General features: G+C 70.3%; 48 protein-coding genes, 1 tRNA gene and 1 pseudogene (2 of these 50 cut by a window edge). 16 read left to right on the top strand and 34 right to left on the bottom strand.

What is annotated here, in order from left to right; genetic code table 11:
• The 4 genes from BLT97_RS29260 to BLT97_RS29245 all read left to right on the top strand — a co-directional run.
• Window positions 1-1,085 carry the 3' end of a serine/threonine-protein kinase gene (locus BLT97_RS29260; protein ID WP_093615493.1) on the top strand. Its footprint begins 1,600 nt before the window's first position, so the window shows 1,085 of its 2,685 coding nt (coding positions 1,601-2,685); its start codon lies off the left edge, out of view; it ends in the stop codon at window positions 1,083-1,085.
• A gap of 13 nt (window positions 1,086-1,098) precedes the next feature.
• Window positions 1,099-2,583, top strand: coding sequence for a protein phosphatase 2C domain-containing protein (locus BLT97_RS29255; protein WP_093615596.1), 1,485 nt, complete (start codon window positions 1,099-1,101; stop codon window positions 2,581-2,583).
• A 145-nt stretch (window positions 2,584-2,728) separates the two neighbouring features.
• A complete protein-coding gene (locus BLT97_RS29250; protein ID WP_093615491.1) occupies window positions 2,729-4,066 on the top strand; it encodes a vWA domain-containing protein in 1,338 nt (445 codons plus the stop codon).
• 155 nt (window positions 4,067-4,221) lie between these two features.
• Complete coding sequence (locus tag BLT97_RS29245) at window positions 4,222-5,451, top strand: FHA domain-containing protein (protein WP_093615489.1); 1,230 nt, start codon at window positions 4,222-4,224, stop codon at window positions 5,449-5,451.
• Between the two features lie 151 nt (window positions 5,452-5,602).
• Here the strand turns inward: BLT97_RS29245 and BLT97_RS29240 are convergent, their stop codons facing one another.
• Window positions 5,603-6,634, bottom strand: a complete 1,032-nt coding sequence (locus BLT97_RS29240) for a methyltransferase domain-containing protein (RefSeq protein ID WP_093615487.1) — start codon at window positions 6,632-6,634, stop codon at window positions 5,603-5,605.
• Window positions 6,635-6,826: 192 nt separating this feature from the next.
• Between BLT97_RS29240 and BLT97_RS29235 the strand changes: the two genes are divergently transcribed.
• From BLT97_RS29235 to BLT97_RS29220, 4 genes are all read left to right on the top strand, one after another.
• Window positions 6,827-7,231: a globin gene (locus BLT97_RS29235; protein ID WP_093615485.1), complete on the top strand. Its 405-nt coding sequence runs from the start codon at window positions 6,827-6,829 to the stop codon at window positions 7,229-7,231.
• 226 nt (window positions 7,232-7,457) lie between these two features.
• A complete protein-coding gene (locus tag BLT97_RS29230) occupies window positions 7,458-10,637 on the top strand; it encodes an ABC transporter permease (RefSeq protein WP_425442776.1) in 3,180 nt (1,059 codons plus the stop codon).
• A 1-nt stretch (window position 10,638) separates the two neighbouring features.
• Entirely contained in the window at window positions 10,639-13,362 is a 2,724-nt protein-coding gene (locus BLT97_RS29225; RefSeq protein ID WP_093615481.1) for an FtsX-like permease family protein, read from the top strand.
• Window positions 13,359-14,336: an ABC transporter ATP-binding protein gene (locus BLT97_RS29220; protein WP_093615479.1), complete on the top strand. Its 978-nt coding sequence runs from the start codon at window positions 13,359-13,361 to the stop codon at window positions 14,334-14,336. Before BLT97_RS29225 ends, BLT97_RS29220 begins: the two co-directional genes overlap by 4 nt.
• A 32-nt stretch (window positions 14,337-14,368) precedes the next feature.
• Here BLT97_RS29220 and BLT97_RS29215 read toward each other — a convergent pair whose 3' ends face one another.
• The 8 genes from BLT97_RS29215 to BLT97_RS29180 all read right to left on the bottom strand — a co-directional run bounded on the left by BLT97_RS29215 (window position 14,369) and on the right by BLT97_RS29180 (window position 23,915).
• A complete protein-coding gene (locus BLT97_RS29215) occupies window positions 14,369-15,016 on the bottom strand; it encodes a DUF8185 domain-containing protein (protein ID WP_093615477.1) in 648 nt (215 codons plus the stop codon).
• Window positions 15,013-15,462, bottom strand: a complete 450-nt coding sequence (locus BLT97_RS29210) for an acyl-CoA thioesterase (protein WP_093615475.1) — start codon at window positions 15,460-15,462, stop codon at window positions 15,013-15,015. Before BLT97_RS29210 ends, BLT97_RS29215 begins: the two co-directional genes overlap by 4 nt.
• Window positions 15,462-17,126, bottom strand: a complete 1,665-nt coding sequence (gene ettA, locus BLT97_RS29205) for an energy-dependent translational throttle protein EttA (protein WP_093615473.1) — start codon at window positions 17,124-17,126, stop codon at window positions 15,462-15,464. Before ettA ends, BLT97_RS29210 begins: the two co-directional genes overlap by 1 nt.
• A gap of 285 nt (window positions 17,127-17,411) precedes the next feature.
• Window positions 17,412-17,885, bottom strand: coding sequence for a hypothetical protein (locus BLT97_RS29200; RefSeq protein WP_093615471.1), 474 nt, complete (start codon window positions 17,883-17,885; stop codon window positions 17,412-17,414).
• A gap of 1 nt (window position 17,886) precedes the next feature.
• Complete coding sequence (locus BLT97_RS29195) at window positions 17,887-19,245, bottom strand: Cys-Gln thioester bond-forming surface protein (protein ID WP_093615469.1); 1,359 nt, start codon at window positions 19,243-19,245, stop codon at window positions 17,887-17,889.
• Between the two features lie 409 nt (window positions 19,246-19,654).
• A complete protein-coding gene (locus tag BLT97_RS29190) occupies window positions 19,655-20,197 on the bottom strand; it encodes a single-stranded DNA-binding protein (RefSeq protein ID WP_093615594.1) in 543 nt (180 codons plus the stop codon).
• Between the two features lie 164 nt (window positions 20,198-20,361).
• Window positions 20,362-22,209, bottom strand: a complete 1,848-nt coding sequence (locus BLT97_RS29185) for a YfjP family GTPase (protein ID WP_245769607.1) — start codon at window positions 22,207-22,209, stop codon at window positions 20,362-20,364.
• Window positions 22,210-22,319: 110 nt separating this feature from the next.
• Window positions 22,320-23,915 (bottom strand): GTPase domain-containing protein, encoded by a 1,596-nt coding sequence (locus tag BLT97_RS29180; protein WP_093615467.1) that lies wholly within the window; start codon window positions 23,913-23,915, stop codon window positions 22,320-22,322.
• 446 nt (window positions 23,916-24,361) lie between these two features.
• Between BLT97_RS29180 and BLT97_RS29175 the strand changes: the two genes are divergently transcribed.
• Window positions 24,362-24,434 (top strand) — tRNA-Arg (locus BLT97_RS29175).
• Window positions 24,435-24,524: 90 nt separating this feature from the next.
• On the opposite strand, the pseudogene BLT97_RS39185 reads toward BLT97_RS29175, so the two are convergent.
• From BLT97_RS39185 to BLT97_RS29120, 12 genes and pseudogenes are all read right to left on the bottom strand, one after another.
• Window positions 24,525-25,707: pseudogene (locus tag BLT97_RS39185) on the bottom strand (tyrosine-type recombinase/integrase).
• Window positions 25,707-25,895, bottom strand: coding sequence for a helix-turn-helix domain-containing protein (locus BLT97_RS29165; RefSeq protein ID WP_093615465.1), 189 nt, complete (start codon window positions 25,893-25,895; stop codon window positions 25,707-25,709). The pseudogene BLT97_RS39185 and the gene BLT97_RS29165 overlap by 1 nt, the downstream one beginning before the upstream one ends.
• Entirely contained in the window at window positions 25,892-27,256 is a 1,365-nt protein-coding gene (locus BLT97_RS29160; protein WP_342742787.1) for a replication initiator, read from the bottom strand. Before BLT97_RS29160 ends, BLT97_RS29165 begins: the two co-directional genes overlap by 4 nt.
• Window positions 27,253-27,465, bottom strand: a complete 213-nt coding sequence (locus BLT97_RS29155; RefSeq protein ID WP_093615463.1) for a hypothetical protein — start codon at window positions 27,463-27,465, stop codon at window positions 27,253-27,255. Before BLT97_RS29155 ends, BLT97_RS29160 begins: the two co-directional genes overlap by 4 nt.
• An 88-nt stretch (window positions 27,466-27,553) precedes the next feature.
• A complete protein-coding gene (locus tag BLT97_RS29150) occupies window positions 27,554-27,892 on the bottom strand; it encodes a hypothetical protein (protein WP_093615461.1) in 339 nt (112 codons plus the stop codon).
• A 22-nt stretch (window positions 27,893-27,914) separates the two neighbouring features.
• Window positions 27,915-28,094, bottom strand: a complete 180-nt coding sequence (locus tag BLT97_RS29145) for a hypothetical protein (protein ID WP_093615459.1) — start codon at window positions 28,092-28,094, stop codon at window positions 27,915-27,917.
• A 32-nt stretch (window positions 28,095-28,126) separates the two neighbouring features.
• Window positions 28,127-28,318, bottom strand: coding sequence for a mobile element transfer protein (locus BLT97_RS29140; protein ID WP_093615457.1), 192 nt, complete (start codon window positions 28,316-28,318; stop codon window positions 28,127-28,129).
• A 21-nt stretch (window positions 28,319-28,339) separates the two neighbouring features.
• Complete coding sequence (locus BLT97_RS29135) at window positions 28,340-28,981, bottom strand: DUF2637 domain-containing protein (RefSeq protein ID WP_093615455.1); 642 nt, start codon at window positions 28,979-28,981, stop codon at window positions 28,340-28,342.
• A gap of 76 nt (window positions 28,982-29,057) precedes the next feature.
• The gene (locus tag BLT97_RS38070) at window positions 29,058-29,222 is read right to left on the bottom strand and encodes a hypothetical protein (protein ID WP_176953926.1); all 165 of its coding nucleotides are present in this window, start codon (window positions 29,220-29,222) and stop codon (window positions 29,058-29,060) included.
• A 5-nt stretch (window positions 29,223-29,227) separates the two neighbouring features.
• Window positions 29,228-29,419, bottom strand: coding sequence for a hypothetical protein (locus BLT97_RS29130; protein ID WP_093615453.1), 192 nt, complete (start codon window positions 29,417-29,419; stop codon window positions 29,228-29,230).
• Window positions 29,420-29,503: 84 nt separating this feature from the next.
• On the bottom strand, window positions 29,504-30,874 hold the full coding sequence (locus tag BLT97_RS29125) for an FtsK/SpoIIIE domain-containing protein (protein WP_093615451.1): 1,371 nt from the start codon (window positions 30,872-30,874) through the stop codon (window positions 29,504-29,506).
• A gap of 5 nt (window positions 30,875-30,879) precedes the next feature.
• A complete protein-coding gene (locus BLT97_RS29120; protein ID WP_093615449.1) occupies window positions 30,880-31,221 on the bottom strand; it encodes an SCO3933 family regulatory protein in 342 nt (113 codons plus the stop codon).
• Between the two features lie 298 nt (window positions 31,222-31,519).
• Between BLT97_RS29120 and BLT97_RS29115 the strand changes: the two genes are divergently transcribed.
• Window positions 31,520-32,650 (top strand): helix-turn-helix domain-containing protein, encoded by a 1,131-nt coding sequence (locus tag BLT97_RS29115; protein ID WP_093615590.1) that lies wholly within the window; start codon window positions 31,520-31,522, stop codon window positions 32,648-32,650.
• Here the strand turns inward: BLT97_RS29115 and BLT97_RS29110 are convergent.
• From BLT97_RS29110 to BLT97_RS37595, 3 genes are all read right to left on the bottom strand, one after another.
• Window positions 32,634-33,425, bottom strand: a complete 792-nt coding sequence (locus BLT97_RS29110) for an NUDIX domain-containing protein (protein ID WP_093615447.1) — start codon at window positions 33,423-33,425, stop codon at window positions 32,634-32,636. The genes BLT97_RS29115 and BLT97_RS29110 overlap by 17 nt on opposite strands.
• 481 nt (window positions 33,426-33,906) lie before the next feature.
• The gene (locus BLT97_RS37600) at window positions 33,907-34,302 is read right to left on the bottom strand and encodes a hypothetical protein (protein WP_143041401.1); all 396 of its coding nucleotides are present in this window, start codon (window positions 34,300-34,302) and stop codon (window positions 33,907-33,909) included.
• A complete protein-coding gene (locus tag BLT97_RS37595; RefSeq protein ID WP_176953925.1) occupies window positions 34,302-35,102 on the bottom strand; it encodes a hypothetical protein in 801 nt (266 codons plus the stop codon). Before BLT97_RS37595 ends, BLT97_RS37600 begins: the two co-directional genes overlap by 1 nt.
• Window positions 35,103-36,124: 1,022 nt before the next feature.
• On the opposite strand from BLT97_RS37595, the gene BLT97_RS29105 reads away from it, so the two are divergent.
• Window positions 36,125-36,436, top strand: coding sequence for an SRPBCC family protein (locus BLT97_RS29105; protein ID WP_245769602.1), 312 nt, complete (start codon window positions 36,125-36,127; stop codon window positions 36,434-36,436).
• Between the two features lie 321 nt (window positions 36,437-36,757).
• Here BLT97_RS29105 and BLT97_RS29100 read toward each other — a convergent pair whose 3' ends face one another.
• The gene (locus tag BLT97_RS29100; protein WP_245769601.1) at window positions 36,758-37,891 is read right to left on the bottom strand and encodes a tyrosine-type recombinase/integrase; all 1,134 of its coding nucleotides are present in this window, start codon (window positions 37,889-37,891) and stop codon (window positions 36,758-36,760) included.
• A gap of 480 nt (window positions 37,892-38,371) precedes the next feature.
• On the opposite strand from BLT97_RS29100, the gene BLT97_RS29095 reads away from it, so the two are divergent.
• Window positions 38,372-38,983 (top strand): NYN domain-containing protein, encoded by a 612-nt coding sequence (locus BLT97_RS29095; protein ID WP_093615441.1) that lies wholly within the window; start codon window positions 38,372-38,374, stop codon window positions 38,981-38,983.
• Window positions 38,984-39,159: 176 nt separating this feature from the next.
• Here the strand turns inward: BLT97_RS29095 and BLT97_RS29090 are convergent, their stop codons facing one another.
• From BLT97_RS29090 to BLT97_RS29080, 3 genes are all read right to left on the bottom strand, one after another.
• Window positions 39,160-40,221 (bottom strand): helix-turn-helix domain-containing protein, encoded by a 1,062-nt coding sequence (locus tag BLT97_RS29090; protein WP_281251159.1) that lies wholly within the window; start codon window positions 40,219-40,221, stop codon window positions 39,160-39,162.
• Window positions 40,222-40,252: 31 nt separating this feature from the next.
• Window positions 40,253-40,945 (bottom strand): hypothetical protein, encoded by a 693-nt coding sequence (locus BLT97_RS29085; protein ID WP_143041399.1) that lies wholly within the window; start codon window positions 40,943-40,945, stop codon window positions 40,253-40,255.
• 938 nt (window positions 40,946-41,883) lie between these two features.
• Window positions 41,884-42,324 carry a VOC family protein gene (locus BLT97_RS29080; RefSeq protein WP_093615435.1) on the bottom strand — a complete coding sequence of 147 codons (441 nt, stop codon included), beginning with the start codon at window positions 42,322-42,324 and terminating at the stop codon, window positions 41,884-41,886.
• A 129-nt stretch (window positions 42,325-42,453) separates the two neighbouring features.
• Here BLT97_RS29080 and BLT97_RS29075 point away from each other — a divergent pair, with 129 nt between their 5' ends.
• Complete coding sequence (locus BLT97_RS29075; protein WP_093615588.1) at window positions 42,454-42,957, top strand: putative immunity protein; 504 nt, start codon at window positions 42,454-42,456, stop codon at window positions 42,955-42,957.
• A 109-nt stretch (window positions 42,958-43,066) separates the two neighbouring features.
• On the opposite strand, the gene BLT97_RS29070 is transcribed toward BLT97_RS29075, so the two are convergent.
• The 5 genes from BLT97_RS29070 to BLT97_RS29050 form a co-directional block, all read right to left on the bottom strand.
• Window positions 43,067-48,172, bottom strand: coding sequence for a DUF5979 domain-containing protein (locus BLT97_RS29070; RefSeq protein WP_245769598.1), 5,106 nt, complete (start codon window positions 48,170-48,172; stop codon window positions 43,067-43,069).
• Window positions 48,173-48,438: 266 nt separating this feature from the next.
• Window positions 48,439-49,458, bottom strand: coding sequence for a TIGR00341 family protein (locus tag BLT97_RS29065; protein ID WP_093615433.1), 1,020 nt, complete (start codon window positions 49,456-49,458; stop codon window positions 48,439-48,441).
• Between the two features lie 80 nt (window positions 49,459-49,538).
• Entirely contained in the window at window positions 49,539-50,891 is a 1,353-nt protein-coding gene (locus tag BLT97_RS29060) for a chloride channel protein (protein WP_093615431.1), read from the bottom strand.
• 44 nt (window positions 50,892-50,935) lie between these two features.
• Window positions 50,936-51,343 carry an SHOCT domain-containing protein gene (locus BLT97_RS29055; protein WP_093615429.1) on the bottom strand — a complete coding sequence of 136 codons (408 nt, stop codon included), beginning with the start codon at window positions 51,341-51,343 and terminating at the stop codon, window positions 50,936-50,938.
• Window positions 51,340-52,746 carry a hypothetical protein gene (locus BLT97_RS29050; RefSeq protein ID WP_093615427.1) on the bottom strand — a complete coding sequence of 469 codons (1,407 nt, stop codon included), beginning with the start codon at window positions 52,744-52,746 and terminating at the stop codon, window positions 51,340-51,342. Before BLT97_RS29050 ends, BLT97_RS29055 begins: the two co-directional genes overlap by 4 nt.
• Window positions 52,747-53,047: 301 nt before the next feature.
• Between BLT97_RS29050 and BLT97_RS29045 the strand changes: the two genes are divergently transcribed.
• Window positions 53,048-53,728 (top strand): hypothetical protein, encoded by a 681-nt coding sequence (locus BLT97_RS29045; protein ID WP_143041398.1) that lies wholly within the window; start codon window positions 53,048-53,050, stop codon window positions 53,726-53,728.
• Between the two features lie 76 nt (window positions 53,729-53,804).
• On the top strand, window positions 53,805-54,476 hold the full coding sequence (locus BLT97_RS29040; RefSeq protein WP_093615423.1) for a class F sortase: 672 nt from the start codon (window positions 53,805-53,807) through the stop codon (window positions 54,474-54,476).
• A gap of 9 nt (window positions 54,477-54,485) precedes the next feature.
• On the opposite strand, the gene BLT97_RS29035 is transcribed toward BLT97_RS29040, so the two are convergent.
• Complete coding sequence (locus BLT97_RS29035) at window positions 54,486-56,399, bottom strand: AMP-dependent synthetase/ligase (protein ID WP_093615421.1); 1,914 nt, start codon at window positions 56,397-56,399, stop codon at window positions 54,486-54,488.
• Window positions 56,400-56,589: 190 nt separating this feature from the next.
• Here BLT97_RS29035 and BLT97_RS29030 point away from each other — a divergent pair, with 190 nt between their 5' ends.
• Window positions 56,590-56,988, top strand: the start of a protein-coding gene (locus BLT97_RS29030; protein WP_093615419.1) for an arabinofuranosyltransferase AftB family protein. 1,308 nt of this gene lie beyond the right edge of the window; 399 of the gene's 1,707 nt are visible here — the first part of the coding sequence; its start codon is at window positions 56,590-56,592; the stop codon falls past the right edge of the window.

The raw sequence follows: 56,988 nt of genomic DNA, 5'->3' as shown, positions 1-56,988 counted from the left end.
TCCCCGCCCAGCCCGCGCCCCTGTCCCCCGTACAGGCCTCGTCCGCCACGCCGACCGCCCCGCTCCAGCCCGGCCCGTACGCCACCGCGGCGGCCGGGCCCCCGCCGGCCACGCTGCCGGCGCCCGCGTCCGGCGGTTCGCTGGTCAAGCAGCTCGCGCCCGCCGCGACCGCCCTGGCGCTCCCGGTGCCGCGGGTGGATCCGAACGATCCGAACGCGGGCTTCCTCGCCGGTCTGCTCGCCGCCGCGCCCGCCGAGCTGATCGCGGCCCTGCACGCGGCGCCCACGAGCTCGCTCGAACTGCGGCTGCGCGAGCTGCGCGCGCTTCTGGAGATGAACGAACAAGGGCCCGCGGCCCAGCTGTTGGAGAATCTGGAGCGCGCGCACCCCGACGACTGGCGCGTGGTCTGGTACCGCGGTGTGGGATCGCTCACGACGGGCGACTTCGAGAGCGCCGCGCTGTCCTTCGACGCGATCTACGACGCGTTCCCCGGGGAGCCCGCACCGAAGCTGGCGCTCGGCGTGTGTGCCGAGGTCCTGGGCCAGTTGGACAATGCGGCGGAGTACTACCGCCTCGTGTGGACCACCGATCCGAGCTATGTGAGCGCGGCCTTCGGGCTCGCCCGGGTGCAGCTGGCCGCCGGGGACCGGCGCAGTGCGGTGCGTACCCTGGAGTCCGTACCGGAAGCATCCATTCACTACACGGCGGCGCGCGTCGCCGCCGTACGGGCGCGGCTGCGGGACCAGGCGGTGCACGAGCCGCTGCTCGACGATCTGACCGCGGCCGCGGGACAGGTCGAGGCGCTGCGGCAGTTCGGCCTGGACGCGGTCCGCCGCGAGCAGTTGTCGGCCGAGGTCCTGGGCACCGCCCTCGACTGGGTACTCTCCGGTAGCCGCGGTGCCGCCCCACCGCAGGGGCCCGCGCACGCATCGGGCTCCCTGCTCGGCAGCACGCTGGACGAGCGGGGTCTGCGGTTCGGACTCGAGCGTTCGTACCGGATGCTGGCGCGCTTGGCGCAGCGCGGTGACGAGAGGATCGAACTGGTGGAGCGGGCCAACCGCTACCGCCCCCGGACGTGGGTGTGAAGTGATGTCGCAGATGCGCCAGGTGACCGACGGAGCAGAGATGTCGTCGTGCCCGAGCTGCGAGGAGCCGCTGGAGAGCGGCGACCTCTTCTGCGGTGCGTGCGGGTTCGACCTGTCGGCCGCGCCCGCACCGGCCGGCACCGACCACCCGACGATCGCGATCAACGGCGCGGCGGCGCAAGGCGGTTCGCCGTCCGCCGCCGCCCAGGGCGGCGCACCGGCCGCCGCGCCGGGCGGCGGTCCGCAGGCCTCCGCCGCGCCCGAGTCCGCCGTCCAGTGGCCGCAGGCCGCGGAGCTGGACAGCACCGACACGCCCGCGCCGGTGCTCCACCCCGGCCAGCTGCGCGGCACCGACTCCTCGGGCACGGAGCTGAGCGGCAGCACCGGCGGCGCGGGCCGGGACCTGACCGGAGCCGCGGGCGGCCCGGCCGGCTCGGACCAGGAGCAGGCCGGCGGCCATGCCCCGGAGCCCGACGGCGGCGCCGTACGGTACGACCACCCGCCCCAGCCCGACGAGTACGCGCTCCAGGCCCCCGACCCGCGCACCCAGCCGCCCGCGGCCACTCCCCCGGCCGGCACCAAGGTCTGCGTCGCCTGCCGCACCGGCACGGTCGACCAGGACGGCTACTGCGAGCACTGCGGCCATGCGCAGCCCCGTGAACGCGACCACATGGAGCGGGAGTTGGACCATGTGGCGGCGGTCAGCGACCGCGGCCTGCGCCACCACCGCAACGAGGACGCGTTCGCCGTCTCCACGACCGCGCTGCCCGACGGCTCGCCCGCGGTGGTCGCGATCGTCTGCGACGGCGTGTCCTCGGCGACCCGCCCCGACGAGGCCTCGGCGGCCGCCTCGCAGGCCGCGAACGAGTCGCTGCTCGCCTCGCTGCCGCGCGGCACGCACCCGCAGCAGGCCATGCACGACGCGATCATCGCGGCCTTCGACGCGGTCAACTCCCTTGCGCAGGAGCCCGCACGCGCCCGCGAGCACGACCCGCACCGCCATCAGAACGCGCCGGCCTGCACCATCGTCGGCTCGGTGATCGCGGGCGGCCTCCTCGTCGTGGGCTGGGTGGGCGACTCGCGCGTGTACTGGGTGCCCGAGGACCGCACCGCCCCTTCGGCCCGGCTCACCGAGGACGACTCGTGGGCCGCGCAGATGGTGGCCGCGGGCCTGATGAACGAGGAGGAGGCGTACGCGGACGAGCGCGCCCACGCCATCACGGGCTGGCTCGGCGCCGACGCCTACGAACTGGAGCCGCACACGGCTTCCTTCAAGCCGGACCGTGCGGGTGTAGTGGTGGTGTGCACCGACGGACTGTGGAACTACGCGGAGGGCGCGGCCGAGATGGCCGCCGTCGTCCCGGCGGACGCCTCCGAGCGCCCGCTGCACTGCGCGCAGGTCCTGGTCGGTCACGCACTCGACGGCGGGGGCCACGACAACGTAACAGTGGCGGTACTGCCGTTCTCGCTCGCGCCGCAAGGGGCAGGATCGGCCTGAGGAGTGGGCCGTGCCCGGGGGCGCGGCATCCACACAACTCGGTTCACGTCAGCACAATTCGGTTGTACGTCAGCACGAAGCGCCGTCCGCGCCTGCCCGGAACCGGGGTGCGGCTCGGCCGGTTCGGCTGAGGGGGGAGCACAGCATGGCGAATTTCTCGAAGTCGAACGTTCCGCAGTTCTCGGTCGACGTCTACCAGAACGAGTTCCTGCCCGAGGGCGGCCGTGAAGTCAACGCGATCGTCACCGTGACCTCGACCGGCGGGGGCACCGTCGGCGGCACGGCCGTGCGCGCGTATGCCTCGGGCAGCGCGCCGGACGCCGCGGTGGCGATCATGGTGGACTGCTCGGGCTCGATGGACTACCCGCCGACCAAGATGCGCAACGCCCGCGACGCCACGGCCGCCGCCATCGACACCCTGCGCGACGGGGTGCACTTCGCGGTCATCGGCGGCACCCACGTGGCCAAGGAGGTCTACCCGGGGGGCGGGCAGCTCGCGGTGGCCGATGCGAGCACCCGCGACCAGGCCAAGCAGGCGCTGCGCAAGCTGAGCGCGGGCGGCGGCACGGCGATCGGGACCTGGCTGAAGCTGGCGGACCGCCTGCTCGCCTCGGCCGATGTATCGATACGTCACGGCATTCTGCTCACCGACGGGCGCAATGAGCACGAATCACCCGAGGACCTGAAGGCCGCCCTGGACGCCTGCGCGGGCCGCTACACCTGTGACGCACGCGGCGTGGGCACGGACTGGGAGGTCAAGGAGGTCACGGGGATCGCCTCGGCGCTGCTCGGCACCGCCGACATCGTCGCCGACCCCTCGGGCCTGGCCGCCGACTTCACGCAGATGATGGAGGCGGCCATGGGCAAGGAGGTCGCGGACGTGGCGCTGCGGCTGTGGACGCCGATGGGCGCGGAGATCAAGTTCGTGAAGCAAGTCGCGCCGACCGTCGAGGAGTTGACCTCACGGCGTACGGAGGCGGGCCCGCGGGCCGGCGACTACCCGACGGGTTCCTGGGGGGACGAGTCCCGCGACTACCACGTCTGCGTTCAGGTGCCGAACGCCGACCTCGGGCAGGAGATGCTGGCCGCCCGGGTCTCGCTCGTGGTCCCGCAGAGCGACGGCAGCGTCCAGACGCTCTCGCAGGGCCTCGTACGCGCCGTGTGGACGGACGACATGGCGGCGTCCACGTCGATCAACCCGCAGGTGGCGCACTACACAGGGCAGGCCGAGCTGGCGCAGGTCATCCAGCAGGGTCTGGACGCCCGCAAGGCCGGCGACATCGACGGGGCAACGGCCAAGCTGGGCCGGGCCGTTCAGCTCGCCGCGGCCTCCGGGAACGAGGACACCGCGAAACTGCTTGCGAAGGTGGTGGACGTCGAGGATGCGGCGACAGGTACTGTGCGATTGAAGGCGAAGGTCGAGGAGGCCGACGAGATGACTCTCGAAACCCGGTCCACCAAGACGGTTCGCGTCAAGAAGTGAACGCAGCGCGATGGCGCGGCAACTCGCCGTGACGGAAGCCCCGTTGGGCCGCCGTCCCGGATGCCGTCCGTCACCCGCCGCGTACGGAGCGTACCGAGAGGTACTGACGAAGCGGTCCGTTGAGCGGCCGTAGAAGGAGAGGGGGAAGCGCCGACATGCCGACCTGCCCGAACGGACACCAGTCGGGTTCCGACGATTGGTGCGAGGTCTGCGGCCACCGCATGACCGGTGCGAGCGCGCCCTCCGGCGCCGTCCCCCCGCCCCCGCCCCCTCCGGGCGGCGGTTACGGCTACCCCCAGCAGGGCGGTGGCCACGCCCAGCAGGGCGGTTACGGCTACCCGCAGACGCAGGCGCCGGCCGGACCGCCGCAGCTCTGCCCCCAGTGCCAGACCCCGCGCGAGGCGAATGAGCCGTTCTGCGAGGAATGCCGCTGGAACTACATCACCAACACGGCGACGTCCTACACCCCGGCGGCCCCGCGCCAGCCGGTGCCCGGCATGAACCTGCCGCCCGGCTTCCAGTCGCAGCAGCACCCGCCGGGCGAGTACACGAGCTCGCGCCCCTCGCAGATGAATCGTCCCGCCGAGCCGCTGCACCCGGACTCCGGTCCGATGGGCGGCCCGGGCTCCGGCCCGAGCGGCCCCCAGGGCGGCCCCGGCCAGAACGGTCCGCACGGCCCGATGGGCGGCCCCATGGGCGGACCCGGTGGTCCTGGCGGTCCCGGTGGCCCTGGCGGTCCCGGCGGTTCGTTCGGCGGCGGCCAGGCCGGCGGTCCGTTCGGTGGCGGCCAGGCCGGCGGTCCGCCGCCTCCGCCGCCCGCGCAGGGGTACCAGCAGCCCGGCCCGCCGGCGCCCGGCCCCATGGGCGGCACCCAGGGCGACGACGACTGGATGCTCCAGCCGCCCTCCGCGCAGAGCGCTCCCCCGGTCCAGCACCCGCTGGCCGGCGGCGGCTACCCGGCGCCGCAGCAGCAGGGCCCGCTGGGCTGGACCGCCGTGATCGGTCCGGACCGCGAGTACTTCATGGCGATGATGCACCGCAGCGGCCCGGAGGCGGCGAGCCTCAACCTGCCCGCGTACTCGCCGGAGCAGGAGCGCAGGCTCACCGGCAACCAGATCACCATCGGCCGCCGCCGCCACTCCACGGGCGAGGTCCCGGACATCGACCTGTCCGTGCCACCGGAGGACCCGGGCGTATCGCACCAGCACGCGGTCCTGGTCCAGCAGCCGGACGGCGGCTGGGCGGTGGTCGACCAGAACTCGACCAACGGCACGACGATCAACGGCGGCGAGGAGCCCATCCAGCCGTTCGTCCCGGTCCCGCTCCAGGACGGCGATCGCGTCCACGTGGGCGCCTGGACGACGATCACGCTCCGCCGCGGCTGACCGCTCGGGCGGCTCCGGCCGCCCCACCGGCGTCACAGGGCGGGAAACGTTCCGCGCGAGGCCCTCAACAGGGCTTCGCCCGCGAGGTTTCCCGCCCTCTCGCTTGCCTGGACCCGACATCAACGGACCCACCTCGCTGAAGCGGCACCCCCTAAACCAACGGCCACGCATACGGCCCGTCGGGATCGTCCAGCCAGGCCCAGACCTCGTCCCCCGCCACCGTCACCCCGAACCGCTCCCGCGCCGGCCGCCCTTCCCGCCGCCAGAGCGCGAAGGCCTCCTCGGGGTCCAGCGCCCCCGACGTGAGCTCCAGGAGGAACCGGAAGAGCTCGTTCTGGGTGATCCGGCGGGGCAGCGACGAGGCGTACCGCGCACGCCCCGGCTCGTCGCCGCCCCGCGTATCACCGCGCAACGGCACGAAGTACGCCGCCGTATGCAGAAAGCGCCCTTCGGCGTGGGCGGCGTCCTGCACGTCGAGCGTGATCAGTCCGGAGGCGAGCGGCGCGAGGATCCGCGCCCCGGGGCGGCACTGTTCGAGCCAGGCCCGCGGGACGGTGGCCAGGGTGCAGGTCGCGATGATCCGGTCGTACGGTGCGTGCGCCGCGCAGCCGCGGGCCCCGTCCCCCGTCACCACCGTCGGCCGGTACCCGGCCCGTTCGAGGTGCCGCCGGGCCGCCTCGGTGATCTCCGGTTCCAGGTCGACCGTGACGACGAGACCGTCGCCGAGCCGGTGCGCGAGCAGCGCCGCGTTGTATCCGGTGCCCGCGCCGATCTCCAGGACCTTGTGCCCTTCGCGGACGTCGAGTTCGCCCAGCATCCGGGCCATCAGCGAGGGCTGACTGCTGGAGGAGACGAGGTCCCCGTCGCGTACGCGCGTGGCGAGCGCGGCGTCGGAGTAGACCCCCTTCAGCCAGCGCTCCCGCCGCGCTTCGCTGGGGTCCTCGCCCCACAGCCGCTCGTAGCCGCCGGTGACCGAGGCGTAGTAGTACGGCACGAAGAGGTGCCGCGGCACGGCGGCGAAGGCCTCCCGCCAGGCGGGATCCGCGTCGAACCCGCCGCTCTCCTCGATCTCCCGCACGAGTCCGGCCCGCGCGACCGCGGCGGCGTCGCTGTCCGGACCCGCCGCCCCGCTGTCGGCGGCGGGCCCGCTCCGGAAGGGCTCAGGCTCTGAGGGCGCACCCATATACCCACTGTGCTGCGATGTGCGCCGGGATGCGAGGCCCCGCGCCCGCTGCAGGCCTTGGACAGGCGTCCTAGTGCCCCGGCCCGGACCGGAGTCCCGGCGCCCCGGCCCGGACAGAAGTCCGCGTGCCCCGGCCCGGACAAGAGTCCTAGTCCCCCGGTCCTCGGCCGGTGCGTCTGAGACGATGGACGGGTGAACGAGATCCCGCGCGGCACGCTTCAGGAGCAGACCTTCTACGAGCAGGTGGGCGGCGAGGAGACCTTCCGACGCCTGGTGCACCTCTTCTACCAGGGAGTCGCCGAGGACCCGCTGCTCCGGCCGATGTACCCGGAGGAGGACCTCGGCCCGGCCGAGGAGCGGCTCGCGCTGTTCCTGATGCAGTACTGGGGCGGCCCGCGCACCTACAGCGACCACCGCGGCCACCCCCGGCTGCGGATGCGGCACGCACCGTTCGCGGTGGACCGGGCCGCGCACGACGCCTGGCTCAAGCACATGCGGGCCGCGGTGGACGAGCTGGGCCTCTCCGAGGAGCACGACCGCACGTTGTGGAACTACCTGACGTATGCGGCTGCTTCCATGGTCAACACCGCAGGTTGATCCGGGAATTCACCCGGCACGGGCGCTCCGGAATCCGGCGTTCATGTCCCGCAATGCGATCACGATCTGGTCAATTTCAACCAGAGAGCGGTTTCCCTCGGCCATGACCACCTGAAAGAGTCACGGTTTCAGGGCTACGGAGCGGGGGCTCCGCCCAGGGGACGGGACCGGTGATCGGGTGACGGGGTTCATCTTTCTGCGTGTGCGCGCCCATCGGCTGCTGCTCATGGCGGCGCTGCTCGCAGTTCTCCTCACCACAGCGGTCCTCGCCACGCTCACCGGGTTCTCGGGGGCGATAGGCGACGCCGCCCTGCGGCATTCGCTCACCAACCGCTCCGCCGGGCCCGCCTCCCTCCTCGTCCAGGCCGACATCGAGCCGCAGGAGCAGGCCGCGATCCGCAAGAAGGTCGAGGCGGGCGCACGGCAGACCTTCGACGGCCTGCCGGTCTCCCTGCGCTCGGCCGAGAAGTCCGGGCCGTACTCCCTGCCGCACTCGCTGCAGGCGCCCGGCGCCCGCTCCACGGACCCGGACCTCACCCACCTCGCCGTGCTCGACCGCTCCCGGATCGCCCTGGTCGACGGCGCCTGGCCGAAGAGCACCGGCAAGGGCCCGGTCCAGGTCGCGCTGCCCGAAGTGGCCGCCAAAGAGCTGAAGTTGACCCCGGGCGGCCCGCCGGTGAAGCTCACCGACCGGCTCGACGGCCCCGATGTGACCGTCCAGGTCACCGGGACGTACCGGCCGCGCGACGTGCACGATCCGTACTGGCGGGTCGACGAGCTCGGCGGACGCGGCGTCCGCAAGCTGGACTTCACCACGTACGGCCCGCTGCTCACCGATCCCGCCACGTTCGCCGCGGGCCGCGTGCAGGCGGGTGAGACCTCCTGGCTGGCGACCGCCGACTTCCGCGGCGTGCAGGCCGACCGCATCCCCGCTCTCAAGAAGGCCGCCGAACGCGGCAACGACCAGTTCGCGAAGCTCTCCGGCATCGACACGGGCGTCGTCGCCCGCACCGAACTGCCCACGCTCCTCGAACGGGCCGAGCGCTCCCTGCTCGTGGCCCGCTCCACGCTGCTCATCGTGGCGCTCCAGCTCCTGATGCTCGCCGGGTACGCGCTGCTCCTGGTGGCGCGGCTGCTGTCCTCCGAGCGCGCCGGCGAGACGGATCTGCTGATGGCGCGCGGCGGTTCCCGCGGCCGTGTGGCCTGGTTCGCCGCCGCCGAGTCGCTGCTGCTCGCGGTCCCGGCCGCGGTCCTCTCACCGCTGCTCGCCGGCCCGCTCACCCAACTCCTCGCCGGACAGGGCGCCTTGGAGCGGATCGGTGTCGAACTGGACACCGCACCGACCTTCTCTGTGTGGCTGGTGGCCCTGGTGGTCGCGCTCGGCTGCGCGGCCGCGGTGGTCGCCCCCGCCCTGTCCGTCACCGGCATGCGCCGCTCGGTGCGGATGAAGTCGCTGCCCGCACCGGTGCGCGCGGGCGCCGACGTCGGTCTCCTGGTGATCGCCGCCGTCGCGTACTGGCAGCTGGACCGGCAGACCTCCGGCGGCGCGCTCAGCGGCAACGCCGAAGGCGAGCTGGGCATCGACCCGCTCCTGGTCGGCGCCCCCGCACTCGCGCTGCTCGCCGGCACCGTCCTGACGCTCCGGCTGCTGCCGCCGGCCGCGAAGCTCGGCGAGCGCCGCGCCGCGAAGGGCCGCGGCCTGCCGGGGGCCCTCGCGGGCTGGCAGCTCAGCCGCCGTCCGCTGCGCGGCGCAGGCCCCGTACTGCTCCTGGTGCTCGCCGTCGCCATGGGCATGCTCGCGATCGGGCACGGCGCGTCCTGGGACCGGTCCCAGGAGGACCAGGCCGACTTCCGCTCGGGTACGCAGATCCGCGTCCTGGGCAGCCGGGTCCCGAGCGCGGCCCAGGGCGATGTGTACTCCTCGCTGGACGGCGTACGCGACGCGGCGCCCGCGGCGCGCGGCACGATGGAGATGTCCGGTGACCGCTCGGCCGCGGTCCTCGCACTCGACATCCGCAATGCCGCCGGCGGCCTCCTGCTGCGCGACGACCTCGCCGCCCCGGACGACATGCTCGACGCCCTCGACGCGCGGAAGACCCTTTCGTACGGGATCAAAGTCCCCGACCGGGCGCAGAAGTTGGACATCGAGCTGCGGATCGCCACCAAGGGCCGCACCGAGACCGATCCGGCGTCCGTGAGCGTCCTGCTGCGGGACCGCTTCGGCGCCACCCACGCCGTCGAGCTCGGCGAGGCCCCCGCCGACGGCCGCGCGCGCACCTTCAGCGCGTCGATCGGTGCGACCGGCCCGTACGAGGTGACCGGATTCGAGGTGGCCACACCGGCCTCGCCTGACCGGTCCGAGCAGCACACGTTCTCGGTGCTGCGGATCCGGGCCGACGGGCAGCCGCTCCAGGTACCCGCGAAGCTGCACTGGCAGGGCGCGTCGCAGCAGGTGTCGACCGAGCCCCTCGTCGAGGGGGCCGAACCGCCGGCTCCCGTGGAGGTGGCGGCCGGGGCCGGTGCGCCGCCCTCCGCCACGTACGGCACGTCGCAGGCCTGGGTCGATCCGACCGTCTCGCTCGAACACCAGGTGCAGATCACCGTCAAGCGCGAGGCCTCCCCGCCGCCGGCCGCTGTCGTGACCGAAAGGTTCCTCGACGCGAGCGGCGCAAAGGTCGGCGACCGGGTCGACGTCCAGCTGTCCGCGACACCGCTGAGCGTCAAGATCGCCAAGGTCGTCCCCGAACTGCCCACGAACGACGCGTCGGGCGGTGCGGTGCTGCTCGACCTGCGCGCGGTCAACGAGGCGTTCTCCCTCCGCGAGCGCACCGAACTCACTCCCAGTGAGTGGTGGCTGACACCGGAGCCGGGCAAGGCCGAGCAGGTCGCGGCCGAGCTGCGCGCACGGGCCGACGTCGATCCCGAACAGGTGGTCGTGCGCGCGGAGATCGCCGAGGAGCTGCGGGACGATCCGCTGGGCGCGGGGCCGCAGTCCGCGCTGCTCGCGGTCGCCGTGGTGGCCGCCGCGCTGGCGGCCGTCGGCTTCGCGGTGAGTGCGGCCGGCTCGCTCAAGGAGCGCGCAGCCGAGTTCGCGGTGCTCAGGGCCCTCGGTACGCCGCAGCGTCAGCTGGCACGGCTCGTCGCGGCCGAGCAGGGGGCGCTGATCGGGCTCGCGCTGATCGTGGGGCTCGGGCTCGGCGCCGTGCTGACCCGAGCGGTCGTGCCGTTGATCGTGCTCACCGGGGACGCCGGCAAGCCGGTGCCCTCGGTGCTCGTGGAACTGCCGGTGGGCCGGGTGGCGCTGCTGCTCGCCACGGTCGCGCTCGTCCCGGTCCTCGTGGTCGCGGCGATCGCGCTGCGGCGGGTCGAGCCGGTGGTGTCACTGCGTCACGACGGGAGCAACTGATATGGCGGTCAAGGCAGTTGCGCCCTGGGTGCGGACCCGGCTGAAGGCCGCTCCGATGCCTTCGGTGGCGCTGGCACTGCTCGTGCTCGTGACGTCGTTCCTCGCGGCGGCGTTCCCGCGCGCGGTGGACACGTACGAGACGCGCGGCCTCCGGCTGGAGCTGGGCAGCGCCGGTCCGGAGCGCAGCGGGATCGAGGTCAGCCTGGCCACCGGCGACGAGTTCCTCGACGCCGCGCCCGGCGAAGTCGACGCCGGGACCATCCGCGACACCCTGCCGCAGGTGCAGGAGGCGATCGAGGACCCGCTGGTCACGGACCGTTCGCAGGTCGCGTACGGCGTGCAGACCAAACGTCCGCTCGACGCGCTCGACGCCTGGCTGCCCCGCCCCGAGGGCAAGCCGCCGGCGTTCATGCTGGCCGCGCAGGGCGAGGTGGACCGGCATGCGCGGGTGGTGCAGGGCCGGCTGCCGAAGGGCGACGAGAACAGCGCCACCAGCATGCAGGCCGAGGCCGCGGTCACCACGGACACCGCGAAGACGCTGAAGATCAAGGTCGGTTCGGTCATCCACTTCCTGTCCGACAAGGGCCCGCGCGTGAGCGTGAAGGTCACCGGAATCGTCGAACCGAAGCGGCCCGAGGGCAGCTACTGGTCCTTCGACTCCCTCCTGCGCACCCCGGCCATCGCCCTGACCCCGCCGGCCCCCGTGCCCGCGAAGTACTGGCAGGCGGGGCTGCTGCTGGCCCCGGAGGCCGCGGCGTTCCTGATCCGCCTCGACGGCAACCCGAACGTGTACTGGCGTCTGCCGCCCCGGTTCTCCTCCCTCGAGGTCGCCGACATCGGCGGTCTCCAGGAGAGCGTGGCCTCGCTCGAAGGCGGCCCCGCGCTGTCCCGGATGCGGGAGAGCGTCGGCGAACGGGTCTCCGCGTACACCGAACTGGACCGGATCACGGGCCAGTTCCTGGCAGCCCGCGAGGCGATCACCCCGGTCGTGTCCATCGCCGCGTACGGCATCGGTGCGGTCGCCCTGGTCGTCCTGCTGATGACGGGCGCCCTCGCCGCGGCCCGGCGCAGCCGCGAGGTCGCCCTGCTGCGGGCGCGCGGCGGTTCGGTGCGCGGGATCACGGCCCGGATCTGCGCCGAGACCGCGGTGGTCGCGATACCCGCCGCCGCGCTCGGCTGGCTGCTCGCCGTCCTCGTGCGGCCCGAGGGCCGGCTCCAGCCCTCGGTGGCCGGTGCCGGTCTGGTCGCCCTGCTCGCGTGCGTGGCGCTTCCGGTACGGGCCGTCGTACGCCATCTGCGGCTGCGGGCCCACGGCGGACGCGAGGACCTGGTCGACGCCAAGCCGTCGCGCCGGCGCACCGTGGCCGAACTGACCGCCCTGGTCCTGGCCGTGGGCGCCGTGGTGGCCATGCGCCGCCGCGGCAGCGGTGAGGCTGACGGACTGGTCAGTGCGGCTCCGGTCCTGGTGGCGCTGATCGCCGCGCTGCTGCTCGTGCGGCTGTACCCGCTGCCCATCCGGTGGGCGGGCCGGCCGCTGCTGCGGCGGCGCGGGGCGATCGGATTCCTGTCCCTGGCGCGGGCCGGACGGACCTCGTCCGCGCAGGCCCTGCCCCTGCTCGCGCTGCTGGTGGCGCTCACCACGGCGGCGTTCGGCGGCAGTGTGATCGCCGGTATCGGCGACGCCCGCGACGAGGCGGCGCTGCGGGCGGTCGGCGCGGATCTGCGGATCAACGCCCGCCCCAACCAGCCGCTGCCCGACGGGCTCGCCGAGCGCGTCGACGGGCTCGGCGGTGTCCGCGAGGTCAGCCGTGTGTACATGGACGGCAACATGCGGATGCCGGACGGCGGCAAGGAGATCACGCTGATCGCGGTCGACCCCGAGTCGTACGCGCGGCTGTCGGAACGGACCGGTCTCGGCCCCTTCCCCGCGGGCGAGTTGAAGGCGCCCGGCTCGGGTCCCGCGCCCGCGTTCGCCACTCCCGCGGTGGCCAAGCGCCTCGGCAGCGGCGAGCACGCCCTGCGCACGCCGGTCGGCGATTTCACGGCGAAGGTGACGGGCATCCGCGAGATCACGCCCGCGAGCTTCGGCGTGGACTTCCTGCTGATCGACGCGAGCCGTCTGAAGGACCGCGAGGACACCGCGCTGTTCGCCACGGGCGGCGGGTTCACCACCTCGCAGGTCGCGAAGGAGATCGACGCGGCCGCCGGGTCCGGCGCGGCGGAGATCACCTATGAACTGCGCGCCGCCGAGCGGGCGACGATGTCCGACGGTCCGCTCCAGGAAGGCGCCGAAACCGTCTACGCCGCCGCGGTGGCCGCCGGAGCCGGCTACGCGATCCTCGCCGTCCTGCTCTCCCTGCTCCAGACCGCCCCGGAACGCACCGCCCTCGTGGCGCGGCTGCGCACCATGGGCCTGGGAAGGGGGCAGGCGCGGCGGCTGCTCGTCCTCGAAGCGCTGCCGCAGGCGCTGCTCGCCGCGGCCGGCGGCGTCCTGGTCGCGCTCGCCGCGATGGAACTGATCGCGCCCGGGCTCGATCTCGGGCAGATCGCACTAGCCGCGCAGGCCGAGGCCTTCGGCGAGGTACAACTGCGCATGGATTCCTGGTCGTTGCTGGTGCCGGCCGGCACGGTGGTGCTGCTCGCCACCGGGGTCGCGCTCGTCCAGGCCTGGTGGACGGCCCGGCAGACCTCCCTCACCGAACTCAGGGCTGGAGATGGGCGATGACCGACACGAGTACGACCGGGGCCGCCTCCGTCGCGACCCTCGCCGAGCTGGAACAGCGGGCCGCGTCCCGGCGCGAGCGCCCCGCGTTCGGCCATGACGCGCTGATCTCCTGCGACCGCCTGGTGCGCATCTTCACGGCAGACGGCGTGGAGGTGCAGGCCCTTCAGGGGCTCGATCTGCTCGTCACCAAGGGCGAGTTGATGGCGCTCGTGGGCGCGTCCGGCAGCGGCAAGTCGACCCTGATGAACATCCTCGCGGGCCTCGACGAGCCCACCGCCGGGCAGGCCAGGGTCGCGGGCTGCGATCTGCTCTCGATGGGCGCGAAGGAGCGGCTGCGCTACCGCCGCGAGATCGTCGGCTTCGTGTGGCAGCAGACGGCCCGCAACCTGCTGCCGTATCTGACCGCGGCGCAGAACGTGGCCCTGCCCATGCAGTTGCGCGGCGTACGGGGCAAGGCGAAGAAGGCGGCGCGCGCCGAGGAGTTGCTCGAGCTCCTCGGGGTGGGCGAACTGCGCGACCGGCGGCCCACGCAGCTCTCCGGCGGCCAGCAGCAGCGGGTCGCGATCGCCGTGGCGCTCGCGAACGACCCGGAGGTGCTGCTCGCCGACGAACCCACCGGTGAGCTGGACTCGGCCACGGGCCGGCAGATCTTCGAGTCGTTCCGCGCGGCGAACGAGGAGCTCGGCACGACGATCGTGATCGTCACGCACGACCAGGCGGTGGCCACGGAGGTCCGCCGCACGGTCGCGATCCGCGACGGCCGCACGTCCACGGAGGTCCTGCGGCACACCCGCATCGACGCGACGACGGGCGAGGAGCACCTGGTGGCCCGCGAGTACGCCATGCTCGACCGCGCCGGCCGCCTCCAACTCCCCGCGGACTACACGGAGACGCTGGGCATGCGGGACAGGGTGGCGCTGGAGCTGGAGCAGGACCACATCGGGGTGTGGCCGGACGATTCGGGCAGCAACTAGCGCTCCGGGCAACGGGCTCGGGGTCGCGCCCCTTACACGGGCGTGACCCCGAGCCCCGGCAGCCCACCCGCCCGACGCAACGCGACGGACCCGTACGGCGTGCGCAGCCGCAGCCACGTACCGGCCGCAAGAAGGGCCGCAGGCGCCTCCGGCCGCAACAGCCCGAACACATACGCCGCATGCGCGGCCCGCAGCGGAAGCGGAGTGGACCCGAGGGTCCGCCCCCAGATGTCGGCGCCGATCCGGTCGAGCTCCGCCCGGGTCCGCTTGTCCTCGGACAGCTCCTCGACCCGCGCCTTGAACTCGGCGACGGCGGCCCGCACCGCAAGCCCCAACTGCCCGCTCTCCGGCAGCCCTTCGACCTGCTGCCAGCCGGCCCGCGGCGGCAGCAGCCCGGCCCACGCGGGACCGGTCACGGCGGCGGGGACGGTGAGCCCGGCGGGCTCGACGGTTTCGAGCAGCTCGCCCGCCGAGACCGTACGGTCCAGCTCGGCGGGCCCGGCGAGCGCGACGCCCCGCACGACCACCACGTCGAGCGCGGGCGCCCGGCCGAAGACGGCGAGCGCGTCGCCCGCCGCCTGCAGCCGGACGGCCGCCGCCCGGTCGTACTTGAGCAGCCGCTGCAGGAAGGCGGCGAGACCCGCCGCCTCCCCTTCGGCGGCCAGCGGCAGCACGGTCATGCCGCTACGGCCTCTTCGGAACCGCCCGCGCCGCCACCGGCCCCGGCGGCATCCGCGTCATCGGCGTACTCCTCGAGGAACTCCCGCTCCTCGGCGGTGATCCGCCGCGGCCGCTGGGCCTCGAAGTCGAACGGCACGATGACGGTCGAGGCTCGCACGTACACCACGTCCTCGTCCTTCACCTCGTACTCGATCGTGAACGACGCCGCCCGTATCTTCGTGACCCACAGCTCGATGTTCACCGGACGGTGCCGGTGCACCAACTGCCGCTTGTAGTCGATCTCATGGCGCGCCACGACCGACCCCTGCTGGAAGTCCTTGTCCGGGCGGAACAGGAAATCGATGCGCGCTTCTTCGAGGTACCGAAGAAAGACCACGTTGTTGATGTGGCCGTACGCATCCATGTCCGCCCAGCGCAGGGGGCAGGCGTAAACGTGGCGAGCCATCAGCCGCGGGTCAGCTTCTTGTAGGTGGCGCGGTGCGGACGGGCCGCGTCCGGGCCGAGCCGCTCGATCTTGTTCTTCTCGTACGACTCGAAGTTGCCCTCGAACCAGAACCACTTGGAGTCACCCTCGTACGCGAGGATGTGCGTGGCCACTCGGTCCAGGAACCAACGGTCGTGGGAGACGACCACGGCGCAGCCGGGGAAGTCGAGCAGCGCGTTCTCCAGGCTGCTGAGGGTCTCGACGTCGAGGTCGTTGGTCGGCTCGTCGAGGAGCAGCAGGTTGCCGCCCTGCTTGAGGGTCAGCGCGAGGTTGAGGCGGTTGCGCTCACCACCGGAGAGCACACCGGCCGGCTTCTGCTGGTCCGGGCCCTTGAAACCGAACGCGGAGACATACGCCCGCGACGGCATCTCGACCTGCCCGACATTGATGTAGTCGAGCTCATCGCTCACCACGGCCCAAAGGGTCTTCTTGGGATCGATGTTGGAGCGGTTCTGGTCGACGTACGAGATCTTGACCGTGTCACCGACCTTGATCTCGCCGGAGTCCGGCGTCTCGATGCCCTGGATCATCTTGAACAGGGTGGTCTTACCCGCACCGTTCGGACCGATGACACCCACGATGCCGTTGCGCGGCAGCGTGAAGCTCAGATCGTCGATGAGCACCTTGTCGCCGAAGGCCTTCGAAAGATTCGAGACCTCGACGACGATGGAACCCAGCCGCGGACCCGGCGGAATCTGGATCTCCTCGAAGTCCAGCTTCCGCATCTTGTCGGCCTCGGCGGCCATCTCCTCGTAACGGGCCAGACGCGCCTTGGACTTGGCCTGCCGGCCCTTGGCGTTCGACCGCACCCACTCAAGCTCTTCCTTGAGCCTCTTCTGGCGCTTCTCGTCCTTCTTGCCCTCGACCTTGAGGCGCTCGGACTTGCGCTGCAGATACGTGGAGTAGTTGCCCTCGTAGGGGATCGCGCGGCCGCGGTCCAGCTCGAGGATCCACTCGGCGACGTTGTCCAGGAAGTACCGGTCGTGGGTGATGGCCACGACGGTGCCGCTGTACTGGGCGAGGTGCTGCTCCAGCCAGTTCACGGACTCGGCGTCGAGGTGGTTGGTGGGCTCGTCGAGGAGCAGCAGGTCGGGCGCCTCGATCAGGAGACGGCAGAGCGCGACACGACGCTTCTCACCACCGGAGAGATTGGTGACGGGCCAGTCCCCGGGCGGGCACCCGAGAGCGTCCATGGCCTGCTCCAGCTGAGCGTCCAGATCCCACGCGTTGGCGTGGTCCAGGTCCTCCTGGAGCTTCCCCATCTCCTCCATGAGCTCGTCGCTGTAGTCGGTGGCCATGAGCTCGGCCACCTCGTTGAAGCGCTTCAGCTTGCCCATGATCTCGGCGGCGCCGTCCTGCACGTTCTCCAGGACGGTCTTGTTCTCGTCGAGCTCGGGCTCCTGCATGAGGATGCCGACGCTGTAGCCGGGCGACAGGAAGGCGTCACCGTTGGACGGCTGCTCGATGCCGGCCATGATCTTCAGCACGGTCGACTTACCCGCACCGTTGGGACCGACCACACCGATCTTCGCGCCGGGCAGGAAGTTCAAGGTGACGTCATCGAGGATCACCTTGTCGCCGTGCGCCTTGCGCGTCTTGCGCATGGTGTAGATGAACTCAGCCAAGAGAAACCGTCCGGCAAACTGGAAGTGGGCAGATACACCCCATCTTGCCTGACGTCCACCTCTCGACGGAAACCGGTATGGGACGGGGGCTGTGACCTGCCCGTTCCCCCATCACGCGGGTAGTCACCCGATCACCGCCCGTCGCCGATGGCGTTCCGGGCCGGGCGGCACAGAGACCGGACCGGGCGGGGCGACGGCCGTCCCGGCCCGCACGGCACGACGGCGCTCCCGCACCGGGCGCGCCACAGAGAGCAGCTCCGGGCCCCACGGCCCGGCAGCAGCCCCTCAGCGCCACCCCTCCCCCCGCAGCCGCCGCCCCGCCTCCGTCCGTACCCGTCGCGTCCGGCCCCACGCTGCCAGGATGGCCAGGGCCTCCGGTGGGGCAGGGGTTTCGGAGGCCGCGACGGTGCGCTGGCACCAGTCGCTTGCCGTGGCGAGTTCCTCCGCGCTCCACGGTTCGCCCTGGACCACGGCGTGGACGAGTGTCCACTCGCGCAGTCGCTCGGCCAGGAAGCCGTCGCCCGCGACGGCCTGCCTCATCCGCGTCGCCCAGGCGGGGAAGCCGCCCTGAGTGAGCAGGCCGGGCGCACGCTCGTCGAAGTGGCGCACGATCGCGCTCCGCGCCATCGACGCGTCCGGGTCGCGCAGGACCGCCGCGACGAGCTCCCCCTCCTCCTCCGCGGAGACCTCCGCCAACGTCCGGATGTGGCGGGCGAACCGCGCATGCTCGGGAGGCTCCACGCCCGCGGGTCCGCTCACCTCACTCGGCGCCGTCCTCCGGCGCCCCCTTCCGCCGCAGCAGGAAGACGACCAGGCCGCCGACGACCAGGAAGCCCACTGCGACCGCGGCGATCACCGGCGTCGCGTCGGAACTGCCCGTCTCCGCCAGGTCATGGGACGAGGCGCCCGCGCCGCCGGCCGTCGCCGGGCTCGGGGCCAGTTGCGGGGCGATGCCGTCCACCGGTTCCGAGGCCTTCGTACGGCAGTCGAGTACGCCCTGGAAGCGCTCGGCGATCCCGTGCGGACCCGTGATCGTGAAGTCGTACGCCTGGTCTTCCTGGAGCGGGATCGTCACGGTGCGCACCCGCCCGGCCGGGATCGTGTACTTGACGCCCAGGAGCGAGAAGCGGAAGTCCTGATCGCCCCGGTTGGCGGCCGTGACGTCCACGCCGCCCTTGGCGCAGTTCCGCTCCGCCGAGAGCGCCGGCACCGGCCCCTGCTCCGCCCAGGCGACCGTCGCCGTGGCCGAGACCGTGGACTCGCTGGAGCCGGCCACGACCTGCGTCTGGCTCCTGGTCTGCGCGACGAACGCCCGGCCGACCGGCACGCTGGTCGACGCCTGCACGGTGAGCACCGCCGAACCGGCCGAGTCCTCCGGCACGTCGAAGTACAGCCTGCTGCCGTCGGCCGCCGAGGTGAGCGGCCTGCCGTCCTCGCCGACGACCTCGACCCCGCTCGCCGCGGCGTCCACCGGCGGGCCGACCGTCACACCCCGCGCGCCGGTGCGCACCGTCACCGGCCCCACCCGCTCACCGGCCTTCCCCGACACCGCGGGCGGGTCGAGGGTCAACGAGGCCTTCGGCTCCGCCAGGGCACGGGCACTCCGCTCCAGGAAGTCCGCGAGCCGCTCCGCCTGCGGGTCGGCCGCGGACACGTCCACCCCGTCCGACTGCCGCCAGATCGCAACCTGGGTCCCGGCCGCGGCATCCGCCTCGGTCAGCCCCGGCGCCTTGGCCTTGCGGGCCAGCTCGGCGAGGTCGTTCACCTGGGGGTAGGAGTGCCGGAGGATCCAATGGATCTTCCCCGCCTGCTTGTTGGCCTGCAGGGAGGTCGCGCTCCAGGGGGCCTCGCGGTACTGCGCGTCCGGCTGCGTCGGGTTGTCGATGTCGATGCCGTACGTCTTCAGCGTGCCGCCGCCGTCGACGGACATCTCGAAGAGCCCGGCCGGTATGGTCCGCGCCTCGCCGTCCTCGCGGACGACGGCCTGTCCGTAGGTGCCGAGGCCGCCGAAGGCCGCTGTCGCGCCGCCCGGCAGTTGCGGGTTCTCGTCGGCGGCCGCCGTGCCGGCTCCGGTCGTCGCCGTGGCCGCGAGCAGCCCGGGCACCAGCAGCCACGGCATGAGACGGGCGGCAGCACCTCGACGACGTATGACCAGCGACGAGCGCGAAGACAACACGAACTTCCCCTCCGGGCGGGACCCCTGACACATGGGGGCGGTCCCACCAGCACATTCGACCCCGACTGCCCCGTGAGCTACGCCCGGCATCCTAGAGACGCCCGGCATCACGGATCACCGTCATCCCCTCCGATCACGACTCCGACGCGGAATTGTTATCGCCGGTAACCCCCACCACCTGCCCTTATCGACAATTCGCCGCCCAATTCCCTTACGAGAGGCGGGAATTGGCCACACGGATCCCGCCAAGCCGCGGCCCGGCAGGAAGGCGGGGAGGACCGGTGCAGGTTTCGTGAACACCTCGGCCCACGCCAGCCCCCTCCCCCTGCAGCAAACCGCTCAGAACACCGGCTCAGAACACCGGCTCAGGCTCCCGCTCCGGCAGGAAGCCCTCCTGAGCCGCCCCGGCCCCAGTGCCCGGTTCGCGCTCGAACTGCGGCTCCGCTCCCCCGTCCTGCTTGACCGCCGTATCGCCCCCGGGCCCCGCGCCCCCGCCGGCACCACCCACCGCTCCCGCCGCCCCCGTCCGCGCGACCCGCCGGAACGCCGCGGTGCCACGGGACAGATCGTGGCCCAGCGCGACCGCCTCGATGTCGGCTCCCACGAAGGACGAGCCGCCGCTGCCCGAAGTCCCGTTCTCCTGCCGCACCTTCAGGCGGCCCTGCACAAGCACCGGGTCCCCGATGTTCAGCGACGAGGCCACGTTCTCCGCGAGGCCGCGCCATGCGACCACGGTGAGGAAATTGGTGTGGCCGTCCTTCCAGCCCTGCGTCGCACGGTCGAAGTACCGCGACGTGGAGGCGAGCCGGAACCGGACCATCGTCCCGCCCGCTGTCGGCCGGGCCACCGGCTCCGTCGCCACGTTCCCCACGATCGTCACCAAGGTCTCGTTCATCTCGATCACCCTCCCCTGTGCGCGGATCCGCGCACGGCATGCGTACGGGCCCGTCCCGTACGGCTGCGGCCGAGACCGAGGCGCTCCGCCGCGATCCCAGACTGCGCCGAACGGCACGAGCCCGCTCGAGCCTGTGGACTACCGCCCGGTTGTGGACAACTCCCTCACCCTCCCGAGGGAACCAGCGGCTCCCGCCGCTCCCCGCCCACCGTGAACGCACCCGTCGCGGTCGACCTGCCGCCCATCGGCGGCACCACCCCGAGCACCCGCACGTACTGCTCCCTGACCTCCCGGTAGCGCAGCAGCTCTGCCGCGACCGGGTCGAGGACCCGCTGCCGCCCGCAGGCCGCGGCCGCCTCGCGCAACGACCGCTCGGCCTCCTGCCCGTACCGCCGGGCCGGCCCGCGCGCGGCCATCCGGCAGGCCCACTCCACGCACGGCCCGCCCACGATCCCGGCCAGCATCAGCAGCACAGGAGCCATCAGATTCGGCTCGGCGACCCCGACGACCTGCCCGAACAGCCAGAAACCGCCGACCACTTGGAGCAGCGTCATCAGCGCCTGCACGAACACCGCCATCGGCCACCAGCCGGGCCGCGGCGGCTTGCGGGCGGGCAGCGCGGCGTTCACCGCGAGCTCATCCAGGGCCTCCGGCAGCCCTTCACCGCCCCGGGCCGCCGCGTCCCGTACGGCCTGCGCCCACGGCGCCGGGAGCCCGGCCACCGCCTCGTCGCCGACGATCCGCACCGCCTGCTCCACGCGCTGGCGCGCGGTCGCCTCCTCGTCCACGGGCACGGACTCGGCCTGCACGGCCGAGGGACCGGTGCGCTGGGCCTCGTACCAGCGCCAGAGCCTGAGCCACGGCGTGCCGCACGCCTTGTTCGCGCTGCGCCGCCAGGCACGCTCGGCCGCCTCGCCCGCCGCTCCCGCGCCCACCGCCTCGGCCAGCCGGTCCGCGAACTCCTCGCGCGCCCGCTCGCTCAGCCCGACGCGCCGCCCCGCCGAGTACACCGGCTTGAGGCGTCGGGCCGCGGCGTCAAGGTCGGCCGAGATCCGCCGGGCCGCCGCACCGCGCTCGGCCACGAACTGGGCGAGCGCGTCCCGCAGTTCACCCACCCCGTCGCCGGTCAGCGCGGAGAGCGCGAGCACCGTGGCACCCGGTTCGCCGTGCTCGCCGAGCGCGATGCCGTCCTCGTCGAGCAGCCGGCGCAGATCGTCGAGCACCAGGTCGGCGGAGTCCCCGGGCAGCCGGTCGGTCTGGTTGAGCACCACGAAGGTGACCTCCGCGTGGCCCGCAAGCGGCCGCAGATAGCGCTCGTGCAGCACGGCGTCCGCGTACTTCTCGGGGTCCACGACCCAGATCACGGCGTCGACCAGTTTCAGCATCCGCTCCACGTGCTCGCGGTGTTCGAGCGCGGCGGAGTCGTGGTCCGGCAGGTCGATCAGGACCAGTCCGGCCATCCGCGGGTCGGGGTCGGTGCCCTGGAGCGGGCGGCGGCGCAGCCGGCCGGGAATGCCGAGCCGGTCGAGCAGCCCCGCCGCGCCGTCGGACCAGCTGCACGCGAGCGGCGCCGCGGTGGTGGGGCGGCGTACCCCCGTATCCGAAATGGCCACGCCGGCAAGGGCGTTGAACAGCGTGGACTTCCCGCTCCCGGTCGCACCGGCCACGGCCACCACGGTGTGCCGCTCGGACAGACCACGCCGTGCGGCCGCCTGGTCGAGCACCCGCCCGGCCTCGGCGAGCGTCTGGCCGTCGAGCCGCGTACGCGAGAGCCCGACCAACTCGCGCAGCGCGTCGAGGCGGGCCCGCAGCGGGGCGTCGTAGGTGAGGCCGCGCGGCTGGAAGCTCTCCTCGCGCGCGGGCCGCTCGCCGTCGCCCATCACGCGCCGCGCGATCAACCCGTCGTCCCAGGCGCTCTCTTCGGCGGCATCCGCGTCGGCGCCGGTTTCCGCGCCGGCGGCGGCATCCGCGTGGCCGGCGGCTTCCGCGACGGCCTCGGTGACCCCGGACACCTCAGCGCCGTCGCTCTCCGAGCCGGCCGGTGCGACCGGTGCGTCCGGTTCGGCCGGTGCGGCAGCGGGCTCCTGCCCGCCGGTGTGGTCAGTGACAGCGGTCACGGCGGTCACCTCTCCTTCTGCAGTACGGACAGGGCGGCGATCAACTCGGCCTGGGGATCGGGCTGGACGTCGAGGGCGTCGAGGGGGGCCAGACGGCGCTCGCGTTCGTCCTTGAGCGCCTTCTCCACGTACGAACTGAGCAGCCGGCCACCGCGGTCGCGCAGCTTGAGCGCCGCCTGCGCACCGATCCGCTCGGCGAGCACCTCGCCCGCGGAACGCGCCCTGCGCCCGCCGAGCAGCGCGGTCGCGAGCAGCGCGGCCACGACCTCGGCCTCCGGCGGGTTGTCGAGCCCGCGGAGCTCCTCCTCGACGTACTCCTCGAGCACCCGCCGCCAGCGCCGTACGCACAGTCCGACGCGGTGGTCCGCGCCTTCGCCGTCGGGCTCGCGCGCGACCAGGTCACCGGCGGCCGCCTCGCGCTGCCAGCCGTCGTCGATACGCCGGTCGGCGGCGGACACGGCACACGCGAGCACCGTGCCGAGGCTCTCGACCACGGCGTCGAGCAGCTCGCCCGCGGTGCAGTCCAGGGGGTACGCGCGCCACCGCGCGAGCGCCCCGCCCGCCAGGACGGCCCCGGCCTGCAGCCGCCCGCGCACCCGCGTCTGCTCCCGCTCGTACGCCTCGTCGACGATGGCCGTCAGGCGTACGGACGCGGCGTGCTGCGCCGCGACGGCGCCGGCGAGCTCGGGCATCCGCGAGTTCAGCGAATCCAGCAGCCCTGTCGCCGTACGGCTGAGCGCGAAGGCCCTGGCCTGCTCGTCCTGTACGCGGTGCGTGAGCCAGGCCCGCAGCGGCGCCACGGCCGTGGCGGGCAGCAGCCCGCCGTTGCCGGTGGACTCGGGCAGTTCGGGAACGGTGAACCGCGGCACCTCGCCGAGCCCGGCCTTCGCGAGCAGCGCCCCGTACTGCCGCGACACCTCGGCCACCACCTGGTGCGGTACGCGGTCGAGCACGGTCACGAGCGTGGCGTCGTACTCCTTGGCGGTACGCAGCAGATGCCAGGGCACGGCATCGGCGTACCGGGCCGCGGTCGTCACCATCACCCACACATCGGCCGCGCAGATCAACTCGGCGGCGAGGACCCGGTTTTCCGCCACGAGCGAGTCGATGTCGGGAGCGTCGAGCAGCGCGAGCCCGCGCGGCAACGTGCCCGCGGTCTCGACCCGAAGCGCCCGCTCCCCTGCCTTCGCAGCTCCGTCCCGCCCGCCCTCATCCCCGCCCTGCGGCACCCAGACGCGGGTGAGCTCGGGCAGCACCCTGAGCCCCGCGAACCAGTGGTGGTCGTCGGGATGGCACACCAGCACGGGCGTACGCGTGGTCGGCCGGAGCACACCTGCCTCGCTGACCTGCCGCCCCACCAGCGAGTTCACGAGCGTGGACTTGCCGGCGCCGGTCGAACCGCCGACCACCACGAGCAGCGGCGCTTCGGGCTGCTTGAGACGGGGCACGAGATAGTCGTCGAGCTGCGCGAGCAACTCCTCCCGGTTCACCCGCGCCCGCGGCGCGCCTGGCAGCGGAAGCGGAAAGCGCGCGGCGGCGACACGGTCGCGCAGGGCGGAGAGTGCGTCGAGCAGCTGAGGCCGTACGTCCAAGGTCACCACATGCGAAGAATGCCCAATTTTGTTGGTTTTCTGAAGGATATGAACCCCTCTGCGCGCCGATGGTCGGCTGATCGACACGATTCGCGTACGCGGGGGTGAGTGATCGGCCGTTCGGCGGGGAGCCGGGGAAGGGGCGACACGTACGCGTCACACAGGCGGCACACATGCGGAACCCCCGGGTCAATGGGGCCGATCGGGCCGGTCCGGAACAACCGTGACGACTGGGGCGCAGGCATAACGAGTGCACAACACCCGGGGCGTGAGATGCCAAAAGCGGTGCAGGATTCGCACCTGCCTGCGATTATCGGAAACCGCTTCACTCGAACTCCACATCGTGCCGCGGAGCAGAAGCGCGCGGGACAAGGGGCGGCGACCCCTATCCTTGTCCCCGGCAAGGTCACGGATCTCCCCCCAGTCCACCGACCAAGCCACCCGGCCACACACCGGCCCCCGTAGCTCAGTGGATAGAGCAGGCGCCTTCTAAGCGCTTGGCCGCAGGTTCGAGTCCTGCCGGGGGCGCTGTCTCTGAGCAGCACCAACGCCCCGGAGGGATCTTCTCCTCCAGGGCGTTTCGCGTGTCTGACGGCAGTGCTGACGGCAACGGCCGGATCACTCCTCGCTCAGGAGGCTCCCCAGCCGGTTCAGCGCCTCTCGCTTCTCGGTCATCTCTGCGTGCGCATAAATGTTCATGGTCACGTCCAGCGCGCTGTGTCCCACGATGTCCCGGACGATGTGCGGCGGCACGCCGAGGCCGAGTAGGAGCGTCACGCAGGTGTGCCGGAGATCGTGGAAACGGACCGGCAGGCCGAGCCGCTCGCGGATCGGGTAGAAGTGCCGGTTCAGGTTCCTGGGCTCGATCGGCGTTCCGACGCGGGTAGTGAAGATCAGGCCGGAGTCCTTCCACCTGTCCCCAGCCTCGCGGCGTTCGAGCTCCTGCCGCTGCCGGTGATCGCGTAGCACGTTGACGCAAACGGCCGGCAGAGGCACGGGACGTTCCGAGCGGCGAGTCTTCGGCGCGGTCAGGGTCAGCTCACCGTTCACGCGCTGGAGAGCGGTGCGGATCTCCAGCGAGCCGCTGTCGAGGTCCACGTCCGACCAGTGGAGGCCGAGCAGTTCGCCGCGGCGGAGGCCGAGGTACAGGGCCAGGACGTACGCGGCATGCAGCCGGTTGTCCTTCACTTCGGTGAGCAGCTTCCTCGCTTCGGTGACCGACAGCCCGCGCCCAACTCGGTATCGCGGCGTCTGGACTTGGACCAGCTTGGCTACGTTGCGCTGGACGAGCTCCTCGCGGACGGCATGCTGCAATGCGTTGCGCAGCACGGCGTGCAGGTACTGGACCATGCGCGGCGACAGGGCGCTTGCCCTTAGGGCGTGCCGCGTCCCTTCCCTGTGCGCAGCACTGACAGGCCTGCCGAGCCCAGTCGAGGAAGAGCCGGATGTCCTTGGCCGACAGCCGGGCGAGCTTCTTCTTGCCGAGCTTCGGGACGATGTACGCGTTCACGCACTTGCTGTAGCTGTAGACCGTCGATGGCCGGACCTTGTGCCGGACAACGTGCTCGAGCCAGTACGCGAGGTACGTGCCGAGGGACTCGGTCGTGTCGGCGGCCGGGATGTGCTGATCGCTCTTCGCGAGCATCTCGGTGAGCTTCTGCCGCGTCTCATCCCACGTCGTGCCGTAGACGCTGCGCCGCTTGTAGGTCCCGTCCGGCATGAGGACGTAGGCAGCGCCCTCGTACCGGCCGTCCTTGCGGCGGTAGATCGTTCCCTCTCCGTTGGGGTTGCGCTTGGCCATCAGTCCTCCTCTGCGATCCGGTCGCGGATGTAGGAGTTCAGGGCTTCCGCCGGGATACGCCGACAGCGGCCATCTGTGATCGAGACCAGGCGCTTCGAGCGGATCAGGTCGTAGACCTTGGAACGTCCGTACCTGAGCCGCGCCATGACCTCCGGCACGGTCAGAAGCTCGGCGGGGGCGGTGGTCATGCTGCGACTCCTTCCTCACTGTGCGTGGGTGCGTGGGCTGCGGAGAGCCATTCCTCTCCGCGAGATAGGCCCACTCCGGCGTAGGTCCAGTGGGCAATGACGAGGGTGGTTTCCTCGGCTGCGTATTCGGCCGGCACGGCGCCGTGCTCGCGCTGAGCGTTGAGCGCCTGCTTGCGTTGCCAATCGGCGCGCGCTTGGCGGAGAGCACCGAGCGTCGTGGAATAACGACGGGTCTTGGTGGAGAAATGGCCGCGGAAGCCGAGCATGTGTGCCCACTGGCGAAGTCGGAGTTCTTCGAGCTCGGGCCGTGCGCCGAGGTACCAGGCCATGCGGATCAACCGGCGAGCGTGCTCGCTGATGCGGAGCTGGGCGAGTTCGGCGAGGAACTTGAGCGGCCGGTCCAGGGTGCCTGTGGTGGTCTCGGCTCCCTTGGTGGCGTACTTGGCGATGTATGCGGCGACCGCACGATCAGTCAGTTCGGTGCCCCCGTCAAGGTCGGCCGAACGGATCGGACGAATATCCAACTGGGTGCCAAATGCGAAGGAGTGCAGCCTGTTCCCAAGTCGTGGCCCCGGAGCCTCGGCCGCCCGAGCCGCTGCGCGGATCGCGTCGGCGAGGAGTTCTGCACTGGCCCACTCCGGCGGTGGGGTGTCTCCACCGTCGGGCCCGTCAAGGCGGATCACCGCGTGGAAGTGGACCGCGCCGCGACGCTGGTACTCAGCGACCTTGGCGAACGACACCCGAGCGCATTCCGCGAAGGCGCGACGACTGAGACCAGCCCGCTTGGCGACTTCGCGGCGCAGGTAGATCGTGAATCGGGCCCAGATCTTAGATGCGTGAGCGTTCCAGAGGACGGCCGCCTCGTAGTCGTACGTGTCGGGGTCGCGCGGCGTACCCAACTCAGGTGCGTCGGCGGGGTGCTGAGTGCCGCAGCGGCAGCGGCAGCGGCCGGAGGCTGGGCGGTTGTGGACTGGGCCGAAGGACGGGGCGGTGAACGTTGCGAACACCCGCGGGTGGGTGGCGACTCGTTCGGGTGTGCCCTTGCCGCCTTTGAGGCCCGCGGTGATGAGCTGGTAGGTGTCGCGACGGTAGGTCTCGGCACAGGCTGCGCAACGGGTGGCGCGCCGGTTGTTGCAGCGCACCAGAAGATTCCCGGCGGGCAGTTCGTGGCCGTGGGTCTCGGAGAGGAGTTCTCCGGTGCCGGGGTGGATCTCGGTGCGGTAGCCGTCGAGACGGACCGGATTGGTGCAGCCTCCCAGACCTTTGAGTTGGCGGATCAGGCCGGGCAGGTGACCGAGCTCGGCAAGGTCAGCCAGGTCTCTTAACGCTCGGGGTGCGGTCTCAATCGCGGGGGCGGTCACTGGGCGCCCCCGGCGAAGACAACGGTGGCCGCGGCGTCGAGGAGCGTGCGCAGCGGGGGCAGAGTGCCGGTTCCCTGGCACCGCTTGCAGTGCGCGGTGATGGTGTTGAGGTGGCCCTGCCGGTTGCGGCCGCCCAGGGTGACGGCGACGGAGGCGAAGCCGTCGCAGTCCGGGCAGATCCGGGTAGCAGGGTTCTGGTGGTCGGGCATGATGTGGGTTCCTTCCGGTTGTTGAGATCGGGCAGGGGCCGGGCGCCGGGGCGGGCGAGACTTGGCGGTTGAACCGCCCCGGGGCCGGTCAACGTCGTAGCGATGGCGGCGGGGTGAGAGCTGCGCGCAGAGCAAGCGCGACGATGGCGAGCGAGGCGCTGACGAGCACGACGGCGAGGAGCATCGAGACCAGGACCACGCCGATCACGACCACGCCTGCGGTTCCGGCCGTGGCGAGGGCGATCACGGTGCCGGGGCTCATCCCCGTACGGACCGGAGCAGCCGTCGGGGCCGTGTGCGGGTGGTGGCAGGCGCAGGGTGCGGGTGCGGGTGCGTGGTGGACCGTCGGGGTCTGGCCGAGGGTGGTGATGACCGGGATGATCTCGCCGGTCGGGGTCGGGTTGGTCGGGATATGGGGCTTGAACATGAGCTGAACTCCTTGCGGAAGGTCAGGGGTTGGTGATCTGGACGCCGGATTCGGTGCCGGTCTCGATCGCGGGGTCGAGGAAGCTGCCTGCGAGCAGGTAGCCGCCGATCAGCAGGACCAGGACCAGCCACAGGGGCGGGCGGGCGAGCTTGACGCCGATCACGGCGACGACGGTGATGAAGAACCAGAACGGCACGTCCATGACGGGGCTCCTTCGTAGGCGGGTTGGGTGGGTCAGCGGACGCGGCAGCGGTGGCCTTCGGCGGCGACGTTCGCGGCGGCGACGGTGGCGTATTCGCCGGACCAGCCGCAGCGTTCAGCGCCGCAGGCGGCGATGTAGGTCATGTGGCCGTCGCGGTCCTGGCCGGTGCCGATGGTGATCGGGCCGACCTGGCGCAGCTTGCGGAAGATCAGATGCAGAGGCATGACAGGGCTTCTCCTTCGGGATCAGGTGAGCTGGGCCGCAATGGCCGAGGCCATCGGGGCGGGGACACCGAGGTGGGCGCACAGGGTGTCGGTGTCGATCGGGGTGCCGGTGCGGGCACGGTGCGCGTCGGCGACCTTGCGGGCGTGCTCCACCAGCGCGGGCGGGACGTTCACCGTGGGCTTGGCCGGGGGCAGTTCTGGGGCCGAAGCGGGCGTGTCGGCAACAGCCGGGGCGGGCTCGGGTGCGGGCTCGGCGGGGGTGGCGGATTCGGCCGGCACGGTGCTCGCACGTTCGGGCTCGGGGTCGGTGCCGTGGGCGAGCAGGGTGCCGCCGAGGAACGCGAGCGCGGGCCATCCGGCGACGAGGAACCGCAGCCAGGCGGGGGCGTGTTCGAGGTCGAGGAATCCGGCGGTGGCGACGTTGGCGCCGAGTGAGGCGACCAGGGCGATCAGGAACCAGCACCAGGCCAGCCGCGGCGTCCGGCCCTGGCGGAGTCGGCGCCATGCGGCGACGAGGAGCAGGTCGACCGAGATCGGGTAGGCCCAGGCTTTCCAGCCGTGCTGTCCTGCGGCTTCGGCGATGTCGTGCAGGTGGGCGAAGGACAAGGCCCCAGCAATCACGGCCTGAACGAGTACGGCGTCGAAGCGGAGCGTGGAGCGCATGGCGGGGTCCTCCTTCCTTGAGGTTGGGGCCGTGCCGGGCGGGGCTCACGAGGTCCTGCCGCCCGGCGACGGCGGGTCACGTGGTTGCGGCTTGGCCGGTGCCGAAGCACTTCAGGCACATGCCGGTCTGGTGGCCGACGGTGCGGCGCTTCCGGCCGACCTGGACCGGGCGGGAGATCTCTCCGGTCCCCCTGCACGGCCCGCACTTCTTCTTCGCAGCGGGGCGCTTACTGGTGGCCATGGCACTCACCCGGTGGCGGGGTAGGTGTGGCCGGTGGGCGGGTAGACCGACGGGTCGTACACGAGGAACAGCGAGGCATTCAAGCCGAACGCCAACACGTCGATGAACTCCTCATCCGCGTCCGGCTCGTTCGCGTAGTCGTCCAGTACCGCGATCATCGAAGCGGTGCGGACCAGGTCGTTGCAGGTGGCGCACATGGCGTGCTCCTTCTCGGGGTTCGGGCATGGCTGGGGTAGGGACCTGGCGCGAAGCGGTCGCGCCGACCGTGAAGCGGGGATGGATCAGGCCGTGGCGGGAGCCTCAGCCGGGACCGCGGGCACCGGAGCCTCGACCGGCTTGATCGGAGGCAGCACGGGCCGGAACGCGGCGAGCTCGGGGATGTCCGGGGTGAGGTGCGCGTACTTGTTGCAGGCGTTCACCGCGGACCGCATGGACGTATGGGGTGCGCGGACGCGGACCCAGCCGCCGGTCGAGTAGCCGACCACAGCCATCCCGGGCCGGTCATTGGGGATCTGCGTGGTCGCGAACACCGCATGTGCCGAGATGTCGCCGAACGCCATCTTGGCTGAGGATTCGTCGTTGACCCGGTGCGCGGTGCGGCCGGTCAACTGGGCCCGCAGCATGGTGATCCCGTTGCCGAGCTCGGAGCCGAAGCGCTGCCCGTAGATGTCCACGTAGATCCCGGCAGCCCGGCCGAGCTGCACGAGCCGGACCAGGGCGGTGATGATCCGGTCTCGGCGCTTCTCCTCTGCCTTCGACGCGAACAGCGCGAGCTCCGCCACCTCGTCGATGGTCAGGACGACCGGATCCGGACGCAGATGCTCGGGGAGGCCCCAGATGTCGGCGGTGATCTCCGCATCCGGCACGTCCGCACTCACCCGCTGCTCGGCACGGATCACCTGATAGATCGCGTTCATCCGGCCCACCAGGGCTTCGAGCAGCTCCACGGCGTCATCCGGGTTGTCCGCAAGCGCGGAGAACCGGCGCGCCATCGGAGCGAGTTCAACGCCTTGCTTGCAGTCGATCCCGACCAACGCGACCTTCTGTGCCGCGAGTTCTTTGATCAACTGACGCTGGGACACGGACTTGCCGGACTTGGTGGCCCCAAGGTGGAGTGAGTGCGGGGTCTCCTTGTAGTCGCGGTAGTGGACCGTCCCGTCCTCACACAAGGCGACCGGGACACGGAGCTGTGAGCGCTCAACGGTCGCGGGCATCTGGACCCGCTTGAGGACGTCGTAGCCGGTCATCACCAGCTCAACCACACTCGGGCCGATCTCCTTCGAGACGACCTGTTGCACGGTGAAGGAGTGCCGCAGCCGATCAGCGGCAGCGGAGAACTCGAAGGCGTCCTGCCCGGGCTGCATCTTCAGACGGAACCGGATCCCCGTCCGGGTCGGTCGCAGTCGCAGGATGCGCGGGGTTCGCTGCCGCGGTATCTGCCACTTGAACACCCGGGCCAGCCACAGGCGCCACCGCGGCGGCGGAACGGTGAGCTGACAGGCATCCATCACAGTCGCGTAGCGGATAAGCACCCGCAGCATCGCGAAGGTGGCGCCGAAGCTCAGCCAGTACCAGGCCGGACGCTGCCACTTAAGCAGCAGCGCCAACGTGGCGACCAGGACCAGGGCGATCAGCCATAACGTCGCGGACATAATCGTCAGCCCTCAGACTGCGACGGGTCGAGGATCGCGACCGCGCGGAAGGCGATGCCGAACCGCTTCTCGCCGTTGAACGTGTTCTCCCAGTCCCGAGCGCGCAGGCCCACGACCTTGACGGGCTGGCCCATGGTCAGGCCCTCGGGGATCCCGGTCTCTGGGATCGAGACGGTGTAGAGGCTGGCCTCGCCCTCGTCGGCGATCATCAGCCCGACCGTCATCATCTTCGCGTTAGTCTCGCGGTCCACCGCGATCTCACCTGTGTCCCGACGTACAAGCTTGTACTTCGGCTCAACTGCCACGAAGACACCGGCAGTTGACGTGTCGACCTTGAATGAAGGCATGATGGAAACTCCCTGATGTTGGGGCGGAAGCGGCGACTTGCTTGGCGGTAGGGCGCCGCTTCCTGCGTTGACTTGCGGGAGTCCTGCGACAGCACCGCAGGACCTTCGGTTCCCAACTGGTGCCGCGCTCCGGCTTCTGAACTCGCCTTCCTGCGACGCTTCTAGAGAACCGCGCCTTTCAACGCCCCGGTAGCCAACAGGACTTAACAGCATTTGCTGTTAACCCCTGCCGACCTGCGGCTACGTGAGGCATCCTGCTGTGAAGGGCTGACCCACCCAGGGGCGCGAGGCGGTGCAGGTGTCCAACCGGCTTCGGCAGATCCGAGATGCACACGAGTGGTCGCAAGAACGACTGATCCGCGAGATCGAGCGGTACGCGCGCCAGCACCTGCTCACGGTCGGCTCCACCGCGAGCCTGCGCGTCTACGTCTCCGAGTGGGAGAACGGCAAGCGCACCATCAGCGAGCGGTACGCCAAGATCCTGCGCCCTGTGCTCGGGGTGACCGACGAGGAACTATTCGGCCGGCAGGGCCAGCTGACCGTGCCAGAAGTCGGCGGCTACGAGGAACTCGTGAGCCGGATCGACTCAGCGCGCAACGTGAGCCTGACCATGGTCCAGACGTTCATGGACCAGACCGAGCTTCTGCGTACGGTCGACCGGCAGATGGGCGCCGCGGCACTCGTCGACCAGATGAACGGCCACCTCACCGCACTTGAGGACGCACTCACCTTCGCCGTCCTGCCTGAGACCAGACGCCCGGTGGCGACCGCCCTGGCAGGGGCGGCAACGCTCGCAGCGTGGCAAGCACTGGACTCCGGCGGCGTCGAACGCGCCCGGAGACACTACGAGTTAGGCAAGCGCGCCGCGCAGGAAGCAGGCCAGTCCATGTATCTGGCCCATGCCACGGCGGAGCAGGCATACGTACTGCACGACGCCGGGCGCCCAGAGCTAGCCGTAGAGCTCTCCCGTGAAGCACAGCGGCTTGGCGGCACTCAGGTATCACCGCGGTTGCGCGCGTGGCTGTTCGCGGCCGAGGCGGAGCTCTGTGCGAAGGCAGGTCTGCCCGATGATGCCCGCCGAGCCCTCGATGCAGCGGTCGCCAGCCTGCCGTCGGGGAGCGAGCCCCGCGACCCGGACATGTTGAGCATCTTCCTGAACAACGGCCACCTGGAGCGATGGCGCGGAAACGTGCTCGCACTGCTCGGTGACGATGACGCGTTGGACAGCCTCTACGCGGCACTGGACGCAGCCGACCCGACGTTCATCCGGGCCACGTCCGGTCTGAGATGCGATCTCGCCCAGGCTCACCTGGCTCGGGAGGAGTACGCACTGGCCGAGGAGCACCTACAGCAAGCCCGAATGCTCGCGAACCGCACGGGATCTGTACGGCACCGGCGCCAAATCGATCAACTCACTGATCGGTTGTAGCAGCCGCCTGCCGACGCGACGCCAGGAGATGAAGCAGGCCCACCAACGTGCCGGAACCGAGGAGATCACCACGCGCCATCAGGCCGGGGATGTCCGAGAGCGGCACCCACTCAACGTGCCCGGACTCCTCAACGTCTGTGGGGTCGCCTACGTGCTGCGCGCCGCGGCCGATGTAGATCTCGTGCGGCGAGTCGACCATCCCGACCATGGGCTGATACGTGACCAGGTGCTCAAGGTAGTCCGGCCGCCAGCCGGTCTCTTCCTCGAACTCGCGCATGGCGGTCGTGTGCGGGTCCTCGCCCTCGTCGACGATGCCGCCGGGCAGCTCCCAGCCCCACTTGTCGGCGACGAAGCGGTAGCGCCAGAGCATCAGCACGCGGTCTTGGTCATCCAGAACGGCGGAGATCGCTACGTGGTGCAGGCGCACGACGTGATGCTCGAAGCGCTCAACCCCAGGAGGCTCAACGTCGACGAGGTTCAGCTTGACCCACGGGTTGTCGTACACCGTGCGCTCACCGTGAATCTGCCACGGCTCCAGGGGCCCGGGATTCTTCGTGCTTACCTCTTGTCCGGGCACGCGGTACGAGCTCCGAGCGTGACGCTCGAGTACGTTCTCGTCGACCAACCGGGCTAGCACCACGCGCAGTTGGGTGCGCCCGATGCCCAGATCGGTCTCCAGCTTGCGCTCAGACGGGATCTTCTCGCCAGCCTTGTACTCCCCGGACGCCACACGCTCGCGGATCGTTCGGTACGCCAACGCCGACTTCGGACCCATTCCCTGAGCACGCTCCTTCTCGTTAGGTGACCTCTCCGGATGCGAACCGACACCCATCCGAATGTCAACTGGACCGCACCAGCGTAGCCGCCGGGCCTGACAGCCGACAGAGCACGATCACCCGCAGCCATGCATGGCCGGGTTGGTAAAAACCTTCTCTACGGGTTCAAGGCGCCCCGCGCGGCGGGGCGCGCGCCGCTCCCGGCGCGGCCCGCCTCCATGTCTCCGCCACCGGCAGCCGCGCCACGCGGCGCGCTCGGCGAGGGCGCCAACGGAGAGGTACAAACGGCCGGCACGGGGCTGGGGCGGTCGGCTCCGCGGCTTTACGCAGCCACTTTGGGGCGAGCCTCTAAGATCATGGCCCCGATTCGGGCTATTGCGGGCAGGTCCAGAGACTGCCCGAATCGCGGCGAGCGTAAGGGGCCATGATCACTCGCCCCAAAGCAGCTCCAGCCCAAAGCCGCTCCACCAACCTCGCGCATCACCGCGCGCGCCTCAACTCTTCCAGAAGCCGCGCAGCGTCCGCTTCCGACATTTCCCACTGGTCAAGAATTACACCACTCACCTCATAATGAGGCGCAAGGGTGGCGAGTGCGACCTTTGCTTCATACATGGCATCGCAAAATCGGTCGACACTACGCTCTCTCAAACGCTGGTTAAATTCATCCGCCGCTATCTGATCCCCACCTAGATAGCTCACCGGGACGGCCTGCGGAATGTAGCGTGCGGATTGCGCTGACCGGAGGGCAGAAATTGCCGAATCGAACGCCTCACGTCGAGTTCTACGCCATGCCAGATGCGAGGTCAACCATGGAGCAAGAGACGCTCCGACAAATGCCCCGATTAACCCGAGTACAGGCGCCAGCATCGTCGTCATCAGTACCCGATCTCCGAATCTTTCACAGGAGTCTTACTTCTCATCTGCTCCCGACTGGGAGGGTGATTCAGCAGCGCCCTCCGAACCTTCCCCATCGGAAGCTCGAAAAATGCAGAGTCGGCGGAGATTCGGAATCGGTGAGGTGGAATGAAGCGACCCTTGCGAAGGTGATTCTCGAAGTCAACCACCCGGCCGTCCTGATGTCGCAGCGGATTTGGAACTAGCTGCACCAGTCCGAACCTACTGAGTGTCAAATGGGATTCATAGACATCGCGCGAGATGCCGTAGAGCCATTCCCGGTCCCGTTCGGTTATGTAAACCCCGCGCAGGAGATGCTCATCTCGAAATCTGGCTGCCACATGCTTCAAGGCCAAGTACATTCGAATCTCCGAGTCCGTGAGGAAATAGACCCAGCCATTCGTGAAGAATTGAACAGGCACAGATATTACAGACCTGCCACCCTCATAGTGCTCAGGGATGGCATAGTCCATCTTTTCTTGACGTCTGATACTCGGCTCCTGCAGCAGCATGAAGGAGAAACGCTTACTCGATTCACCCACATCCCGCAGAATTAGCCCCTCGTCGGCGAGCCTTTTGATGGCGGATTTTATTTGCCGCACTCTGTTCTGTGTTGCAGTAACCGGCGGCTTCGCTTGCATATTTTGCTTCGCTTGTGACACCACAAGATCAACCCACGATACCTCGGCGCCTGAAATGGGTATAGGGCACGGCCCTGCAATTCCGTTGCGTTTTCTGCTTTGAGCCTCGAACAGGGCCAGTAGGTAAACCTGTAGGTTCACGCCCCGAGGTGCCGCTAGCCGCGCTATGGGCGGCGGGTTAAACGGGCCACCCGTGATGAGAGGAGCCCGTAGCTTCACATGCGCTGGCCATCCGCCACCGCGACCATGAAGCTGTTGAACAGCTTCTCGTGCGTGATCGATCCGGTCCGCCATGGCATCCAGCAACTGCACTCTGCGTGCGCGACGAGCAGCATTCCGCGGCATGCCAGCCCCCATCCGACCCTTTGGCCCGGAAAGCACGTGGGCCCCGACCTGCGCAGTTCTTCGTGCGCCGCTACAAGCTACATGCGGGCCAAAGGGTTTGGATCATGGTGCGAACTTCATTTCACCCTTTGGCCCGCATGGTGTGGTGGGCTTGAGCTGCAACTTTTCTCGTACGCCGCTACAAGCTACATGCGGGCCAAGGGGTTTGAGGGATCTACGCGCAAACTTCCTCTGCGTACAGCAAGGTTGCAGCACCGAACGCAGAGCGGCCCTCCGGGGCAACGGAGAGCCGCTCACACCTGCGTTCGCCCACGCCCGCAGCGACTCGTCGCTGCAAAGACGAAGAAGGTGTCCTGATGAATGTACGCCTCTGGGAGATGGTTACCCAGACTGCCCGAAGCTTGCCCTGGGCCCCTGTGGCTAGCCTTATGGGCTTCGCCGTGCTCCTCGGCGTGTGGGCTATCCCGGGCCTTGCTGTTCCACTCAACACCGCTGCAGCCGTGCTTGGGAGCTACGCCACCGTACGCATGACGACTCGGAGCATGGGAGAGCGCAGGAGCGGTCTCAGTACAGAGGTACGGCTAGTGCCAGATCAGCATCCAGAGCAACCCTGAGTGTCTAGCTGCGTGACAACGGCAGCGGCCACGCGCGTACGTTCACGGACCATCAGCGCAGGTGGCGGGTACTTGAACGGTAGGTAATAGCCCCACCCGAGTTGCTTCGGGACGAAGAGGTCACCAGTACGCCCGCCGACCGTAGTCTGTCGGCGGGCGTACCACCGTCGCCAGAGGCCGCGCCAGGACCGTATGGGAGCAAGCATGAGGAACAGGCTTCCCGTTGAGAACGGCGGGCAGCAACTCACCAGTCTGTTCGTCGAGCCATACGGCGAGGACTTCTGGATGAAGCCCGGGGAAGTGTTCACAGTCATCGCGTCTGTCGACGCGGATGTCGAGATCGAGTTCTCGGTGATCGTGAAGCCGGATCACATCACTGTGTGGATGTTCCACGACGAGGACCCCTACAACGCCGTGCTCGACTTCACGGTGGTCGGGAAAGACGGCGCCACCCTGGCGTGCGGACACCAACGCCCGCCCGACTCAGCTGAAGCATCACCGGACACTGGGACGTGACGGCAGCGCTGACGGCAACGAGTGCGGACAGCAACAGACGCGGGTGGCGCTCGGAGGACTCAGTACCCAGAGCACGCCCCCTACCGACAGCAGTTGCCCGCATCTTCTAAGCGCTTGGCCGCAGGTTCGAGTCTGCCGGGGGCGCCTCTCATCGGCCTCGCTTCGGCGGGGCCTTTTTGCTGGTCAGAGCCGGTCTCGTGGGGCATGCAGAAGCCCCGGTCGCTCCCCTGGTGATCACGGGGCGGGTCCGGGGCTGTCCGGCTGTCAGCGGGTTTCTGCGGGTCGCTGTGTCGAATACGTGTCGAAGTTTTCGGCAGCGGGTCAGTCGGCGGTCGGGAGGTCTTCGAGATCCCCAGCCGCTTCGAGGCGCCTCTTCAGGTCCGAGAGCTGACCGTCGACGCACCGGGCGTAGATCGAGAGCAGCACGGGGACGCTGTTGCCCGCCCAGTCGGCGACTTGAGCCGGCGGGATGCCGTCGTTGAGCCACTTCGTCAGACGGGTGTGCCGCAGGTCGTACACACGCCTGCCCATGGGCGACTCGAAGACGTGCGGGGCGAGCACGGCCTTGCGGGCGCTGCGCCACGCACGGCGGATGACCGAGCCGGCGAGGATGCCGCTCTTCTCGCCCTGGAACAGCAGATCACCGGGCTTTAGCTCTTCTTCTTCGATGTGCTGCCGGAGGACGCGGGTCAGGGCAGGGTGCCCCGGCACGGTCCGCGTGTCCCCCTCGGCACGTCCCTTGAGGTGGCGCTGTTCATGGATCTCCCCGGTGTCCGTCCACTGCTTGCCGACTTCCGGGGTCGCAGTGTGGATCAGCAGTTCGCACCACTGGTCGGCCGCGTCCGCGTCGGGTAGGTGCACGTCCGCTACGCGCATGGCGACGACCTCTTCGGGACGGGGCCCGCAGTAGTACATGGTCGCGAAGAAGGCATGCAGCCTCTTGCCGCCTCGGGGACGCTGGCGGATCCAGCCGAGCAGAGCCGCCGCCTGCCTGGGGTTGATCAAGCAGCGCTTGTCCACGGCGTTCGTGGTCTTGGTCCCGGTCGTCGCGTCCCTCCCCTTGGGGAGGGGGTTGGCACGCAGGATGCGCCGCTTGACCGCGTAGTTCATGGCCACGTTCAGGATCCGCCGGTGACGCTTGCGGGACCAGGCAGCGGCCGGCTTGCCGTCGAGCCGCGTGTCCAGGGCCTGAAGTACGTGGTCCACTTTCTCGGGATCCTCCCAGGCCGAGACGGGAAGCGAGTTCCGCTCAACCCACCTGAGCACCGCGGTTACTTCTCGCGGAGCATCCGGCCGACGGTTCGTGTTGAACGCCCACTCGCGCAGGGCCGTACGCACCTTCACGGGGTCGAACTGCGTGGGCTGGGTGCGCAGAAGCGCGATCGTGGTCGTCGTGAGCGTCTTGGCGATGTTCTTGCGACTGTTCCCGCCGAGCTGAGACCAGCGGGCATCCACGTACTCAAGGCCCGCGCACGGCGCGGGCGCGCGCCGCCCCAATGGCGCGGCCCGCCTCCTGTCTTCGCCCCGGCTGGCCGCACCAGGCGGCGCGCTGCGTTGCATGCGGGCTGTGGAGGGAAACCCCGCTGTGGCTGGGGCGGCCGGCTCCGCGACTTTAGCCAGCCACTTTGGCGCGAGCCTCGAAGATCATGACCCCAACGTCGTGCTTTACCGGGCAGGTCCACAGACTGCCCGACGCGCCGGAAGCTTACGGGGCCATGATCACTCGCGCCAAAGCAGCTCCTGGCCAAAGTCGCTCCGCCGACCGCGCGCCTGACCTGCACCGATACCAGGAGAACCGAAGCCAACCGGCATGATTCAGCCACGCCCGCTGGCCTAGAAGTTGCCTTTCCCTGGCTCGCGTCGCATAGTGGAGTCCTTGCTCCCCGCCGTCCTCCGGGACTGGCGGGGTTTTTTACATTGTGTTGGGGGCGGCACATGACGGCATCTGCGCCGGCGCTTGGCGTTCTGATCGATTACCAGAACATCCACCTCACGGCGCGAGATCTGTTCGCCCCGATAGGTACTCACGCACGAGACACACTCGTCCATCCGCTGGCGTTCGCTGAGCGCGTCCTCGCAGTACGCGCTAGCAAGTCCACAGATCCATGGTTGGCCGGCGCGGTCCTTACAAGCGTGTGCGTGTATCGGGGCACCCCCAGTAACAGTCGAGAACCGAGACTGTACGCCGCAAGCCAGGCTCAGCGCTCCGAATGGACACGAGATCATCGAGTGAGCGTGCACTACCGCTCACTCCGTTACTCTCCGCGATGGCCCCAGGAGCCAGCACGAGAGAAGGGCATCGACGTCCTGTTGGCAGTGGAGTTGGTCAGCAAGGCCATGAATGGCGACGTGGATGTTCTCCTCTGCGCGACTCACGACACAGACCTTGAGCCGGCGCTGGAGATGGCTCTGACCAAGGGGAAGAGCAAAATCGAGACTGCCGGCTGGTGGGGCGGGCGACGCCTTAAGGTGCCGGGCCGGAAGACTTGGCACACCGCGCTCGACGGCGCCGACTTCGTGCATTGCCGAGACCGGAAGCAGTACTAGCGAGGCAAAGCGATGGCAAAGCGATGGTAAAGTTTGCACGCCATCACGGGAAGCCGACTACGCTCCGGGAACGAAGTTCAGCGCAAGCGACGGAGCGTAGTCGGCTTCCCGTGATGGCCCTCAACATGTCACGGTGAGTCACAAGCGCGACTGAGCGACTGGTACCAGCGGCGCCCTTACCTGACCACTGACAGGTGTCCGTGCCTGGCTGGCCCAGCTTGCCCGCCACCCGGAATGGCAGCGATCGACAAGCCGAAAACCAGTGCGTCTAGATCTTGATCGCTATCAACCAACTCATCAGCAATTCGACGCGAGGTCCACCCATCCTCCCTCGCGAGGCGAAACACCTCAGTGAACAGCTGGGAAGTCTCCGGGTGAATCCCGTCAGGCTCAGAGATCCGGTATCCGCGTTGAGATAGGTCGATCAACCACTGTCGGCGATTCCATTCCGAAACTAGTTCCAGCTGGTAGAGCCTCTCGACCATGGCAACGGCGGAGACCTTCCAGTACCGCTTGAGCTTGAAGACATCGTCCAGGCGAAGCTTGCCGACCACCTGCGCAAAAAGACCATCGGCCGGGATCAGAAAGCTGGAAGCGAAATCGTGAGCCTCCTGCTCAGCGGCCCTGGATCTGTTCCTCCTCGACCCCTGATGCAACACGAGGTGCCCTAGCTCATGCGCAAGGTCGAAGCGCATACGCTCGGCAGTCTTTCCCGTATTCATAAAAGCAAAGGGCCTGCCTTCATACAGGAAGGAAAACGCGTCAATCTCCCTATCCTTTACAGGCAGAGAAAACACGCGAACGCCCTTCCTTTCGGCCAAGGCCAGCATGTTCTTTACAGGCTTCTGATGGAGCCCCCACGCCGAACGCAATTGCTCCGCCGCAGCCACTGGAGTTAGACCAGCGGTTTCCGACAGGTCCGGAAGCTCTGGAGGCGGCGTTCCGTAATGCTTGTCAACCCAATCACTCAGAAGGACCGCCAATGAGCTTATCGAGAGGATCCGGCGGACCTGCCTTGCTGTCATCGACGACAGGGCGCGGAAACTTACCCATTCCTCTTCGATTTGCGGGGCATCATCCGCACAAAAGTAAGCTTCGGGAAGATCAAGAACTTGGGAAAGCAGGTTCACGGGTGGATTGTCCACCTCTCCCGCTTCCCAAGCCGACACTGCCCTACGCGAGACGCCACAAAGCTCGGCAAGGCCCTGCTTGGTCAGCCCTCTGCGCTCTCGCGCCATCGTAAGGCGCGTGTGATTGAACGAGGGTTGCTCAAGCTGCCCGAGTGACCATCGGTTCTCCGTCATCGTCGTCGTCCTCGCCAGGCTCGATTGGTGCGACCGCCCCGGAGGTAGGAACGGGGTCGATCAAGATTCTCTCGACCCATTCCCCAACGAATCCGTCTTTCCGCACCTCGACCGGAAGGGAGATTTCCATACGGATGTGGTCATCGTCTGCATGGATGACCAAGAACCATGTAGAGCACGCCTCGTCAGGCGGAAGCGGATTAGCTAGCTCTGATAGGTCGATCTCGAAAGCAAGCTGCTCGTAAGTAGCGTTCCGGTCGACTCGCTCCTTTGTCTTGGGTCCACGCTTCCGCGTAAGGCGGGGATCCCGTTCGCCTTCAATGCCGGTGAACCTGTCGCCAGCGACTACCGCGAAAGCCAGCCGGCGGGCCTCCGAGTAGACAGTCTCGTAGTTCCCGGTCTGCCCGATTCGCCAGCCCTGGCGTATTTTCAGCAGCTCCCTGCGGAGTGCTGCCAGCGTCTCCGCCCACATCGTGATCCCGGGGTAGTTCCGCGGGTAGTAGCGGATCGACACGCGGCTTCGGGCATCATCCCCCGTCATCACGCTGTTGCGGATCTTAGCAACGGAGAGGCCCATTTCGGCCAGACGCTCATCTGCATGCTCAGGTCGAACGATCTTGCTTCGGCGAGCAGGGATCTGCTCATGGGACTGGCTCACGGCACCTCCGAGATCCAACTTCCTCAAATGCTACCTCACATGAGGCGACGTTTGAGGAAGATCGCGAGAACTCTGCACCGTCAGGCGCTCCTCACCCATGGAACACCAGGGGACTGACAACCAGGCAGCCCAGCAAGCAGGGGCGAACCACGGTGGGCAGGCGAGAGACCGAGCTCCGACGGACTGCCAGACAGGCTGGCCGGCGGTCCGTGGACTATCTGTGGACAGGCTCCGCTTCAGCGACTGATCAAGCGCCCTTTGACCTGCACAGTTACCCGGGACCGAAGGGCCCTCCGGAGCCGTGTACGGTTTCGCTGGCAGACGACCCTCGGTCGAATACGTGTCGACGTTGCTGATCCGAACCTCAGAAGCGGACGCTCCCCCGCAGGTCAGTGCCCTATCGCCTCTGAACAGCCCAGGGCCCTTCTAAGCGCTTGGCCGCAGGTTCGAGTCCTGCCGGGGGCGCCTATCCTGTCTGACCAGCGGAAACGCTGGTCATTTTCTTTGCCCGGGGTAGGGCGCAGCACGGTCGGCCAAGCGCCTTGCCCGCCCCCGTATCGCCCGTATCGAACACACACGAGGCCCGCCAGGACGCCCAGTGGAGCCGGGCACGGTCGTCGATCCTGCATCCGAAGCTCAACGGTCGTGCGCGCGACCGCGTGGATGCACCCGCCAATCGCGCGAAAACCGACCGGGACGCGAGCGCGGTCGTTCGTGCCCGGGTTGCCGGGCAGGGTGACTTCGGCAGGCCCGGCACGTCCTACGACATGGGGCTCGGTAGCCGCGGTGGGGCCGTCGCCGACTCCGCAGCGATCGCGGCTGCGGAGTACGGCAACAACTCACCTGGGAGTACGCCGACTAGGCAGCGGCCGGCCGGGCAGCGCGGGTCCTTCTTCGAGCTGCGCACCGTGCCCGCGTGACGGAGCCGCTGCCAGTTGTCACTTCAGCTCCTCGGCCAGGCCCACGATGATCCCCTCCGGGCCGCGCACGTAGCAGAGCAGGTAGCTGTCCTCGAAGCGGGCGATGTCGCCCAGGAGTTCGGCGCCGTGGGGGCGCAGGCGTGTGACGGTGTGGTCCAGGTCGTCGACCGCGAACATCACGCGGTGGGTGCCGAGGATGTTGTGGGGCTGGTTGCGGGGCTCGGTGCGGGTGGCCGTCGGGCTGCGGTACTTCGCCAGTTCGAGGCGGCTGTGGCCGTCCGGGGTGCGGAGCATCGCGATCTCGCAGTGCACGCCGTCGAGGCCGGTGCACTGGTCGGCAACGGGGCCCGAGACCTCCGTCCTGCCCTCGAGCTCCATCCCGAGTTCCACGAAGAACGCGACGGCCGCGTCCATGTCGTCGACGACGATGCCGACGTTGTCCATGCGCTGGATCGCCATGGTGGGCTTCTCCCTCTCCATTGGTGCTTGTACGGCCGATGGTGGCCGCTGATGTACCGGGGACGGAGCCGAAGGCACGTTCTCGACATAGCCTCGCAGCGTGAGCAGGCCGGCGGGTGGAGGTGGCTGGTGATTCTTCCGAAGGTGCGAGACCCCCGCTTCGTGACCATCCGGCGCGGCGGAACGCTCACCGATGGCGATCATCGGCTGCTCGCGCTCTGGGCGGCCGAGTGTGCGGAGCATGTGCTCGGGCTGTTCGAGGCCGAGCAGCCCGGTGATCCGCGGCCGCGTCGGGCGGTCGAGACCGTACGGGGGTGGGTGCGGGGCGAGTTCAGGATGATGGAGACCCGGGCCGCCGGTGGGCATGCCATGGGGGCGGCCAGGGAGCTGCGCGGGGCGGCCCGGCATGCGGCGTATGCCGCCGGGCAGGCCGCCGTGGTGGCGCATGTCGCCGCGCATGAGCTGGGGGCCGCGGCGTATGCGATCAAGGCGGTGCGGGCCGCGGAGGGGGTGGCGGCCGGGCGGGCCGAGTGCCGGTGGCAGCGGGAGCGGTTGCCCCAGGAGATTCGTGAACTCGTCCTCGACGACCAGCGGTTGCGGAATGAGATCTGTTGGTTTGTTTTTGAGGAGTAAGGGAGTGGGGCCGGCACGGGGTGGGCCGGTGAGGAGCGCACATACGACGACGCCGCCGCCGGGTCGCGAGCGATCCGGCGGCGGCGTTCGGGGGTTGAGCCCTCAGGTGTTACGCAGCGGTCCGACCTCTTCGAGCCGCCACCCACCAGAGCACCCCGCCCGCGACCAGGAGTGACGTGAACAGCCCGCCGAGGGCTGCCCAGTTGCCGGGGCCAGTGTGGGCGAGTTCGCCGTCCTCGTGGCCCTTTCCGTCCTTGTCGTCCTTGTCGTGGCCGTCCGGGTCCGGGGCCGGCGGGAACTTGTTCGTGACCGTGAGCGTGGCCGTGCCGTTCACGTCCGTCTCGCCGCCCTTGGGTGAGTAGGAGACGGTCGCCTCGGCCGGGATGTCGGTCTCGGTGACCTTGCAGTGGGCGCCCTTCGGGACCGTCACCTCGTGCTCGCCGCCCGCGGGGAGCACGAAGGTGCGGTCCCCCGGCGCCAGGGCCACGTCGCCCTCCGCCGTCGTGCAGGCCAGCGTGAAGGAGTACGAGCCGGCCTCGTCCTCGCCGATCACCTTCTTCCGCACGACCAGCTTCGCCGCGTCGAAGGTGTTCGTGGCCGTGATGGTCGCCTGGCCGGCCGAGTCCTCCGTGATCGTCACGGCGGTGCGCGGCGTGCCGTGGTCGACGACCGCGGTGTCGGCGCCGCCCGTGTCCACCTCCGCCGCCCAGCAGCGGGAGTTGACCGGCAGCGGCTTGATCACCACCGGGGTGTCGGCCGTCACCGTGTACTTCTTGCGGACGATCTGCGTGGTCGGGTTGCCCGCCGCGTCCGGGAGTGCGCAGGTGACCCGTACGTCGAAGGAGCGGTCCTTCGCGTACGAGGCGGCGTCACCGTCGACTTCCTTGACCAGCTTCAGGGCGCCGAAGCGGAAGGCGTTGGTGACTCGGCCCGTCTCGACGGTCGTCGTGCCGAAGCCGGGCTTGATGGTCACCTCGGCCGGGTTTTCCTTGGTGTGGGTGGCCTGGCCGCCGCGGGCCGAGGTCTCGTAGACCTCGCACTCCGCGCCCGCCGGGATGCCGGTGATGGTGACCGGCTTGTTCGCCGAGACGTCGTAGTCCTCGTCGACCACCTTGCGCGGCAGTCCGCCCTGCGGGTGGATGACGCAGGTGACATGGAACGGGAAGGGGACGCGGGCGAGCACCGGGTCGAGCGCCTTCGGGCTGTCGCCGATGCGCTTGACCAGCTTCAAGTCCCCGTAGGCGAGGGCGACTCCGACCTGGATCGGCTCGTTCGGCTGCAGCACGCGGGGGCTGCCGGCGCGGTCGGTGGTCTCGTTGTGGGCGTAGGAGTTCCAGGCGATCGTCGGGTCGCCGTTCTTCTTCACGTCGAGCGGGGTGTCCATCGCCCACGTGATGTTCACCGTCTCGCCCGGCGCCATGGCCGGGGCGAACTTCAGATCGAAGCGGGCGCCCACGGCCTGCGCGCTGTACGCGTCGTCCCACGTGGTGGACGGGCACTGCGGCTCGCTCGAGCCCGCGCCGCCCATGTTCAGGTCGTCGGTGCACAGGGGTTCGGTGTTCTCGTACGAGGTGGTCATGGTGCCGGGGCCGTCGAGCTGCGGCTCGGAGGCGAGCGTCGGGCGCTTGTCCCAGGCCGTACCGCGCGCCTGGTCGAGGATGACGCCCTTGTCCCCCTGGACCGGGAAGCGCTCGACGATCCGCATCGCGGTGCCGGCCTCCGTACCGGCGTTCTGGATGCGCATCAGGTAGTGGTACTCGTCGCCCGGGTTGACCAGCGCGATGCAGGGGTTGGCGGTGTAGCGGCGGCCCGCCGCGTCCGTGGTGGACAGGCAGGAGGAGTCGCCGGCGGGGACGGTCTTCTTGTCGCGGGTGTTGTACCAGCCGAGCGAGTCGTTGCCCGCCACCCACTTGCGGGCCGCGAAGGCCGCGCCCGACTTGGCGGTCAGGGTGGCGGTGGCCGTGCAGTACAGGCCGCTGCCGAAGGCGCCGTCCCGCTCGGAGGAGCCCTCGCAGGCGAGGTCCGGGTCGGAGGAGGTGGCGCCGGCCTTGTTGGTGACCACGTCACCGGCGTCGATGCCGGGTTCGAGCTTGACGTGGATCTCGATGGTCAGGGTCGCGCCCGGAGCGAAGGCCCAGGGCTTGCCGTCCTTGTCCTTCGAGAAGTCCCAGGTCAGGCCGGAGGTGCGGTCGCCGGACGTGGTCTGTGTGAAGTCGGGGGTCGGGACGGCCGGAGTGCCGGCCGGGACCGCCGTGTCGATGACCTTGTACGGCTCCCCGTTGTCGCCCTCGAAGGTGTCCACGAACTGGATGCCTTCGGGCAGCGCGTCCTTCACGACGAGGTCCGGGATGTTCGCCGTACCGGTGTTGGTGACCTTGATGTAGAAGGGCGCGTCCTCGCCGGGTGCGAGCACGGTGTTGGGGGTCTTGCCGATGGTGATCCGCGGCGTGCCCTTGACCAGGTCGAGCGTGGCGTCGACCGGGTCGATCGCCTTGGGCCTGTCCGGGGCCTGCAGCTTGGTGAGGAAGGAGCCGCTGACCGTGTCCTCCAGGTGGCTGGGGACCGGGTCGCCGCTGGAGCGCAGGGACTGGCGCGGGCTGACGTCGAGCACGAGGATGCCCGAGCAACTGCTGCTCGCGCACTCCGGCTTGATGACGTAGCCGTCGTTGGTGGTGCTGGTCGAGCTGTAGGTGACGCGGATGCCGGTGACGTCGGCGGCGTTCACGCCGGCGGGCAGGGCGGCCGAGGAGGACGGGGTGCCGTTGACCCACTTCCCGTCCACGTACGCGTCGATCTGGACGCGGTTGGCGCCGGCGGGCATCTGGTTGGACTTGATCGAGACGAGGTCGACGGCGTCGAAGAAGTCCGTGTCGCGGTCGGTCATCCGGAGCGTCTTGGCGGACATGTTGCCGGTGTTGGCGATGGTCAGGCGCATGTCGGCGTGCTGGCGCGGCAGGCCGGGCACGTACTCGGGGAGCGAGCCCGGGCTGATCGACTTGTTCAGCGAGGCCGAGTCGGACGCGGCCGCGGTGTCCATCGAGGGACCGCAGACCGGGGCGCCGGGCGTGTAGTCGCCGCCCGCGTCGATCGAGTAGCAGTTCTGCAGCGTGGTGCCGTCGGGGACGCCGGGGCGGCGCTCGGCGACCACCGTCATGGTGAAGCCGGACTGCGGGGCCAGCTCGCCCTGGTAGGTGCCGCGGACACCGGTGGCCCGCTCCATGAGCTCCGCGTTCGACGGGTCGTACGCGACCCAGGCGCCGGAACCGCCGCCCGCGGACGGGTCCCACAGCTCGATCTTCACGGGCGCGTCCGAGGGGCTGACGCTGACCGAGGTGATCTGGAGGACGTCGAACGGCGAGGTGGAGGCGGGGGATCCGTCCGGGCCCGCCGCCGGGTCGGTGACGACCGGGCGGACCAGCGGCTTGTTGCCGTTGTTGGTCACCTTCAGGTTCATGGTGATGGGCTGGTCGGCCGGGATCTCGTGCTGCGAGGCGTCCTTGGTGCCGCTGCCCGAGGTGTTGGGCGCCTCGATCGGCAGGTTCTTGCAGGCGTCGCCGGAGGCGGTGCCGCTGCCGTCGGTGCGGCCCGCGTCGCCCTTGTACGCGGCGCAGTTGTCGACGCCGGGGCTGGTGCCCGTGGACAGGTCCTCGGCGGTGACATCGCCGGTGAGGGTGCCGTGCAGATCCAGTCCGGCGGTGGAGCCCTCGGCGATCGTCGGGTTGCCGTCGGCGTCCACGCCCGTGTAGGTGACCTCGACCTTGGTGACCTTCTTGCCTGCCTTGGCCACGTCGACGGTGGCGTTCGCGGTGTAGGGCGAGGCGAAGGTGTCGGTGCTGCCGTCGTCGTAGGTGACCGTCAGCCTCGCCTCGGTGGCGCCCTCGGGGAAGCGCAGCCGCACCTTGTCCACGTCGAGCTTGTCGAACTCGCTGGTGGTGTCGGCCGAGGGCTCCGTGATGGTGAGCGTCTTCACCGGGAACGGCGAGGCGTTCTTGACGTCGACCTCGGTGCTCACCGGCGAGTTCTCGCCGAGCACCGCGTGCTCGCCTGTCTCCTGGCTGAAGTTGCCGTTCGTGTCCGGGTAGAAGCGCTTGGTGGGCTGGAGCACCAGGATGTCCGGCAGGATGTCGTACGGGGCGCAGGTGCTGTCGCCCTTCACCTCGCCCTCGGTCTTCTCCTCGACCGCCGGGGTGGCGCAGTTGTTCACGGTGATCTTGTCGGTGGGGCGCAGGGGCGAGCCGTCGGAGCGCTTGGTCTCGCGCAGCTCCAGCCCGACCTCGACGGTGCCGCCGGTCTCGTCGTACGGCAGCGGGTCGCCCTTGCTGTTGGTGAACACGACCTCGAAGCCGGTCACCTGGCCGGGCTCGACCCCGTCGGGCAGCGGCAGCCGCCCGGGCGAGGTGATGTCGGGCCCGGTGTGCGTGGCGCCGTCCGCCGTGGTGACCACCAGGTGGGCCTGGTCGGCGCCCTTCGGGAACGCCGTCACGGTGGCGGAGCGGAAGTTGAAGTACTCGAAGGTCTCCTCGCTGGTGTCGGACACCGACAGCTCGGTGACCTCGGCCGAGGACGAGGAGTTGTTGCGCACGTTCAGCGTGACCGTGGACTCTTCGCGGCTGCCCGCGACCGCCGAGCCGTCCTTCCACGTCTTGGTCGCGACCGGCTTGACCACGCGCGGGATCGTCACCGTGACGTCCGTGTCGGCGCTCTTGGGGGTCGCGTTGTCCGCCTTGACCTCGGCGGTGTTGGTGATGACCGTGCCCTCGGTGAGGTCGGTGTCGGCCGGCAGGCGCATGCCGATCTCGATGCTGCCCGCCTGGCCGGCGCGCAGGCCCGTCTTGCCGGACGGATTCTGGAGGGGCTGCTTGTAGACGACGGTGAGCAGCCGGGTCGACTCGTCGTAGGTGACGTCACGGCTGCTGGTGGACTGCGGAAGGCTGGTGACGTCCAGGCCCTCCGGCAGCGTGTCCGTGACGGTGAAGTCCACGCAGTCCACGGTCAGGCCCGAGCACTGCCCCGTCAGCGTGTAGATGAACTCCTCGCCGGGCTCCAGCGGGTCGCCGCCCGTGTTGTTCGTCTTGGTGATGCTGACCGCGCTCTCGGGGTCGGCGGGTGGTGCGGGCAGCGCCTGCACGGCCGCGGCCTGCGATCCGTACAACAGCGCGAGCGCCGTCGTCGTACTGAGGGTCAGGCGCGTGAGCCCGCGCAGATGTCCCGGCATGGAGTTCCTTCGTCCGTGCCAGCCTGCGCCGCGAGTGATCCGGTCCGGCCTCCCCCGCGCTCGCGCCCGGCTGCCTGGTGCGATTGCCCGGCCGAACTTACGGACGGGCGCGCGCATATACGGACCTCCCACGCCCCGGAGGTGACGATCCGTCAGCGAAATGCGGCCGAATGCAGCAGTTTTCCGCCTGATGGGGTGGCGGGGGCGTCAGCCTGTCGATGACTGGTGGGGCCCCGGAGCATCGGCTGCGCGGCGGGAGGGACGGCTCAGCTGCGCGCCGACTCCTTCACCGTGCACGTGTCCGTGTCCGCGGGGCACCAATGGGTGCGGCCGCCGACCAGGTGGAGTTCGAGGTCGGCGTCGCGCATGCCGTGGCGGTCGAGTGCGGTGCGCAGGGCGGCCGGGGCGGGCTGCGGCGGCAGGCCGAGGACGCCGATCACGATGATGCCGTTGCGTGCCTCGACGGAGGCGATCTGCCATTGGCCGGTGGCGGCCCAGGCCTCGGCGACCGGGCGGGCGTCGGCGGCAAGCGAGCGGTCGCGGGCCACGGTGACGGTGCCCGCCGTGAGCGGTACGGCGACGAGCAGGACGACGCCGAGGATCACGCCGAGGGTGCGTCCGCTGAACCGGCCCACGGTCAGGCCGGCTTCGGCGGCGGCGTCCCGTACCCCGTAAAGGAGGAAGACGATGGTGCCGGTGGCGACGATCGCCGCCACGTTGGTGGCGAAGAGGAGGGCCGACTGGCCGGCGTCGTGGTAGCGGCCCACGGTGATCAGCAGGCCGGTGACCGCGAGCGGCGGGACCAGCGAGATGGCGATGGCGACGCCCGGCAGGGTGTCCGAGATATCGGTGCGTACGAGCGCGAACGCGCCGACCGTGCCCGTCGCGAGGGCCGCGAGCAGGTCGATCAGGCGAGGGCTGATCCGGGACGAGACCTGGCTGTTGGAGGCGAAGGCGTCGGGCGGCGAGACGATCCAGCCGAGCAGCATGCCGATCAGGACGACGGCGCTCGCGCCGAGCAGGACCAGGAGCACGCTGCGCACCACGTGGTCGCGGTCGGCGAGGACCAAGGCGAGGGCGCTGCCCAGGATCGGGGTCATCAGCGGGGCCACGATCATCGCGCCGATCACCGTGGCCGTGGAGTCGCCGATGACGCCCGCGGCCGCGATGACGGAGGCGAGCGCGAGCAGGGCCCAGAAACGGGTGGAGCTGGGGCTGCGCAGGGAGCGTTCGATGAACAGGGACTCGGTCATCCGCCGTGCGGCGGCCGCGTCGACGCGTGCCATGGGCCGGTCACCTCCGATGCGTGGGTCGGCTGCCGTCGGGCAGGGTGCGGTGGGTCAGTTGGCGTCGGGAGGTTGCGCGGTCAGTCGGCGTCCGGCAGGCGCGGCGACTGGTCGCGGCGCGGGACGAGTTGGGCGGTGATGAGGGCGACGACCACCGCGACGACGATGAGCGGCATCTGGTTGTGGGCGTCGCTGCCGAGCAGCAGGACGGTGAGGACCGCGCTGCTCAGCGGGAGTCCGGTGACCACCGCGCTGCCCGCGGCCATGCCGAGCGCGAGGGCGGGTGTGGTGCCGAAGCCGGGCAGCCCCGAGCAGGCGATGCCGACCGCGGCGCCGAGCAGGATCGCCGGGAAGATCGGGCCGCCGCGCAGGCTGCCGAGGCAGAGGCTCCAGGCGAGGCCCTTGAAGAGGAAGAGCAGGAGCAGGGCCACGACGGACCAGTTGTGCGGGTCGGCGGCCAGCGCGCCGAGCGCGGACTGGCCGGAGAGTGCGGCCTCTTCCGGGGAGCGGTCGGTGAGCAGCGCGTAGAGCGCGAGCAGCACACCGGCGCCGAGCGCGCAGAGCACGATGCGGCGGGCGGTCTGCCGGGTGAGCCACCGCTCGACCACGTAACCGAGTCCGCGCAGATACGCGACGGCGACACCGATCAGGGCGGCGACCGGGACGCCCCACAGGAAGTCCCCGGCGTCGGGCGTCACATCCGGCGGCACCTTCGGCAGGGACAGGGCGCCGATGGAAAGGCCGGTCCAGTCGCCGAAGCCGGTGAACACCAGCGCGCCCGTGGCGCTGGCGATCAGACAGGGCAGCAGGAGCATCACGAGGGCCGCGCCGCCGAGTCCGGCGCTCTCGACGACGAGGACGGCGGCCACGATCGGGCCGCCGAAGATGCTGGAGATGGCGGCCGTGGAGCCGGCGGTGGCGAGCAGCATCGGCGCCTTGGCGGCCGCAGGGCCCTGGGCGCTCTGTTTCATGCCGCGTACGGCGAGCAGCGCGAGGCCGCCGCCGATCGCCATCAGGGGCGCCTCGGGACCGAGGACGACCCCGAGGGGCAGGGCGGCGAGGGCCGCGAGCACCACACTGGGCAGATCGAGCGGGCCGAGCGGCGCGCCGCCGAGGCCGTGCACCGGGACATGGCCGCCGTGGCCGCGCATGCGCGTGATGACGGGGGCGAGGATCAGACCGGCGAGCAGCAGGGTCGGCAGCGGCCACCACCAGGGGGCGCGGTCGTAGCCGAGCGTGTCGGGGAGCTTCTCCCAGACGAGGTGCTGGAGTTCGTGCTCGGCGGTCAGGAAGACGAAGCAGGCGAGAGCGACGGGGATGCCGATCAGGGCGCAGAGCAGCAGGAGCCGGAGGTAGCCCGGGCTGAGCAGCGTGCTGCGCAGCAGGGCCGCCCCGGTCTCCGTCGAAGGGCTCTGTTCCTGGGTGCCGGCCACGGCGTCGCTCCCGCCTGTTCGTTCGGATGAGGGATGCGGGCGCGTCAGGCCAGGAACTTCTCCTTGGCCTTCGCGAACTCCTCCTCCGTCAGGGCGCCGCTCTCCTTGAGCTGGGCCAGCTTGGCCAGTTCGTCGGTCTTGGACGGTCCGGAGCCCTGGGTGCCGGCGGCTTCGCGTACGTAGTCCTTGAACGCGGCCTCCGCCTTCTTGGCCTGCTCGACGTCCCGCTCCCCCATCGAGCGGCCGCGTGCGATCACGTACACGAAGACACCGAGGAAGGGCAGCAGGATCGTGAAGATCAGCCAGCCCGCCTTGCCCCAGCCGCTGAGGCCGTCGTCGCGCAGGACGTCACCGATGATCTTGAAGAGCAGGAAGAACCACAGGACCCAGAAGAACAGCAGGAGCATGGTCCAGAAGAGGTTGAGCAGCGGGTAGTCGGCGGCGATGGTCATGGCGTTCTCCTTTGTGAGGTTTCGGCGGGGACGGGACGGGCCTGCGGTGGTCCGGCGAGGAAGTCCACGACGGCCAGGGCGAACAGGAGCGTGAGCGCGAGGCCGAGGACGACCCAGCCGGTCGGGTAGCTCCAGAGCACGTAGGCGAGGACGGCGGCCGCGATGAGGACCCAGACGATCCACCGGCGGTGCGCGGCCACCCACGGTCCGACCGGGCCGAGGTTCAGGCCCGCGCGGTCCGCGGTGGAGCGCACGGCGCCGATGCCGGAGGACCACAGGTTCCGTACGAGACCGGCCCGGCGGCCGCTGCCGGTGAGCCAGGCCGCGAGGGCGACCACGACACCGAGGGCGATGACCATCCGGACGGTCGTGCGCAGGAAGTGCGTGAGCGCGTCGTAGACCGAACCGGCGGCGGGCTGCGAGACGCCCTCGGGCAGCGCGTCCAGGTAGATCGGCCGGAAGACGGTGAGCGCGATGCCGAGGAGGCCGACCGCGAGGGCCACGCAGATCGAGGCGGTGACCACCGCGCGGCGGCGGTCGCGGGCCAGCAGCACACCGCCCGCGACGAGGAGCAGGGCGAGCACCGGCAGCCAGTTGCCGACGAGTTGGAGCAGCCGGAAGCCGGTACGGGCCTTGGTGATGTCCTCGGACTTGGCGACGGCGAACTCCGTGTGGACCTCGGGGATCTTCTCGGCGAGCGTCAGCCCGTTGTCCACCAGGCGCTGCTTGACCTGCTCGACGACGGGCGCGAGGTCGACGGTGACGGTGTCGCCGTCGAGCTGCACCGCGCCGCCGCCGTCGCCGGTGAGCGCCTTGTTCATGGCGGCGTGCGCCTTGCGGTTGAGCTCGGTCCACAGCGTCTCGAAGGCGTGGGAGCCGACGACGTCGCGCGCCTTGTCGTTCACGAAGCTGCGCACGGCGTCCTCGAGGGAGTTGCCGAGCCGGCCGAGCGCCTTCTCCAGGAGGGGCCGTTCGTCGCTCGCGGCCTGGGAGAGCAGGGCGTTCAGGTCGATGTGGTCCATCGCCGCGTCGGTGACGCGGGCGGCGACGGCGTCCTGCACGTCGGGGTCGGAGGCGAGGGGCTGGACGGTGGACACGTAGCGGTCGGTGTCGCCGACGACACCGGAGGCCCAGGCCGCCACCACGCCGAGCGGGGCGAGCAGACAGCCGAGGACGATGAGGACGGTCGCGAGGGTGGAGCGGCCGCGGCGGCGCGGACGGCCGGAAGGCGCTGCGGCGGACGGCGCGGTGGGCTGCGCGGAGTTCTGCGCTGCGGTCTGCGCCGCGGTCGCCTCCAGTTCGGCGACGCGGGCCCGCAGCCGCGCGATTTCCTGCGCGTCCGTGCTGCCCTGCGCGTCCGGGCCCGGAGCGTCCGGGCCCGGCCCGCCTATGTCCTCCGGCATCCCGGCCACCTCCGGTCTCGCATGTCGGCCGCCTCCGGGCTCGTGACGCTCAGCGAATCCCGGCCCGGGGGCGGCGGCGATTCACGGGGGGCCGTTCGGGTGACCTGCGCGGGGCCGGGGAGCCGGACCCGGGTGTCAGCCATCCGGCCCAGCCCGTCACCCGCACGACCAACCCGGGGGCCCTTCCGCATGCGGCACGGCGGCTTTGACCTTTGGCTCTAGGGGATGGAAGCGCGGGCGCCAGGCGACCGTGGCGGACGGGCAGGGTGCCGCCACCCCGGGCTTCGCTGGAGGCATACGCATGCGGACGCAGCGGAACATTCGACGGACCGTCGCCACAGCAGCCCCGGTCGTGGTGCTCGCCGTCCTCGCGGGCGGCGCCGCGCTGACCCTGCTGCCCGAGGACGGCGCCGACGGCGGCAAGAAGGGTGCGCAGCCCGTCGCGGGCGGGAACGCGGCCGGCATCAAGGTCACCGTGAACGGCTCCACCGTGCAGGCCACCACCAGCGCCTGCACCAAGGGCGGCCGTGCGTCGCTGATCGGCGGCGGCAGCGGCAGCTTCGCGGGCGGCCAGCAGGCCATGCTCACCGGCGGCGCGGCGACCTGGAGCGGTGTGAAGCCCGGCACCTACACCGTGGCCGTGGTGTGCTCCGGCGGTGACGCGGCCGGTTCGCAGCGGGTCACCATCTCCGGTTCGTCGGCGACCACTCCGCGCACCACCCCGGCGACGCCCGTCTCCCCGACCACGGCGCCCACGACTCCGCGTCCGACCGCTCCGGTCACGGCGCCGACCTCGCCCGCGCAGGTCGTGCCGCAGGGCCGCGTCCGGGCCGGTCTCGGCGGCGGCGCACCGGAGCGGATCGACACCTCGGCCCAGATCCTGGGCGGCACCGCCTTCGCGGTGACGGCCGGTGCGGGCGGCGCGCTCCTGATCCGGCGGCGCAACCGGCGCGCGGCAGCGGCCGCGCAGCGCGCGTTCTGAACCCGACGAACCCCGCGCTGAACCCGACAACCCTCGCGCTGAACCCGAAGACCCCCGCGCCCCACCGAAGGTGACCATGCCCCGACCCGGCCGCTACCGTCTCCCCGGCATCAAGGCCCCGCTCGCCGGTACCACCGCGCTCGCGGTGCTCGTCGGGGCGTGGTTCGCGGCCGAGGGGGTGCGGAACGCGGACGCGGTCGAGGCCCCGCCTAAGCTCGCCGTCCAGGCACCGCAGAAGGCACAAGGACAGGGCGAGGTGCCGGGCATCCCCGCGCTCGCGCCCTCGCAGCCGGTCGTCCTGCGCATTCCCGCCATCGGCGTCGAGACCGCGCTCGTCGGTCTCGACGTGCTGCCCGACGGCTCGCTCGACGTGCCCTCGCCGCTGACGCCGCAGCTGGCCGGCTGGTACCAGCGCGGCACCACGCCCGGTGCGGCCGGTACGGCGCTCACGGTGGGGCACTACGACTCGGCCACCGGTCCCGCGGTCTTCTACCACCTGTCCCAGCTCGGGCCGGGGCACACGGTGGAGGTCGACCGCGCGGACGGCCGTACCGCGGTGTTCACCGTGGACTCCGTCGAGCTGCACGACGGCGCCGCCTATCCCGACGCCAAGGTGTACGGCTCCACCGGCCGCGCGGAGCTGCGCGTGATCACCTGCGGCGGCGCGTACCTGCCCGCGGGCCCGGGCTCGCCGGGCGGCTACCAGGCCAACACGGTGGTGTACGCGCACCTCACCGGGGTGCGCTGAACTCCTGCCTCAGGCCTTCGCGTACAACTCCTCGATCTCGCGCCCGTACGCCGTCATGACCGCCCGCCGCTTGACCTTCAGGGAGGGCGTGAGCATGCCGTTCTCCTCGCTGAACTCGCCCTCCACCAGGCGGAACGCGCGGATCGACTCGGCGCGCGAGACCGCCTCGTTGGCGTAGTCCACGGCCCGCTGCACATCCGCGAGCATGCGCTCGTCGCGGATCACCTCGGACATCGGGGTGTCGGCCGGCAGCTTGCGCACCGAGAGCCAGTGCGCGACCGCGTCCGGCTCCAGGGTGATGACCGCGCCGATGAACGGGCGGTTGTCGCCGACGACGATGCACTGGCCGATCGGCGGGCGGCTGCGCAGCCGGTCCTCCAGGACGGCGGGGGCCACGTTCTTGCCGCCGCTGGTGACGAGGATGTCCTTCTTGCGGCCGGTGATCCGCAGATAGCCGTCCTCGTCGAGCGAGCCGAGGTCGCCGGTGGCGAACCAGCCCTCGTCCAGGGCCTGGCCCGTGGCCTGCGTGTTGTTCCAGTACGCGCCGAAGACGATGCCGCCCTTGATCAGGACCTCGCCGTCGTCCGCGATACGGATCGCCGTGCCCGGCACCGGCAGGCCGACCGTGCCGGGGCGGGGGCTGAGCGGGGGCGTGATGGTGGCGGCTGCGGTGGTCTCGGTGAGGCCGTAGCCCTCGTAGATGATGATCCCGGCCGCGTAGAAGAAGAGGTTGAGGCGGGGGTCGAGCGGGGAGCCGCCGCTGATCGCGTAGCGCAGCCGGCCGCCGAGCTCCTTGCGGATCCGGCGGTAGACCAGCAGGTCGTACAGGCCCCAGGCGAGATACGTGCCGAGGGACGGGCCCTTGCCCCGGTCCAGGAACTTGCGCAGGTACTCCTCGCCGAAGCGCACCCCGATCCGGTCGGCGCGTTCGAAGGAGGAGCCGCGGCCGATCTTCTCGGCGGTGGCGCGGCCGGTGTCGTGGATCTTCTCGAAGAGGTACGGGACGCCGACGAGGAACGTCGGCCGGTAGGAACGGAGTTCGGGCCGCAGCTCGTCGGGCTTGATGCTGGGGCAGTGGGCGATCTCGATGCGGGCGAGCAGGCAGGCGATCTGGATCGCGCGGCCCAGGATGTGCGCGAGCGGCAGGAACAGCAGGGTCGAGGCGGTCTGGCCGGTGATCTCGGTGAACACCGGGTGCAGCAGCTCGACCGTGTTGGCGGCCTCGGCGTGCAGATTGCCGTGCGTGAGGACGCAGCCCTTGGGGCGGCCCGTGGTGCCCGAGGTGTAGCAGAGCGTGGCGATGGTGTCGGGGGTGAGCGCGGCACGCCGCTTCTCCACCTCCTCGTCGGGTATGTCCCGGCCCAGTTGCGCGAGTTCGAGGATCGCGCCGGCGTCCAGCTCGAAGAGCCGGGCCTGCGGCTCGCTCACGGCCGCCCGTACGGTCTCCGTGTTCTCGGCGGTCTCGGTGATCACGAAGCGGGCTCCGGAGTCCGCGACGATCCAGGCGATCTGGTCGGCCGACGAGGTGGCGTAGACGGGGACGCTCTGGCCGCCGGCCGCCCAGATCGCGAAGTCGAGGACGGCCCATTCGTAGCGCGTACGGGACATCAGGGCGACCCGGCCGCCCGGTTCGAGTCCGGCGGCGATCAACCCCTTGGCGGCGGCGGTCACTTCGCGGGCGAAGGCCTCGGCGGTCACCGGGCGCCACTGGCCCGCCTGCTTGCGGCGGACGACCACCGCCCGGGGGTCCTCCTGCGCGTTGACGAAGGGGATGTCGGCGATCGAGCCGCCGGTCTTCTCCGCGACCAGGGCGGGGGTGCGCACCTCGCGCACCACTCCGTCCTCGCGGAGGATCTCGGTGCGCGTCCTGGCCGCGAGGTCGCTGCGCTGTTTCGCCCGCTTCAGGTCCTTGCGTACGCCCATGGCCGTCTCCGTGGTCCGCCGGTCACGACAGGTGGTGCGGGGTGGTGCCAAGTTCTTTACGCAGGGGTCAACTTACCGATGCGTAACGGGAAATCAATGGTTCCGGCAGCGCACATCGCGTGCACCCGTCAGGCGCACACCACCGGCGCGCCCGCGCCCTCTGCGGCGGGTGCCGGGTGAGGGTCGGTCCATGGCCACGACGTACGCACCCACCCACACCGTGGAGTTCACCGAGGAAGACACCCGCCCGAAGCGGTGGCTCCGACCCGCGCTGATCGCCCTGCCCGCCCTGGTGATCCTCGTCGCCGGATACCAGCGGCGCTGGATGTCCGACGACGCCATGATCTACGTCCGCACGGTCCGCCAGATCCTCGCGGGCAACGGGCCGGTCTTCAATCCCGGCGAGCGCGCCGAGGCCTCCACCGGCACGCTCTGGCAGTGGCTGCTCGCCGCCGCCGGTGCCACGGGCGTGGACCTGGCGTCGGCGGCCGTGTACGGCGGACTGCTTCTGACGGCGGCCGGGTTCGCGCTCGCCGCGTACGGCTGCCTCCGCCTGTACGGGAGTTACGGCGGCGAGGGCCGGAACGGG

It is taken from the genome of Streptomyces indicus, assembly GCF_900100315.1.
GTDB lineage: Bacteria > Actinomycetota > Actinomycetes > Streptomycetales > Streptomycetaceae > Streptomyces > Streptomyces indicus.
Note: the sequence above shows the minus strand (reverse complement) of the source record. Positions and strands in the feature narration are given on the sequence as shown.

What these genes read in the sequence shown, in the direction of transcription:
- BLT97_RS29255 (WP_093615596.1), top strand. Translation starts at nt 1,099, where the DNA reads ATGCGCCAGGTGACCGACGGAGCAGAGATGTCGTCGTGCCCGAGCTGC.
- BLT97_RS29250 (WP_093615491.1), top strand. Translation starts at nt 2,729, where the DNA reads ATGGCGAATTTCTCGAAGTCGAACGTTCCGCAGTTCTCGGTCGACGTC.
- BLT97_RS29245 (WP_093615489.1), top strand. Translation starts at nt 4,222, where the DNA reads ATGCCGACCTGCCCGAACGGACACCAGTCGGGTTCCGACGATTGGTGC.
- BLT97_RS29240 (WP_093615487.1), bottom strand. Translation starts at nt 6,634, where the DNA reads ATGGGTGCGCCCTCAGAGCCTGAGCCCTTCCGGAGCGGGCCCGCCGCC.
- BLT97_RS29230 (WP_425442776.1), top strand. Translation starts at nt 7,458, where the DNA reads ATGGCGGCGCTGCTCGCAGTTCTCCTCACCACAGCGGTCCTCGCCACG.
- BLT97_RS29225 (WP_093615481.1), top strand. Translation starts at nt 10,639, where the DNA reads ATGGCGGTCAAGGCAGTTGCGCCCTGGGTGCGGACCCGGCTGAAGGCC.
- BLT97_RS29220 (WP_093615479.1), top strand. Translation starts at nt 13,359, where the DNA reads ATGACCGACACGAGTACGACCGGGGCCGCCTCCGTCGCGACCCTCGCC.
- BLT97_RS29215 (WP_093615477.1), bottom strand. Translation starts at nt 15,016, where the DNA reads ATGACCGTGCTGCCGCTGGCCGCCGAAGGGGAGGCGGCGGGTCTCGCC.
- BLT97_RS29210 (WP_093615475.1), bottom strand. Translation starts at nt 15,462, where the DNA reads ATGGCTCGCCACGTTTACGCCTGCCCCCTGCGCTGGGCGGACATGGAT.
- BLT97_RS29195 (WP_093615469.1), bottom strand. Translation starts at nt 19,245, where the DNA reads ATGCCGTGGCTGCTGGTGCCCGGGCTGCTCGCGGCCACGGCGACGACC.
- BLT97_RS29190 (WP_093615594.1), bottom strand. Translation starts at nt 20,197, where the DNA reads ATGAACGAGACCTTGGTGACGATCGTGGGGAACGTGGCGACGGAGCCG.
- BLT97_RS29165 (WP_093615465.1), bottom strand. Translation starts at nt 25,895, where the DNA reads ATGACCACCGCCCCCGCCGAGCTTCTGACCGTGCCGGAGGTCATGGCG.
- BLT97_RS29155 (WP_093615463.1), bottom strand. Translation starts at nt 27,465, where the DNA reads ATGCCCGACCACCAGAACCCTGCTACCCGGATCTGCCCGGACTGCGAC.
- BLT97_RS29150 (WP_093615461.1), bottom strand. Translation starts at nt 27,892, where the DNA reads ATGTTCAAGCCCCATATCCCGACCAACCCGACCCCGACCGGCGAGATC.
- BLT97_RS29145 (WP_093615459.1), bottom strand. Translation starts at nt 28,094, where the DNA reads ATGGACGTGCCGTTCTGGTTCTTCATCACCGTCGTCGCCGTGATCGGC.
- BLT97_RS29140 (WP_093615457.1), bottom strand. Translation starts at nt 28,318, where the DNA reads ATGCCTCTGCATCTGATCTTCCGCAAGCTGCGCCAGGTCGGCCCGATC.
- BLT97_RS29135 (WP_093615455.1), bottom strand. Translation starts at nt 28,981, where the DNA reads ATGCGCTCCACGCTCCGCTTCGACGCCGTACTCGTTCAGGCCGTGATT.
- BLT97_RS38070 (WP_176953926.1), bottom strand. Translation starts at nt 29,222, where the DNA reads ATGGCCACCAGTAAGCGCCCCGCTGCGAAGAAGAAGTGCGGGCCGTGC.
- BLT97_RS29130 (WP_093615453.1), bottom strand. Translation starts at nt 29,419, where the DNA reads ATGTGCGCCACCTGCAACGACCTGGTCCGCACCGCTTCGATGATCGCG.
- BLT97_RS29125 (WP_093615451.1), bottom strand. Translation starts at nt 30,874, where the DNA reads ATGTCCGCGACGTTATGGCTGATCGCCCTGGTCCTGGTCGCCACGTTG.
- BLT97_RS29120 (WP_093615449.1), bottom strand. Translation starts at nt 31,221, where the DNA reads ATGCCTTCATTCAAGGTCGACACGTCAACTGCCGGTGTCTTCGTGGCA.
- BLT97_RS29110 (WP_093615447.1), bottom strand. Translation starts at nt 33,425, where the DNA reads ATGGGTCCGAAGTCGGCGTTGGCGTACCGAACGATCCGCGAGCGTGTG.
- BLT97_RS37600 (WP_143041401.1), bottom strand. Translation starts at nt 34,302, where the DNA reads ATGACGACGATGCTGGCGCCTGTACTCGGGTTAATCGGGGCATTTGTC.
- BLT97_RS29105 (WP_245769602.1), top strand. Translation starts at nt 36,125, where the DNA reads ATGAGGAACAGGCTTCCCGTTGAGAACGGCGGGCAGCAACTCACCAGT.
- BLT97_RS29095 (WP_093615441.1), top strand. Translation starts at nt 38,372, where the DNA reads ATGACGGCATCTGCGCCGGCGCTTGGCGTTCTGATCGATTACCAGAAC.
- BLT97_RS29090 (WP_281251159.1), bottom strand. Translation starts at nt 40,221, where the DNA reads ATGGCGCGAGAGCGCAGAGGGCTGACCAAGCAGGGCCTTGCCGAGCTT.
- BLT97_RS29080 (WP_093615435.1), bottom strand. Translation starts at nt 42,324, where the DNA reads ATGGCGATCCAGCGCATGGACAACGTCGGCATCGTCGTCGACGACATG.
- BLT97_RS29070 (WP_245769598.1), bottom strand. Translation starts at nt 48,172, where the DNA reads ATGCCGGGACATCTGCGCGGGCTCACGCGCCTGACCCTCAGTACGACG.
- BLT97_RS29065 (WP_093615433.1), bottom strand. Translation starts at nt 49,458, where the DNA reads ATGGCACGCGTCGACGCGGCCGCCGCACGGCGGATGACCGAGTCCCTG.
- BLT97_RS29055 (WP_093615429.1), bottom strand. Translation starts at nt 51,343, where the DNA reads ATGACCATCGCCGCCGACTACCCGCTGCTCAACCTCTTCTGGACCATG.
- BLT97_RS29050 (WP_093615427.1), bottom strand. Translation starts at nt 52,746, where the DNA reads ATGCCGGAGGACATAGGCGGGCCGGGCCCGGACGCTCCGGGCCCGGAC.
- BLT97_RS29045 (WP_143041398.1), top strand. Translation starts at nt 53,048, where the DNA reads ATGCGGACGCAGCGGAACATTCGACGGACCGTCGCCACAGCAGCCCCG.
- BLT97_RS29040 (WP_093615423.1), top strand. Translation starts at nt 53,805, where the DNA reads ATGCCCCGACCCGGCCGCTACCGTCTCCCCGGCATCAAGGCCCCGCTC.
- BLT97_RS29035 (WP_093615421.1), bottom strand. Translation starts at nt 56,399, where the DNA reads ATGGGCGTACGCAAGGACCTGAAGCGGGCGAAACAGCGCAGCGACCTC.